Annotated in this window: 53 protein-coding genes, 3 tRNA genes and 1 other RNA gene (2 of these 57 only partly in view); 13 read left to right on the top strand and 44 right to left on the bottom strand. The window is 28.8% G+C overall.

Going from position 1 to position 57,671, the window contains the following annotated elements; all coding sequences use genetic code 11:
* On the bottom strand, positions 1–1,417 hold the 5' portion of the coding sequence (locus HNP67_RS01655; protein WP_184124355.1) for a PQQ-like beta-propeller repeat protein. Its footprint begins 281 nt before the window's first position; the window shows 1,417 of its 1,698 coding nt (coding positions 1–1,417); its start codon is at positions 1,415–1,417; its stop codon lies off the left edge, out of view.
* Between the two features lie 35 nt (positions 1,418–1,452).
* On the bottom strand, positions 1,453–3,084 hold the full coding sequence (locus HNP67_RS01650) for an ABC-F family ATP-binding cassette domain-containing protein (protein ID WP_184124353.1): 1,632 nt from the start codon (positions 3,082–3,084) through the stop codon (positions 1,453–1,455).
* Between the two features lie 143 nt (positions 3,085–3,227).
* On the opposite strand from HNP67_RS01650, the gene groES reads away from it, so the two are divergent.
* The 3 genes from groES (at position 3,228) to HNP67_RS01635 (ending at position 5,171) form a co-directional block, all read left to right on the top strand.
* Positions 3,228–3,500 carry a co-chaperone GroES gene (gene groES, locus HNP67_RS01645; protein WP_184124351.1) on the top strand — a complete coding sequence of 91 codons (273 nt, stop codon included), beginning with the start codon at positions 3,228–3,230 and terminating at the stop codon, positions 3,498–3,500.
* A gap of 316 nt (positions 3,501–3,816) precedes the next feature.
* Complete coding sequence (gene mnmC2 / locus HNP67_RS01640; RefSeq protein ID WP_184124349.1) at positions 3,817–4,494, top strand: tRNA (5-methylaminomethyl-2-thiouridine)(34)-methyltransferase MnmC2; 678 nt, start codon at positions 3,817–3,819, stop codon at positions 4,492–4,494.
* Between the two features lie 80 nt (positions 4,495–4,574).
* Positions 4,575–5,171, top strand: a complete 597-nt coding sequence (locus HNP67_RS01635) for a hypothetical protein (protein WP_184124347.1) — start codon at positions 4,575–4,577, stop codon at positions 5,169–5,171.
* Between the two features lie 84 nt (positions 5,172–5,255).
* On the opposite strand, the gene valS is transcribed toward HNP67_RS01635, so the two are convergent.
* The 3 genes from valS to HNP67_RS01620 form a co-directional block, all read right to left on the bottom strand.
* A complete protein-coding gene (valS, locus tag HNP67_RS01630) occupies positions 5,256–7,883 on the bottom strand; it encodes a valine--tRNA ligase (protein ID WP_184124345.1) in 2,628 nt (875 codons plus the stop codon).
* A 4-nt stretch (positions 7,884–7,887) separates the two neighbouring features.
* On the bottom strand, positions 7,888–8,880 hold the full coding sequence (locus tag HNP67_RS01625) for a tRNA dihydrouridine synthase (RefSeq protein WP_184124343.1): 993 nt from the start codon (positions 8,878–8,880) through the stop codon (positions 7,888–7,890).
* A gap of 192 nt (positions 8,881–9,072) precedes the next feature.
* Positions 9,073–9,855, bottom strand: coding sequence for a septal ring lytic transglycosylase RlpA family protein (locus HNP67_RS01620; protein ID WP_184124341.1), 783 nt, complete (start codon positions 9,853–9,855; stop codon positions 9,073–9,075).
* A gap of 105 nt (positions 9,856–9,960) precedes the next feature.
* Here HNP67_RS01620 and HNP67_RS01615 point away from each other — a divergent pair, with 105 nt between their 5' ends.
* A complete protein-coding gene (locus HNP67_RS01615; RefSeq protein ID WP_184124339.1) occupies positions 9,961–10,974 on the top strand; it encodes an L-threonylcarbamoyladenylate synthase in 1,014 nt (337 codons plus the stop codon).
* Between the two features lie 194 nt (positions 10,975–11,168).
* Here HNP67_RS01615 and plzA read toward each other — a convergent pair whose 3' ends face one another.
* Positions 11,169–11,954 carry a c-di-GMP-binding receptor PlzA gene (plzA, locus tag HNP67_RS01610; protein ID WP_184124337.1) on the bottom strand — a complete coding sequence of 262 codons (786 nt, stop codon included), beginning with the start codon at positions 11,952–11,954 and terminating at the stop codon, positions 11,169–11,171.
* A gap of 312 nt (positions 11,955–12,266) precedes the next feature.
* Between plzA and HNP67_RS01605 the strand changes: the two genes are divergently transcribed.
* The 5 genes from HNP67_RS01605 (at position 12,267) to HNP67_RS01585 (ending at position 19,889) form a co-directional block, all read left to right on the top strand.
* Positions 12,267–15,065 carry a penicillin-binding protein 1A gene (locus HNP67_RS01605; RefSeq protein WP_184124335.1) on the top strand — a complete coding sequence of 933 codons (2,799 nt, stop codon included), beginning with the start codon at positions 12,267–12,269 and terminating at the stop codon, positions 15,063–15,065.
* Positions 15,066–15,071: 6 nt separating this feature from the next.
* Positions 15,072–15,473 (top strand): ParB N-terminal domain-containing protein, encoded by a 402-nt coding sequence (locus tag HNP67_RS01600; RefSeq protein WP_184124334.1) that lies wholly within the window; start codon positions 15,072–15,074, stop codon positions 15,471–15,473.
* Between the two features lie 22 nt (positions 15,474–15,495).
* Positions 15,496–17,088 carry a glucose-6-phosphate isomerase gene (locus tag HNP67_RS01595; protein WP_184124332.1) on the top strand — a complete coding sequence of 531 codons (1,593 nt, stop codon included), beginning with the start codon at positions 15,496–15,498 and terminating at the stop codon, positions 17,086–17,088.
* 63 nt (positions 17,089–17,151) lie between these two features.
* Positions 17,152–18,543: an L-cystine transporter gene (locus HNP67_RS01590; RefSeq protein WP_184124330.1), complete on the top strand. Its 1,392-nt coding sequence runs from the start codon at positions 17,152–17,154 to the stop codon at positions 18,541–18,543.
* A 14-nt stretch (positions 18,544–18,557) separates the two neighbouring features.
* Positions 18,558–19,889, top strand: a complete 1,332-nt coding sequence (locus HNP67_RS01585; protein ID WP_184124328.1) for a CoA-disulfide reductase — start codon at positions 18,558–18,560, stop codon at positions 19,887–19,889.
* Between the two features lie 16 nt (positions 19,890–19,905).
* Here the strand turns inward: HNP67_RS01585 and HNP67_RS01580 are convergent, their stop codons facing one another.
* Genes HNP67_RS01580 through HNP67_RS01565 form a run of 4 tightly spaced genes read right to left on the bottom strand, consistent with a single transcriptional unit; the run spans position 19,906 to position 24,371 of the window.
* The gene (locus HNP67_RS01580; RefSeq protein ID WP_002656298.1) at positions 19,906–21,249 is read right to left on the bottom strand and encodes an ATP-dependent 6-phosphofructokinase; all 1,344 of its coding nucleotides are present in this window, start codon (positions 21,247–21,249) and stop codon (positions 19,906–19,908) included.
* A 30-nt stretch (positions 21,250–21,279) separates the two neighbouring features.
* Complete coding sequence (locus tag HNP67_RS01575; protein WP_184124326.1) at positions 21,280–22,251, bottom strand: MinD/ParA family protein; 972 nt, start codon at positions 22,249–22,251, stop codon at positions 21,280–21,282.
* A gap of 9 nt (positions 22,252–22,260) precedes the next feature.
* Positions 22,261–23,043: a potassium channel family protein gene (locus tag HNP67_RS01570; RefSeq protein ID WP_184124324.1), complete on the bottom strand. Its 783-nt coding sequence runs from the start codon at positions 23,041–23,043 to the stop codon at positions 22,261–22,263.
* A 5-nt stretch (positions 23,044–23,048) separates the two neighbouring features.
* Complete coding sequence (locus tag HNP67_RS01565; protein WP_184124322.1) at positions 23,049–24,371, bottom strand: TrkH family potassium uptake protein; 1,323 nt, start codon at positions 24,369–24,371, stop codon at positions 23,049–23,051.
* Between the two features lie 96 nt (positions 24,372–24,467).
* Between HNP67_RS01565 and cyaB the strand changes: the two genes are divergently transcribed.
* Entirely contained in the window at positions 24,468–25,001 is a 534-nt protein-coding gene (cyaB, locus tag HNP67_RS01560) for a class IV adenylate cyclase (protein ID WP_184124320.1), read from the top strand.
* Here cyaB and HNP67_RS01555 read toward each other — a convergent pair.
* The 18 genes from HNP67_RS01555 to HNP67_RS01470 all read right to left on the bottom strand — a co-directional run bounded on the left by HNP67_RS01555 (position 24,975) and on the right by HNP67_RS01470 (position 43,879).
* A complete protein-coding gene (locus HNP67_RS01555; protein ID WP_184124549.1) occupies positions 24,975–26,396 on the bottom strand; it encodes a hypothetical protein in 1,422 nt (473 codons plus the stop codon). The two genes, cyaB and HNP67_RS01555, sit on opposite strands and share 27 nt — an antisense overlap.
* 10 nt (positions 26,397–26,406) lie before the next feature.
* Positions 26,407–27,036: a CDP-diacylglycerol--glycerol-3-phosphate 3-phosphatidyltransferase gene (pgsA, locus tag HNP67_RS01550; RefSeq protein ID WP_184124318.1), complete on the bottom strand. Its 630-nt coding sequence runs from the start codon at positions 27,034–27,036 to the stop codon at positions 26,407–26,409.
* 4 nt (positions 27,037–27,040) lie between these two features.
* On the bottom strand, positions 27,041–28,786 hold the full coding sequence (thrS, locus tag HNP67_RS01545) for a threonine--tRNA ligase (RefSeq protein WP_184124316.1): 1,746 nt from the start codon (positions 28,784–28,786) through the stop codon (positions 27,041–27,043).
* 166 nt (positions 28,787–28,952) lie between these two features.
* A complete protein-coding gene (rodA, locus tag HNP67_RS01540; RefSeq protein ID WP_184124314.1) occupies positions 28,953–30,269 on the bottom strand; it encodes a rod shape-determining protein RodA in 1,317 nt (438 codons plus the stop codon).
* A gap of 4 nt (positions 30,270–30,273) precedes the next feature.
* A complete protein-coding gene (mrdA, locus tag HNP67_RS01535; RefSeq protein WP_184124312.1) occupies positions 30,274–32,073 on the bottom strand; it encodes a penicillin-binding protein 2 in 1,800 nt (599 codons plus the stop codon).
* A complete protein-coding gene (gene mreD, locus HNP67_RS01530) occupies positions 32,073–32,555 on the bottom strand; it encodes a rod shape-determining protein MreD (protein ID WP_184124310.1) in 483 nt (160 codons plus the stop codon). The genes mrdA and mreD overlap by 1 nt, the downstream gene beginning before the upstream one ends.
* Positions 32,555–33,400 (bottom strand): rod shape-determining protein MreC, encoded by an 846-nt coding sequence (gene mreC / locus HNP67_RS01525; protein ID WP_184124308.1) that lies wholly within the window; start codon positions 33,398–33,400, stop codon positions 32,555–32,557. The genes mreD and mreC overlap by 1 nt, the downstream gene beginning before the upstream one ends.
* Before the next feature lie 3 nt (positions 33,401–33,403).
* The gene (locus HNP67_RS01520) at positions 33,404–34,453 is read right to left on the bottom strand and encodes a rod shape-determining protein (RefSeq protein WP_044054999.1); all 1,050 of its coding nucleotides are present in this window, start codon (positions 34,451–34,453) and stop codon (positions 33,404–33,406) included.
* A gap of 10 nt (positions 34,454–34,463) precedes the next feature.
* Positions 34,464–35,432 (bottom strand): tetratricopeptide repeat protein, encoded by a 969-nt coding sequence (locus tag HNP67_RS01515; protein WP_184124306.1) that lies wholly within the window; start codon positions 35,430–35,432, stop codon positions 34,464–34,466.
* A gap of 25 nt (positions 35,433–35,457) precedes the next feature.
* Positions 35,458–35,809: RNase P RNA component class A (rnpB, locus tag HNP67_RS01510), an RNA gene on the bottom strand.
* Between the two features lie 26 nt (positions 35,810–35,835).
* Complete coding sequence (locus HNP67_RS01505; protein WP_184124304.1) at positions 35,836–36,594, bottom strand: zinc ribbon domain-containing protein; 759 nt, start codon at positions 36,592–36,594, stop codon at positions 35,836–35,838.
* Positions 36,595–36,606: 12 nt separating this feature from the next.
* A complete protein-coding gene (rpoD, locus tag HNP67_RS01500) occupies positions 36,607–38,502 on the bottom strand; it encodes an RNA polymerase sigma factor RpoD (RefSeq protein WP_184124302.1) in 1,896 nt (631 codons plus the stop codon).
* Positions 38,503–38,505: 3 nt separating this feature from the next.
* On the bottom strand, positions 38,506–40,287 hold the full coding sequence (gene dnaG, locus HNP67_RS01495) for a DNA primase (RefSeq protein ID WP_184124300.1): 1,782 nt from the start codon (positions 40,285–40,287) through the stop codon (positions 38,506–38,508).
* Positions 40,288–40,292: 5 nt separating this feature from the next.
* Positions 40,293–41,324 (bottom strand): endolytic transglycosylase MltG, encoded by a 1,032-nt coding sequence (gene mltG, locus HNP67_RS01490; RefSeq protein WP_184124298.1) that lies wholly within the window; start codon positions 41,322–41,324, stop codon positions 40,293–40,295.
* Between the two features lie 208 nt (positions 41,325–41,532).
* Positions 41,533–41,614, bottom strand: a tRNA-Tyr gene (locus HNP67_RS01485).
* A gap of 4 nt (positions 41,615–41,618) precedes the next feature.
* Positions 41,619–41,692: transfer RNA gene (locus HNP67_RS01480), tRNA-Thr, on the bottom strand.
* Between the two features lie 88 nt (positions 41,693–41,780).
* Positions 41,781–42,104 carry a hypothetical protein gene (locus HNP67_RS01475; protein WP_184124296.1) on the bottom strand — a complete coding sequence of 108 codons (324 nt, stop codon included), beginning with the start codon at positions 42,102–42,104 and terminating at the stop codon, positions 41,781–41,783.
* Positions 42,105–42,109: 5 nt separating this feature from the next.
* Positions 42,110–43,879 carry a hypothetical protein gene (locus tag HNP67_RS01470; RefSeq protein WP_184124294.1) on the bottom strand — a complete coding sequence of 590 codons (1,770 nt, stop codon included), beginning with the start codon at positions 43,877–43,879 and terminating at the stop codon, positions 42,110–42,112.
* A 113-nt stretch (positions 43,880–43,992) separates the two neighbouring features.
* Here HNP67_RS01470 and HNP67_RS01465 point away from each other — a divergent pair, with 113 nt between their 5' ends.
* Entirely contained in the window at positions 43,993–45,225 is a 1,233-nt protein-coding gene (locus HNP67_RS01465; RefSeq protein WP_184124292.1) for a CCA tRNA nucleotidyltransferase, read from the top strand.
* Here the strand turns inward: HNP67_RS01465 and rnc are convergent.
* The 14 genes from rnc to HNP67_RS01395 form a co-directional block, all read right to left on the bottom strand.
* Positions 45,196–45,933, bottom strand: a complete 738-nt coding sequence (rnc, locus tag HNP67_RS01460; RefSeq protein WP_184124290.1) for a ribonuclease III — start codon at positions 45,931–45,933, stop codon at positions 45,196–45,198. The two genes, HNP67_RS01465 and rnc, sit on opposite strands and share 30 nt — an antisense overlap.
* Complete coding sequence (gene acpP / locus HNP67_RS01455; protein ID WP_004789379.1) at positions 45,933–46,175, bottom strand: acyl carrier protein; 243 nt, start codon at positions 46,173–46,175, stop codon at positions 45,933–45,935. The genes rnc and acpP overlap by 1 nt, the downstream gene beginning before the upstream one ends.
* A gap of 23 nt (positions 46,176–46,198) precedes the next feature.
* Positions 46,199–46,381 carry a 50S ribosomal protein L32 gene (gene rpmF / locus HNP67_RS01450; protein WP_184124288.1) on the bottom strand — a complete coding sequence of 61 codons (183 nt, stop codon included), beginning with the start codon at positions 46,379–46,381 and terminating at the stop codon, positions 46,199–46,201.
* 63 nt (positions 46,382–46,444) lie between these two features.
* Positions 46,445–46,936: a pantetheine-phosphate adenylyltransferase gene (gene coaD, locus HNP67_RS01445; protein WP_184124286.1), complete on the bottom strand. Its 492-nt coding sequence runs from the start codon at positions 46,934–46,936 to the stop codon at positions 46,445–46,447.
* 1 nt (position 46,937) lies between these two features.
* On the bottom strand, positions 46,938–47,477 hold the full coding sequence (locus tag HNP67_RS01440; protein ID WP_184124284.1) for a hypothetical protein: 540 nt from the start codon (positions 47,475–47,477) through the stop codon (positions 46,938–46,940).
* A 361-nt stretch (positions 47,478–47,838) separates the two neighbouring features.
* Positions 47,839–48,204, bottom strand: a complete 366-nt coding sequence (rplS, locus tag HNP67_RS01435) for a 50S ribosomal protein L19 (RefSeq protein ID WP_184124282.1) — start codon at positions 48,202–48,204, stop codon at positions 47,839–47,841.
* A complete protein-coding gene (gene trmD, locus HNP67_RS01430) occupies positions 48,182–48,901 on the bottom strand; it encodes a tRNA (guanosine(37)-N1)-methyltransferase TrmD (RefSeq protein ID WP_184124280.1) in 720 nt (239 codons plus the stop codon). Before trmD ends, rplS begins: the two co-directional genes overlap by 23 nt.
* Entirely contained in the window at positions 48,898–49,398 is a 501-nt protein-coding gene (gene rimM, locus HNP67_RS01425) for a ribosome maturation factor RimM (protein ID WP_184124278.1), read from the bottom strand. The genes trmD and rimM overlap by 4 nt, the downstream gene beginning before the upstream one ends.
* A gap of 3 nt (positions 49,399–49,401) precedes the next feature.
* Entirely contained in the window at positions 49,402–49,650 is a 249-nt protein-coding gene (locus tag HNP67_RS01420) for a KH domain-containing protein (RefSeq protein ID WP_002557283.1), read from the bottom strand.
* Positions 49,651–49,911, bottom strand: coding sequence for a 30S ribosomal protein S16 (gene rpsP, locus HNP67_RS01415; RefSeq protein WP_184124276.1), 261 nt, complete (start codon positions 49,909–49,911; stop codon positions 49,651–49,653). It lies immediately after the preceding gene.
* A 12-nt stretch (positions 49,912–49,923) separates the two neighbouring features.
* The gene (ffh, locus tag HNP67_RS01410; protein WP_184124274.1) at positions 49,924–51,258 is read right to left on the bottom strand and encodes a signal recognition particle protein; all 1,335 of its coding nucleotides are present in this window, start codon (positions 51,256–51,258) and stop codon (positions 49,924–49,926) included.
* A 62-nt stretch (positions 51,259–51,320) separates the two neighbouring features.
* On the bottom strand, positions 51,321–52,529 hold the full coding sequence (gene badR, locus HNP67_RS01405; protein ID WP_184124272.1) for a host adaptation transcriptional regulator BadR: 1,209 nt from the start codon (positions 52,527–52,529) through the stop codon (positions 51,321–51,323).
* A gap of 268 nt (positions 52,530–52,797) precedes the next feature.
* Positions 52,798–54,816 (bottom strand): elongation factor G, encoded by a 2,019-nt coding sequence (gene fusA / locus HNP67_RS01400; RefSeq protein ID WP_184124270.1) that lies wholly within the window; start codon positions 54,814–54,816, stop codon positions 52,798–52,800.
* 73 nt (positions 54,817–54,889) lie between these two features.
* Entirely contained in the window at positions 54,890–55,426 is a 537-nt protein-coding gene (locus HNP67_RS01395; protein ID WP_184124268.1) for a Dps family protein, read from the bottom strand.
* 84 nt (positions 55,427–55,510) lie between these two features.
* On the opposite strand from HNP67_RS01395, the gene HNP67_RS01390 reads away from it, so the two are divergent.
* Together HNP67_RS01390 and HNP67_RS01385 are read left to right on the top strand one after the other, a co-directional pair.
* On the top strand, positions 55,511–55,978 hold the full coding sequence (locus HNP67_RS01390) for a BB0689 family surface lipoprotein (RefSeq protein WP_184124266.1): 468 nt from the start codon (positions 55,511–55,513) through the stop codon (positions 55,976–55,978).
* Between the two features lie 50 nt (positions 55,979–56,028).
* Positions 56,029–56,102 (top strand) — tRNA-Val (locus HNP67_RS01385).
* Positions 56,103–56,110: 8 nt separating this feature from the next.
* Here the strand turns inward: HNP67_RS01385 and mvk are convergent.
* Both mvk and HNP67_RS01375 read right to left on the bottom strand, forming a co-directional pair.
* Entirely contained in the window at positions 56,111–57,004 is an 894-nt protein-coding gene (gene mvk, locus HNP67_RS01380; protein WP_184124264.1) for a mevalonate kinase, read from the bottom strand.
* Positions 56,998–57,671, bottom strand: partial view of a GHMP family kinase ATP-binding protein gene (locus tag HNP67_RS01375; RefSeq protein ID WP_184124262.1) — the 3' portion only. The gene runs 280 nt beyond the window's last position; only the last 674 of its 954 coding nucleotides appear in the window; its start codon lies beyond the right edge, outside the window; its stop codon occupies positions 56,998–57,000. The genes mvk and HNP67_RS01375 overlap by 7 nt, the downstream gene beginning before the upstream one ends.

The following is a 57,671-nucleotide window of genomic DNA, read 5'->3' as shown; positions in this document are numbered from 1 at the left end:
TAGTTTGCACTATGGTAATTATATTATTAATATCTCTCTCTCTAATTGCCAAATTAATAAAACTCTTAATTGAAGCCTCATCATTAACATATAAAAAATATCTATAAAGCTTGCCTCTTGAAGCAATTCTATCAAATCTCTTTTCTGACAAAAGCCATACATTAAAAGCTTTTTCATATAAATTTAAATATTTTGTGGGAAAATTTCCATGTTCAGCTACAAGAAAATCCAAAATCTCTAAAAATTTATTATAAGCATCATCACTATAATTAGAATTAAGGATCTCTTCAAGAAGTAAATAATTTTTATCATAATCTATAAAACGTTTTTCTTTTAAATCTATTCTGCCTTGATTATATTTATTGCCTTCAAAATGGTTCCAAACACTAACATCAAGCTCTTTCTCATATTCGTAATAATAAGTACTAAGAACCCAATCACCTCCCCCTAAGACAATAATGCCTGAATTAGCACTAAGTCCTGACAAGCCCTTAAGTTTAGTATCTGAAAAAGATACATCAAAATCTTCTTCAAAAGACAAAATTCCATTTGATTTGGTTGAAATTAAAAGATTTCTATTATTATAAAGAACAGCTTTCTCAATCTCAAATTTCGTTTTTTTTTTGAATTTAAGCTTAAAGTTTCTATTCAAATCAAAAAACACACCAACACTTGAAATTGCAACATATTCACCATTAAACTTTTCAAACAAAAAATTAATGGGAAAGTCTAACTTAATAGAGCCAACAACTTCCCCAAAATCTCTCCCATAAGCAACAATATGGCCTGACTTATGCCCAACAACTATCTCTTTTTTTGTATTTATCATTAACAAAAAAGGGAAAGCAACCAACCTGGAAAACCATTTCTTATTACCCAAAGAATCAAACAAAAATATTTCATCATTTTCACTTGCAACACAAAAATCCCCATTATCAAAAACTACAGGAGAAGTAGCAGGCCTACCACCTATGTTAACCTCAAACATTTTTTTCCCACTATTTAAATCAATAGAAACAACCTTTTCATTAACAAGGGGAACTAAAATGCTAACATTTCCTATAGCAGGAGCACTCAAAGGGGAAAAATCAAGCTTATGCTTCCAAACTAGCTTTCCTCTTCTGATCTTTTGAACCTCATTTCTAACTGTAATAACATAATACCCATTATCAAAATCTTTCAAAAGATAAGAATATGGCATTCTATTTAGCCTATAAGAATATTTTTTCTCAAATGACATTGTATAAGTGGTCAACCATCTATCTTTTGTTAAAACCGTAATAGTATCACGTTTTTCATCAATAATTGGATTGCCTGCAACTTTACCAGTTAATGCTTTTTGAAAATATAAATTAATGCCAGAATAAAGCCTTGAAAAAGAAGCCAAAAACACAAATATAAAAAATAGACCTCTCAAAATAAAAAACCTTTTGCATTTTTAAAAAACTACTACTAAAGCCTAAAACCAGCATTATTACCATAAAGATCATTTCTCAGATCCCTAATCTTAGCATCATCAACATACTCAGAAAAAGTCATATATCGATCAATTATTCCGCTTGGAGTAAACTCAATAATTCTGTTAGCAACAGTATCTATAAATTGATGGTCATGTGATGTAAAAAGAATAACTCCTTTAAACTCTTTAAGCCCGGCATTTAAAGATGTAATTGCTTCAAGATCTAAATGATTTGTAGGCTGGTCCAGTATTAAAACATTAGCCCCGCTAAGCATAGCCTTAGCAAGCATGCATCTTACTTTTTCTCCTCCTGAGAGAACATTTACCTTCTTTAAAGCCTCATCTTGACTGAAAAGCATTCGACCTAAAAATCCTCTAATATAAGTTTCATCTTGTTCTTTTGAATACTGACGCAACCAATCAACCAAATTTAAATCTAAATCAAAGTATTTCCCATTATCTTTATTAAAATATGAAAAATTAACAGTAGATCCCCATTCATAATGACCTTTATAATTTCTATCTTCATTTGTAATAATATCAAACAAAAAAGTTGCAAACATAGGATTTCCCAAAAAAACAATCTTTTGCTGGGGTTCAATAATAATGCTAAATTTATTTAAAATTAAATTCCCCTCAAATTCTTTTATTAAATTTTTAATTGTAAGAACATTCTTGCCAAGCTCTCTTTCGCTTTTGAAATTAACATAAGGAAACTTCCTTGAAGAAGGTTTTAAATCTTCAACCCTTATTTTTTCAATTAACTTTTTCCTTGATGTTGCTTGCCTAGACTTAGATGCATTACTAGAAAATCTTTGAATAAATGTCTTAAGTTCAGCAATTTTATCTTCAGATCGCTTTTTAGCATCTTTTAGTTGCTTATTTAAAATCTGACTTGTTTCATACCAAAAATCATAATTTCCAAGATATACTTGAATCTTTCCATAATCAATGTCAACAATATGAGTACAAACTTGATTTAAAAAATGTCTATCGTGAGATACAACAATAACCGTATTTTCAAAATTAATTAAAAACTCCTCTAGCCATTTAACAGATTGTAAATCAAGGTTATTGGTAGGCTCATCAAGAAGCAATATATCAGGATCACCAAAAAGCGCTTGAGCTAACAGAACTCTAACTTTCAAAGCCCCTTCAACATCCCCCATTAAATTATCATGAATTGACTCATCTATTCCAAGACCTTTAAGAAGAACTGCTGCATCCGATTCGGCCTCGTATCCTCCAAGCTCTGAAAATTCTGCTTCAAGCTCCCCTGCTCTAATCCCATCCTCATCAGTAAAATCAAGTTTACTGTAAATTTCATCTTTTTCTTTTTGAACAGAATAAAGTCTTTTGTGACCCATAATAACAGTATCGATAACCTTATATGCATCATAAGCAAATTGATCTTGCTCAAGAGCTGCTACTCTTTGATTTTTAGGGATAGATATTTCGCCCTTACTGGCTTCAATCGTTCCCCCTAATACTTTTAAAAAAGTGCTTTTTCCTGCTCCATTAGCACCAATTATTCCATAACAATTTCCAGAAGAAAATTTAATATTTACATCTTTAAATAAAACTCTCTCCCCAAATGCAACTTCTAAATTACTTACAGTTATCAAACCATCACCCTGCCTAAAATTGATATTCTAATAACAAAATTATCTTGAAAATTAATTTAATTTTCAAGCACCATATAAATATATTGACTCAACTCTCAATTTTTTCGTATATTTAATATTATTAACATAAGGAGATGTTTGAAATGAAAAATATTAAACCGTTAGCTGATAGAGTTTTAATAAAAATCAAAGAAGCTGAGAGTAAAACAATCTCAGGACTTTACATACCAGAGAATGCAAAAGAAAAAACAAATATTGGAACAGTTGTAGCTGTTGGTTCTAACAAAGAAGAGATCACTGTAAAAATTGGTGATACTGTGCTTTATGAAAAGTATGCAGGAGCTGCTGTAAAAATCGAGAATAAAGAACATTTAATACTAAAAGCAAAAGAAATAGTTGCAATAATAGAAGAGTAAAAAGCTAAGTTTAGCTACTTAGCTTTAATTTTTATTTTATAAAATAATTTTATAAAAATTATTGAAAAATAAGGTTCGAGTTTTAGTATGAATAAGAAAAGCTACAACAACTTAAAGAGAAAGTAAAAGTGACAGAAAGTTTTCTATTTTTAAAAGAAGAATTACTAAAATTTGCAAATATTTATAAGTCAATTTTTTTAAAATTGCAATATTTAATAAAAATTACAAATTTATACATAAAAACTTATTATTCTGATCAATCAAATTAAAAATTTCAAGCTTACAAAATTTTGTAAGCTTGAAAAAATGAAATTAAATGAAAAAGCCAATTTTTAAAGAAAAAACCATATATTCAAGCAAATTCGATGACATCTATTACAATCCAAAGTATGGAATTGAGGAGAGTTTTTATACATTTATTAAAGGCTGCAATCTAGATTTAGAATTAAAAACAAAAAAAAAGCTTTTAATAGCAGAATTGGGATTTGGAACAGGATTAAACTTTATATGTCTTTTAAAATTCATAAAAGAAAACAACATAACATCAAAAATTAATTATTATTCTATAGAAAAATTTCCACTCGAAAAAAGAACAATAACGCAAATTTCAAAGTTCTTTGCTAAAGAAACTGCTTATTTTAAGTTAATGTTAAAAAATTATTCTAAAATTCCAAAAAAAAATTTAAAACTAAAAATAACAGAAAACGTTAATTTAAAAATTTTAATTGGAGACGCTAAAATAAAAATCAAAGAAATTCCAAAAAATGTAGAATACTGGTTTTTAGATGGATTTAATCCTAAAAAGAATCCTGCAATGTGGAACAACGAAATCTTCAATTTAATTTCTGAGAAAAGCAGTCCAGAATGCAAGCTTTCAACATTTTCCTCTGCAAGAATTGTAAAAGATGGCTTAAAACTTGCTAATTTCAAATATATTTACATAGAAAAAGGATTTGGCAATAAAAGACATATGATAAAAGCTCAAAAAATTTAAAAAATTACTTTTAATAAAAGCCGATAAAAATCATTTCAAACAAATATGATATACTATCAAATGACATAAGGAGAATTTTAATGAAAAGAATAATATTTGTTATAGTCTTAATCTTTTTAATATCTAATAATTATGTTTTTGCAAAAGACACAATCAAAGACTTGTTCTTTATACAAGATATACTAATAAAAAAAGAAAAATATTCCGAAGTTCTAAATAATGCAAGCCTTGAGGGCATTATTGAAATTGAACATAACGGACCATATATTAAAGATCACGATTCAGAAGTTAAGCTTATCCTAAAAGAAAATGGATATAGAAGGAATTTCAGCTTTTTCAATCTTTTGAATACTAGTAATATAATTAAAAGTCTAAGCTTATTTGATAGCAAACCAAAAAATATTAAAGAAAATGAAATCATATTATTAGAGACAAAAATGATCAAAGAAAATCCCTATAAACGATACAAAGACGACGATGATTTTGAATTAAAGCTAAGCGCAACTCGAAAAAGCAATCAAATTTATTTAATTCTTGATTTCGATTTTATCTTCGACCAAAAAAAAACTTTTCCATCAATTTACATTAAAGAAGAAGATGTACCAACAATAATAAACAGTTTCATGAAACTACAAGATTCAAACTTCCTATCTTCTCAAATATTAAATGATAATTAAAGATTCAAAATGCTATTTCTAATAGCATTTTGCTGAAAAGTTAATCATAGCCAATTTTCACTACATAATAATTTTCAACTTTTTTTACAAATTTTTCAAATTAATAATATAACTATTTATTTTATTAATTAAAGAAGAAAATTCTATAAATTTTAATTTTTCAGATTCAATAATTTCCTTAGGAGCATTCATTAAAAAATTTTTATTTTCAAGTTTCTTTGAAACAGAAATATTGAGCATTTTGTATTTTTCAAGCTGCTTTTCAAGCCTTATCAACTCTTTAGCTTTATCTATCAATGACTTAACATCTGCATAAATTTCAAAACCAACTGCAGCTACACCAAGCATGCCATCATAATTTTCATTGTAAAATATATTTTTAAAATTAATCATTCTTTTTACAATGCTTTCATTCATCTTAAAATATTCCTCATATTTAAAATCAGCATCAAACTTCAACGCAACATCAATTTCAATGCTAGCAGGTATATTAAATTCGCTCTTAAGTGTTCTAATAGCTATAATGAAAGTTTTCAATAATTTAAAATTTTCAAATTCTTCTTGAAAATTATTAGCAATATCAAAACTTGGATATTCATTTAAGGCTAAAATATCTTCCTTTTCTGAAAATTCAGAATAAATTTTTTCTGTAACAAAAGGAATAAACGGATGTAAAATTAACAATGCTTTCTTAAGAAAGAATAGCAACTTAGATATAGCCATATTTTGAATATCAATATTTTCACTATTTAAATCAATTTTGCTAATTTCAATATACCAATCACAAAAATCATTCCAAAAAAACTCATAAACAAATTTTGAAGCTTCATTGTATTTATAATTTGCAAAAGAAGACTCTACACCAAAAATGGTAGAATTTAAGCTTGTAAATAACCATTTGTCAATGTCGTTAAATTTCAAATCATTTAATATTTTTCTATTTTTTAAATTTAAAAGAATAAATTTAGAAGCATTAAAGACTTTGTTTGCAAACTTAGCTCCAAACATAAAATCTTTAGCATCAATATTTAAATCTTGACCCTGAACAGACAAAAAGGATAAAGTAAACCGCAAAGAATCACTTCCATACTCATGAATAATATCAAGAGGATCTATTCCATTGCCCAAGGACTTTGACATTTTTTTACCTTGCTTGTCACGCAAAAGAGGTGTGATATAAACATCTTTGAAAGGAATTTGCCCTGTAAATTCTAATCCTGCCATCACCATTCTTGCAACCCAAAAAAATATTATATCGTAAGCTGTTATTAGAGTATTTGTTGGATAATAATTTTCAAAATCAACAGTAACATTGGGCCATCCAAGTGAAGAAAAAGGCCATAGCCAAGAAGAAAACCAAGTATCAAGGACATCTGGATCCTGAACAAATCTCTTGCCCATATTCTTTTCATCTAAAGAAGGATCAGTATCACTAACAATAAGTTCAGATGTATCAACATTGTACCAAACCGGTATTCTATGTCCCCAAACAAGCTGTCTTGATATACACCAATCTCTAATATTTGACAACCAATATTTATATGTATTTTCCCACTTTTTAGGGTAAAATCTTAAATCTCCACTCTCTAAAGCATTTAAAGCTTTGTCTGCCAAAGGCTTCATTCTTACAAACCACTGAGTAGACAAATAAGGCTCAACAACCTCACCTGAGCGATAACAATGCCCAACCTGTTGTCTATGCTTCTTAACATCTTGCAAAAAACCTTTTTCCATTAACTCTGTCTCAATTTTAAATCTTGCATCCTTCACGCTCAATCCTTGATATTGCAAAGGAACATTTTTATTAAGTTTTCCATCTTGAGTTAAAATATTAACCTTAGAAATATTGTGCCTCTTTGAAATTTCAAAATCATTAGGATCATGCGCAGGAGTAACTTTTAAAGCCCCAGTGCCAAAAGCACTGTCAACATAAAAATCTGCAATAATTTTTATCTTTTTAGTTGTCAAAGGAATTGTAACTTCTTTGCCAACTAAAGACTTATATCTCTCATCATCAGGATTAACAGCAATAGCAGTATCCCCAAACATTGTCTCAGGCCTAGTTGTTGCAATCTCAATAAAAGAAGAGTCATCAATAAAATATTTAACAAAATAAAGCTTACCATCAACTTCTTTGTATTCAATCTCTTCATCACTAACAACACTTCCAGATCCAGGATCAAGATTAACAAGATACTCTCCCCTATAAATCAAACCTTTAGAATATAGGTCCTTAAAAACCTTGTTAACAGCCTTACAAAGGCTCTCATCAAGAGTAAATCTTTCCCTTGAGTGATCATAAGTAGCCCCAAGTTTGTTTATCTGATTAACAATTATACCTCTATGCCTATCTTTTAATTTAAAAATTTCTTGAACAAGCTCTTCTCTTTCAAAATCATCCTTGCTTTTACCAATTTTTTTAAGATGTTTTTCAAAAACAGCCTGTGTTGCTATTCCTGCATGATCTGTGCCAAAAAGCCACAAGGTATTGTGTCTTTTCATTCTTTTATACCTTACAAGAACATCTTGCAAAACAAAATTAAGAGCATGCCCCATATGAAGCACGCCAGTTACATTGGGAGGAGGTGCAACCATACTAAATTTTTCAAATAAAGAATTATCTGGTAAAAAAACATTATTTTTAAGCCACTTAGTGTAAATTTCATCTTCAAATCCCTTAGGGTCATATTTTTCAAGAGTTCTACAATTCATCGTTTTAAAAATCTCCTACCATCTCCTCAATAACTTTTAAATTTTCAAAAAGCTCTTCATAAGTTTTTGAATTTATAAGATTTGAGAAATATTTACTCTGTCTTTCCTTATCAGTAAAATATATCTTAAAATATTTTTTAAGTTTATTAAAATCTTTTTCAAGTCCCCAAGTAGCATGAAAATCCTTTATATGGAATTTTAATATATTTAACCTAAAATTCAAATTACTATCTAAAAAGTGTTTTGAAGAAGGCTTAAATAAATTTAAATTCTCAAAAATTCCACGACCAAACATAATCCCATCAATTAAATATTTATCAACATAATATCTAGCATCCTTGAGACTCAAAACATCCCCATTGCCAATAATAAGAGTAGAAGGACTAAGATTATTTCGTAATTTAACAAGTTCATAAAAAATATCAAAATTAACAGGACCTTTGCTCTGATTAACAGCAAGTCTTGGATAAACCGTTAACATATCAATTTCAAAGCCTAACAAAAACCCCAGCCAATCATCAACTTCTGGATATGAAAATCCATGCCTGGTCTTAACGCTAAGAGGCAAATTAAATCTTGCACAAGCTTCTTTGCTTGCAAGAACTATTTCTTTAGCTAAAGATTTATTATTAATTAAAGCTGAACAGACTCCTTTTTTAATTATTTTGCTCTTAGGACAACCCATATTAATATCAATTCCCCAAAACCCCATGCCCGCTAATATTTCTATTGCTCTATAAAATTGCTCAGGAACATTGCCCCAAATTTGAGCAATTAAAGGCCTATTAAGTTCATTGGGCTTTAAAAAAATATGTTGAATAGATTGTTTTGATCCATTTAAAATTCCTTTTGTAGAAATAAATTCAGTAAAATAAATATGCGGTTCTCCTTCTTCAGATCCTATTAAATGAATTAAATTTCTAAAAACAGTATCGGTAACGTCCTCCATTGGAGCCAAAATCATAATTGGAAGAGGAATATCAAATAAAAACTTCATAATAAACTATATAATAATAAAATATAAATTTAAGCAAAGTAAAACAGTCGCGTAATAAATTTAAGTTTCTAAAAACAATATTGCAATTTTTAAAATAAAAAAATACCCAAAAAGGACTGGCAATAAAGGACATAATCATAAAATTTTTAAAAGTCAACAAATAATTTTAATAAAAAAATAATTTAAAAAAAATCAATCCATAACAAGGCTCTCGCCTGGAACCTTGGTTTTTCTTATTAAAGTATCTTTATATCCAGCAGATTTAATAAGCTCTATATTTCTTTGAACATCATCAGCATTAGTGGGAACAAAAACAGTATAAAACGGACCATGAGAATTTACTACAACAAAAAGACCTGCTTTTTTTAATATTCGATAAGTCCTATCAGCATAATCTTTTTTTCTATAAGATCCAACTTGTATGTAAAAGTCTATTTCTTTGTCAGCAGAACCTGAGCGATCTGCTAATAAATCTGAAGATTTATTTTTAATAGAAATATTCTCATCTGATTGCTTAGTTTTTTCTTCTTCAATCTCAGGAGTATTAAATATTTTTTTAAAATCACTAGATTTTGATATAGAAGGTTTTTTTTCATTTGCACTAATTACTTCAATTTTTACAGGAGCAACTCCTATTCCTAAAAAATCAAGCTTCTCAGCGGCATGTTTTGACAAATCGATTATTCTATCTTTTCTAAAAGGACCTCTATCATTAATTCTTACAACAACTGCTCTATTATTTAAAAGATTTGTAACCCTTACGGTAGTATTAAAAGGTAATTCTTTGTGAGCAGCAGTAAGCGCCATCATATCAAATTTTTCGCCATTAGCAGTAATTTTACCATGAAAAGCTTCGCCATACCATGAAGCAAGGCCTACAGTGGCAGAATTTAAATGAGAAGCAATAATAAAAAATATAAAGAGAAAAACAAAATTTTTATTATCTCTTAAGATGGCATCAATTAAATTCCTCATAATGTTTATTATAATATAAAAACGTATTTCAACAAACAATTAAGCTTACAAATTGCTTATTTGCATTTTTTTTGATTTAATTATAAAAAGAAAAAAGTCTAAAATATGATATTAACAGAAATAATCAGCACCAGCCAAATAAAAAAAGCAGCAAAACTTATCAAAATGGGCGAACTTGTTGTGTTCCCAACAGAAACGGTTTACGGAATTGGCGCAAATGCTTACAATGAAGATGCTGTAAAAATGATTTTTTTAGTAAAGAAAAGACCTATTAACAATCCTTTAATAGTACACGTTGATACAGTAAAAAAAATAAAAGAATTATCAGAATATATTCCCAAAAGCGCTCTCATGCTAATCAAAAAGTTTAGTCCAGGCCCTTTAACTTATGTTCTTAAAAAATCAATAAAAATATCTAGATTTGTAAGTGGAAACCTAGACACAGTGGCAATAAGAATTCCTGCAAATAAAACAGCTTTAAGCTTAATAAAAGCATCTAAAGTCCCCATAGTAGCACCGTCTGCAAATATATCAAAAAGACCAAGCTCAACAAATTTCGAAATGGCCTTAAAAGAATTAAATGGGCTTGTAAAGGGAATAATAAAAACAGAAGAGAACAAAGAATTTAACATTGGAATCGAATCAACTGTGATTGGATTTGACCTAAAAGATAACGTACTGATATTAAGACCAGGTGCAATAACAAAAAAAATGATAGAAAATGAACTTCAAGGAAAATATACGGTAAATTATGCAGAAACAAAAATAGAACTAGAAAAATCACCCGGAAACATAATAGAACATTACAAACCAAAAATTCCCGTCTATTTATTTAAAAGTCAAGATAACATAAGAAGATATTTAAACAAAAATACAAAAATACTCATCACAAAAGCTACTCTAAAATCCTATTTATTTAATTTTTTATGGGATAAAAAAAATATTATAGTATTTAATACCCTTGAAGAATATGCACAAAATCTTTACAAAGAGCTGGTAAATTCTGAAAACAACTACAAACAAATACTTAGTGAATTCTTAAAAGACGAAGAACTTGGATACTCAATAAACAATAGAATCAAAAAAGCCAGTTCAAATAGATTTATTAACAAAAAATGATGCTAAATTGCTATTTTATAAATTTAAAAAACATAAATACTTATCAATAAAACAATTCTAAAACTAAAAGCAAAAGGCTAAACCCAAAACATATCCTCCCTCAACAAAACCAACAAATAAAACTAAAAAGACTTAAACTAACTATTACAAATAAATTTTCGCATAATCACCTAACAAAAATTTAAATCTTTTAATTAATTAAAATAATCATGGATTAGCATAGTATACTCAAGTGGTATTTTGTCTTCATTAAAAGCAATACCAAGCGCAAAAACTTTTCCATTGGGCGTCTGAATAACGCTTAAGCTTTTTGATTTACCTTCAATAAAAATTTCTTCATCCATAAATTCAAAACTAAAAATCAAATCAATTGCATCTCCCTCGACATCTCCATAATCAAAAGAAGAAATTACTAAAGCGCCCCCATAAGATAAATCTTTTATTAAGCATTTATGTTTTGCTCCATTAAACTTGATATAAGCTTTATCAGAATCAATTTTTAGCTTTCTAATAGAATCTTTATCGATAATAATCCTCTCATGAATTCTCTGATTTTGCCCAAGTTTTAAATCAAGAAGCTTTCCAACTTTAATAGCAATCTCTTCTGGTGCAGGAGATAAAAATTCTAATGTTAATAAATTGTATTCTCTATTCTGAGAAGAATAAGCAGAAGCGCTCAATAGTTTTACAGACAAAAAGGGGAAAAAAGCCGCACTACTCTTAGAATCTGAATTTTTCTTAAGTTGAATAGAGCCTAAATTTTTATTTTTAGCCAAAGCAGGCAATACAGTATCTTCTTGAAAAATAAGCTTAAGAGAATCCATAGAAATGGAATAAATCACTCCAAAAACAGTATAAGAGCCTATTCTTAACTCGATAGTATTGCGAAGATTTAAAAAACTATTTATCTCTGTGCTCATTTTAATCTCTTTACCCCTATACTTAGCCCCATAATCCCTTATTTTTCTAGATAAAAGCATAAACCTCTCCTTTCTCCTTTTCTGAATATAAAAATATTAAACAACGCTTAAAACTGTTTTAAACAGTTTTACATCAATAAAAAAGTTTAAAACAATTAAGCTGTAAACGCACTTAATCAACATTCAATAAACCTACTCTTAAAATCAAAAACATACTAACACCCACCCCCCCCTCACAGCATCTATTTAATTAACAAAACTTAAAAAATGTTTTTTACATAGTGTAAAATTATAACAATAATTTTACACTATAACAATCAACCTATAACATTATTAATTCTTATGCACTTATAGTATACTTTAGTAAAAAGTATGAGATTAAATGGCCCTAATTTTAAAAAAATAAATACACATAAGCTGCTTATTTATTTAACATATTTCGCAGTTAGCTTTTCTATTATCACACTCTCATTAGCAGTATCTAAGACTATAAACATACAAAAGGATAAAAATTTTGGATATATAAATCCAGCAGTTCCTTCAAGACTTTTAGATATTAATGGAAAACAAATAACTCAATTTATATCTGATGAGAATAGAGAATTAATGCCTTTGAGAAAAATGCCTGACAATCTAATTAATACACTTTTAATACGAGAAGATATTGGTTTTTTTTCTCATCGAGGTTTTTCTCTGATAGGAATATTTAGAGCTGCATTTAATATCGTTCTTGGCAGATATTTTTCAGGAGGCAGCACATTAACCCAACAACTTGCAAAGCTTCTCTACACAAATCAAGCAAGAAGATCTATTTTGAGGAAATTACATGAAATCTGGTGGGCAATTCAACTTGAAAAAAAACTCTCAAAATACGAAATACTAGAGAAGTACCTTAATAAAGTTTATTTTGGAAACGGAAACTATGGAATAGTTGCAGCATCAAAATTCTTTTTTGGCAAAAGTGTAAATAAAATCAATACAGCAGAATCTGTGATGATGATAATCCAACTTCCAAATGCAAAACTTTATTCACCTCTTTACAATCCAAAATTTTCAAAAAAAATACAACGCGCAGTTTTAAACCAAGTTGTATCAAATGGAATAGTCAAAGCTGAAATTGCTGAAAAAGAATTTAATGAATACTGGCAAAATTACGATTGGACTAGAATGGCTGACACATCTGCAATTTCAAACAAAAAAGATCAAGCCCCTTATTTCTCTGAATATATAAGACAAAAAATACTAAAATATTTACCAGATGGTGCAAACATATATAAAGATGGGTACTCAATATATTCAACTCTTGACCTTGAGGCACAAAAACATGCAGATAAAGTTACAAACGATATGATTAATAAAGCAAGAACAATGCACAATTTAAACAGATCATCCGAAACAATAATTATTAATTCAGAAATTGTCCCCGTAGTAGATGCAATATCAGATTTACTGGGAATTAAAAATTTAAGAATAAATGGAAGACAATACAAAAAACTGAGAAAAAGAAAATTTTACGAAGACAATATTGATCTAATTGCAAGCTTTGGAGCTATACTTGGAATTGATAAAATAGATAAAGCAACAAAAGAATATATTATAAAAAATAAATTAACACCAAAACTTATTGCACAGCCTGAAGGAGCAATGATAGCAATAGATACAACAAGCGGAGCAATAAGAGCCATGGTTGGAGGGAGTGGACATACTAAAGACAATGAATTTAATCGAGCCACACAAGCAAAAGTCCAGCCTGGAAGTGCATTCAAAGCATTATATTTTGCAGCCGCAATTGATCTAAAAAAAATAACAGCTGCCACAATGTTTTCAGACTCTCCAGTAGCATTTCTAAATAAAAACGGAGAGATTTATGCTCCAGGAAATTACGGTGGCAAATGGAGGGGTAACGTTTTAACTCGCCAAGCATTAGCTTTGTCCTTAAATATTCCGGCATTAAGAATATTAGACAAGCTAGGTTTTAACTCTGCAATTAGCTACTCCTCAAAACTACTAGGAATAACAGATCCAAAAGAAATAGAAAAAACGTTTCCAAAAGTTTATCCACTAGCATTGGGTGTAATATCAGTTTCTCCAATCCAAATGGCAAGAGCCTTTGCAATTTTGGGAAATAGTGGTAACGAAATCGAACCTTATGGAATAAGATACATTGAAGACAGAGCCGGAAGAATAATAACAAATGAAGAAGCAAGCATATTGGCTAAAATAAAAAACAAAGAACATCAAACTCAAATAGTGTCTCCTCAAGCTGCTTATATCATCACAGATATGATGAAATCAACAATTCAATACGGAACCTTAGCAAATCAAAGATATACAAATCTCAAAAATTTTAAATCTGACATTGCTGGAAAATCGGGAACAACACAAAATTGGGCAGACGGATGGGCAATAGGATACTCTCCTTATATAACAACAGCATTTTGGGTTGGATTTGATAAAAAAGGATATTCACTAGGAATATCTGGAACAGGAACAGGGTTGGCAGGGCCTAGCTGGGGAGAATTTATGGCAGAATATCACAAAAACTTACCCAAAAAAGTTTTTGTAAAACCTGCAGGAATAATTAGCATCCCTGTACAAGCAGAAACGGGCCTACTACCAGAAGAAATAGCCGATGAGAAAATAATAAATGAACTATTTATTTCTGGCACCCAGCCAGTCGAAAAATCAAAATATTATGAAAATAAACTAGAATTTAAAAATACAATAGAATTTAACATATATGGAATTGATGAAATTAATAATAACGATGAAATAAATTTTGACACTCCTGAATTTGAATATCTTGATAATAATTTTGAAAGCATTAATAATAATCATAATAATCTTGAAAGCACTAATAATAATGAAGAAAATAATAATGAAGAAAATAATAATGAAGAAAATAATAATGAAGAAAATAAAAATGAAGATGAAATAGAAATGAACATTAAAGAACCCTTAAATGAAATAGAAAATGAAAACTCACAACAAGATCTAAATAATAACAACCGGGAAATGCTTAGAGAAAACGCCAAAGAAACTAAAGACGAGGACATTGTTAATGAAATAAACACAGAAATACAAAGCATAAAAGAATTAAATTCAAACAACAATGAAAATGAGAAAATTAACAATAAAGACGTCAACGGAGAAGATATCCAATTGGATTAAAACAATATGTTAATAGATATCGATCAAATAAAAATAAAAAAAAGAATTAGAAAAAATGTAGGAGACATTGAAACTCTTAAAAACAGTATTATAAAACATGGATTAATTTATCCAATAATAATAGACAAAAATAAAAACTTGATAGCAGGGCTTAGAAGATATCAAGCTTTAAAAGAAATAGGCTATAAAGAAATTGAAGTAAAGGTAATCTCAATTGAAAACAAAAAAACTTTACTTGAAATTGAACTTGATGAGAATAATGTTAGAAAATCATTTACAAGAAGCGAGGCAAACGAAGGAGAAGCTTACTTAAAAATTTATTCTGAAAGCAATATAATAATAAGATTCCTTAAATTTATTATCTTAAAAATTAAAAACATGTGTAAAAGAAAAAATAGGAAAATTTAAACCATAACAAAGGGGTGTGTTTATGTTAAATTACAAAAATCTTAATGAGCTTGAAAATTTTAAAATCCTTGAAGAGATTGCTCCAGAAGTGCTCAAAACGGCATTAACTGGAAAAAGAATAAAAGAATACGACATTACAATAGAAGGAGATAGTGTGCATTATAACTATGCATCAAAGCAAATTAATGATAACCACCTTAAAATTTTTCAAAATTTAAGCGATGAAGCAAATTTAATAGAAAAATATAAAAAAGTGCTTGATGGGGAAAAGATCAACATTAGTGAAAATAGAAAAGTCCTGCATCACCTTACAAGAGGACAAATTGGTAAGGACGTAATAGAAGATAATAAAGAAAATATGAGAGAGTTTTTCCAATCAGAACTTGAAAAAATATATAATTTTACAAAGCAAATCCATTCTGGAAATATTAAAAGCACAAATGGTAAAAAGTTTAAAAATGTAGTTCAAATAGGAATTGGTGGGTCCAGTCTAGGCCCAAAAGCTCTTTATAGTGCAATAAAAAATTATGCAAAAAAACACAATCTAGCCTTAATGAATGGTTACTTTATTTCAAACATTGACCCAGACGAATCAGAAGACGTATTAAGCAGCATTAATATTGATGAAACGCTTTTTATTATTGTCTCAAAAAGTGGAAATACATTAGAAACCAAAGCTAATATGCAATTCTTAATAAACAAATTAAAATTAAATGGCATAAAAGAATATAAAAAACAAATGGTCATTATAACATTAAAAGATAGCATGTTAGCACTAGAAGAAAAAGGATATCTTGAATATTTCTTCATGCATGATTCAATAGGTGGAAGATTTTCCCCAACATCAGCAGTTGGACTTACACTGCTTACTCTTTGCTTCACAGAAAAAATTGTAAAAGAAATTATAAAAGGTGCCAATAGGGCTGACAAAAAATCACTAAACAAAAACGTAAAAGACAATGCTTCTCTCTTGGCAGCATTAATTAGTATATATGAAAGAAATGTTCTCAACTACAGTAGCAACTGCATCATTGCTTATTCTAAAGCAATGGAAAATTTTTATCTTCACCTACAACAACTTGAAATGGAAAGTAATGGGAAAAGTGTAAACAGGTTTAACGAATCAATAAACTACAAGACCGTAAGAATAATTTGGGGGGGCATTGGGACGGATGTTCAACACTCGTTCTTTCAAATGCTTCATCAAGGAACAGATATAGTTCCAATGGATTTCATAGGTTTTAATGAAACACAACTTAAAGAAGATGTAATATCTGATAATAGCTCAAGCAATGACAAATTAAAAGCAAATTTAATAGCTCAAATAATAGCATTTTCAAAAGGCAAAGAAAATGATAACAAAAATAAAAATTTCAAAGGCGAGAGACCTTCTGCACTAATATATTCAAAAGAATTAACACCTTATGCAGTAGGCGCAATACTCTCCCATTACGAAAATAAAGTAATGTTTGAAGGATTTTTATTAAATATAAACTCATTTGACCAAGAAGGAGTTCAACTGGGAAAAATTATTGCAAATCAAATTTTAAAAAACGACACTTTTGAAGATGAAATCATAGAATCTTATTCTAAAAAAATTTTCAAACAAGATTAATTAATTTTTAATATACAACCTTAAGTTTAAAAAGAATGCACTAAGCTTATACAAGAGGTAATAATGGACAAAACAAGTATATTATATACATTGATCAATATCATAACAATGCTTATTCTAATAAGCTTTGTTTATCTTTGCAAAAGAAAAAATGTCTCTTTTACAAAAAGAGTGTTTATATCATTAGTAATAGGAATAGCATTTGGAATGACTATCCAATATTTTTATGGCGCAAATTCAGAAATAACAAACGAAACTATTAATTGGATAAGTATTGTGGGCGATGGATACGTAAGGCTCCTTAAAATGATTATAATCCCCTTAATAATAACATCAATAATATCTGCAATAATAAAATTAACCAACAGTAAAGATGTTGGAAGAATGAGCATACTTGTAATATTAACGCTGGTATTTACAGCAGGTATTGCTGCCATAATTGGCATTTTCACTGCTTTAATATTTGGGTTAACAGCTGAAGGATTACAAGTGGGAACCAGAGAAATTTTACAAAGTGAAAAATTGCAAAAAGGCCTTGAAATATTAAATCAAACACCAATCACAAAAAAAATCGCAGAGCTTATTCCACAAAATATATTTGAAGATTTAGCGGGACTTAGAAAAAACTCAACAATCGGAGTTGTGATATTCTCAGCCATCATAGGAATAGCCTCTCTTAAAACTTCTAAAATAAAACCAGAATCAATAGAATTTTTTAAAAAAATAATATTAACTCTTCAAGACACAATATTAGGAATAGTAACTTTAATTTTAAAACTAACGCCTTATGCTATATTAGCTTTGATGACAAAAATTACAGCAACCAGCGAAATCAAAAGCATAATAAAGCTTGGAGAATTTGTAATTGCTTCCTACATTGCCATAGGTCTCACATTTCTTATGCATATGGCATTAATTGCAATAAACAAATTAAACCCAATTACTTTTATAAAAAAAATATCTCCAGCACTGACATTTGCATTCATATCTAGGTCTAGTGCCGCCACTATCCCTATTAATGTAGAAATTCAAACTAAAACCCTGGGAGTAAGCGAAGGAATAGCAAATTTATCAAGCTCCTTTGGAACATCAATTGGGCAAAATGGTTGTGCAGCAATACACCCTGCTATGCTTGCAATAATGATAGCGCCAACTCAAGGAATAAACCCTACAGATATTTCATTTATACTCACACTTCTTGGGATAATAATAATAACTTCATTTGGATCTGCTGGTGCTGGCGGAGGTGCAACAACAGCTTCATTAATGGTACTCTCAGCAATGAGCTTTCCAGTAGGATTGGTAGGACTTGTAATATCTGTTGAACCTTTAATTGACATGGGAAGAACAGCTGTTAATGTGGGCGGTTCAATGCTTGCAGGCGTTATATCTGCCAAACAACTTAAACAATTTAACCACAATATATACAACCAAAAAGAGCTTGTAACCAAATAAATAGGAAAACAATGATGAAAATAATAATTATTGGAGGCACATCAGCAGGAACTAGTGCGGCAGCTAAAGCAAACCGCTTAAACAAAAAACTAGACATTACTATCTATGAACAAACAAATATTGTATCTTTTGGAACCTGTGGCTTGCCTTACTTTGTAGGGGGATTTTTTGACAATCCAAATACAATGATCTCAAGAACACAAGAAGAATTCGAAAAAACTGGAATCTCTGTTAAAACTAACCACGAAGTTATCAAAGTAGATGCAAAAAACAACATAATTGTAATAAAAAACCAAAAAACAGGAAGTATTTTTAACAATACTTACGATCAACTTATGATAGCAACTGGTGCAAAACCTATTATCCCACCAATCAATAATATCAATATAAAAAATTTTCATACGCTAAGAAATTTAGAAGACGGTCAAAAAATAAAAAATTTAATGGATAAAGAAGAAATTAAAAATATAGTGATAATTGGTGCTGGATACATTGGAATTGAAATGGTAGAAGCAGCAAAAAATAAAAGAAAAAATGTAAGATTAATTCAACTAGACAAGCATATACTAATAGATTCCTTTGACGAAGAAATAGTTACAATAATGGAAGAAGAGCTAATAAAAAAGGGAGTTGATCTTCACACAAATGAATTTGTAAAAAGTTTAATAGGAGAAAAAAGAGTAGAAGGAGTATTAACAAACAAAAACACTTATCAAGCTGACGCTGTTATACTTGCTACAGGAATAAAACCTGCTACTGAATTTTTAGAAAACCAACTTAAAACTATTGAAAATGGAGCAATAATTGTAAATGAGTATGGCGAAACTAGCATAAAAAATATTTTTTCTGCAGGAGATTGTGCAACCATTTATAATATAGCAAGCAAAAAAAATGAATACATACCTCTGGCAACAACAGCCAACAAACTTGGAAGAATAGTTGGTGAAAATTTAGCTGGCAATCGTATAGCATTTAAAGGTACATTGGGCTCAGCTTCAATTAAAATACTATCTTTAGAAGCTGCAAGAACAGGGCTTACAGAAAAAGATGCAAAAAAGCTTCAAATAAAATATAAAACGATTTTTGTAAAGGATAAAAATCATACAAATTATTATCCAGGCCAAGAAGATCTTCATATTAAATTAATTTATGAGGAAAATACCAAAATAATCCTTGGAGCACAAGCAATAGGAAAAGATGGAGCCGTAATAAGAATTCATGCCTTAGCAATTGCGATCTATTCAAAACTTACAACAAAGGAGTTGGGGATGATGGATTTCTCATATTCTCCACCCTTCTCAAGAACTTGGGATATATTAAATATTGCTGGAAATGCTGCCAAATAGGAAGAATTAAATTAATTTAATTCTTCATGCTAATTGGTTGTCCCGTACTTGAAAGAACATCTCTCCAAAAAGAACCGTTTGGATTAACCTTATTTCTGTCAATTACTGCCATCTTAATCGGTATGTGCACAAATTTTGTACTCCACAAACTAATCAACATTTTTGTCTTACCAGCCATTGCAGCATGCACAGCATTTGACCCAAGCCTAGCACAATAAAGCGAATCACTAGCATTAGCAGGCGAGCTCCTAATAATATAGCTGGGATCAATGTATTTAAGAGTAAATTGTATGTTTTTTGCTTTAAAATATTCTGTAATTTTATCTTTAATATAAAGTCCAATATCCTCATAAAGCAAATTCCCAGAATCGTCTTTCTTTTTGGGAAAATGATCAAAATATTTTTGACCTGCTCCTTCTGCTATCAATATTACTGCATGAGGAATCTCTTCTAAGCTTTCTTTCTCCAAAAGTCGTCTTTCAAGATGAACAAGAAATCCATTAGGACCTTCTATGTCAAAATCAAGCTCTGGAATTAAACAAAAATTAACATCATTAGAAGAAAGCGCAGTATGAGCAGCAATAAAGCCAGAATCCCGCCCCATAACTTTAACAAGTCCAATGCCATTATAAGCGCTATTAGCTTCAAAATGAGCGCCAGCAACAGCTGCAACAGCTTGTTCTACAGCGGTCTCAAATCCAAAAGATTTTTGAACAAACATAAAATCATTGTCTACAGTTTTAGGAATGCCCACAACTGCTATTTTTAAATTTCTTTTTTCTATCTCCTCAGCAATAAGAAGAGACCCCTTTTGAGTACCATCCCCGCCAATGTTAAAAATCATATTAATGTTCATTCTCTCTAAAGTATCAACTATTTCCACAGGTTTAATACCACCCCTTGAAGAGCCAAGAATAGTGCCTCCAAATTTATTAATATCATCAACAACATCTGGATTCAGATTAATAAAAGGTGAATTTGACTCAGGAAGAAGCCCTTGATACCCAAATTTTACTCCATAAATATTGCGAACTCCATAAATTTTCCATAAAGTTCGCACAATAGACCGAATAACATCATTAAAGCCGGGACAAAGCCCACCACAAGTAGTAATAGCCGCTTTAACATGCCTAGGCACAAAATAAATTTTTTCTCTAGGTCCTGCTTTTTCTAAAAGAACATCTTCATATCTATCTCCCTTGTCCTCATTCCTATATACACTAAACTTGATTTTATTTTTTTCATTAACAAAATGTGAAGAACCCTCACTAGCATAAAAATCAATCAAAGGATTGTTTTGTTTGCATTCTCCCAAGCTATCTATTTTAAAATCTAAATTTTCATTTTTAATTCTATACACCAAATACTCCTTTATAGAATTATAGCCTAATTATTTTCTAATAAATCGACTTTGATCTTTAATCATATCGTATATGTCATCGTAAATATAAGGAGACCCTTCAATAGGAGATTTAATTAAATTACCAGCTATGAATTCAAAATATTTATTCAACTTTGAATTTTTCTCAAAATCAACAAATGGCACTCTATTGTTAATAGCCTCTCTAAAGCTTCTTGCAAAAGGTACAAAACCTATAAACTCTATTGGTATATTAATATTATTCTTAACAACATTAATCAAATTTTCACACATAGCAATCTCTTCGCTAGTTTCTATTCTATTTAACACCACTCTAGGATAAAAATTATTCATCATCCTCTTAACTTTCAAAGAAGAACTCAAAGAAATAAGCTCAATCCCAACAACCAAATCTTTAAAACCAAGGTTTGTCCCCTCAATCTTATCTTTAAAAAAATTACTAATATAATCCCTTTCAGGGCTTTTTTGAGGAAATCCCAAATATAAAAGACGATAAAGGGCATTCTTTAAAAAAGAATAAGCGTTAAGTATGGAAGGGGTTTCTGGGATTGTAACAATTACACCACTATAAGATGCCAAATAGAAATCTATTGTATTATAAGAAGTTCCAGATCCTAAATCTAAAAAAATAAAATCAGCAATAAGATCTTTTTGAATGGATTCTATAATCTTTTTCTTAATAGGAAAAGGAAGATTGGCTGTTCCTGTATAAAGAGCATCGCCTGGAATAAGATAAAGTTTATCATAAGATGTTTTGCATACTAAATCTGAAAAATTTTTATTCTTTTTATTAATAAAAGAACCAATGCCCACGCCCTTATTTTTAACTCCCAAGCACGTATGTAGGTTAGAGCCACCAAGATCAAGGTCAACAAGTATTACAGTTTTACCTAAACTAGAAAGCTTATAACCAACATTTGCAACAAAAGATGTTTTTCCAACACCACCTTTGCCACTTGCTACAGGAATAATTTTAGCCATTCTTAAACCCTAATTATCCTTATGATCTTTTTTAAAAATTTTCATAAAATTAAAAATCCCTAAAAATCTAGATTTCTTTTCAGCATCTTTATTTAAATTTTCATCTTCTTTAGAGCCTGAAATTAAATCTTTAATCAAATCTTTATTGTTTGTAAAATTTTCAATACTATCTGGTTTCCCGCAAATTACAATTTTATCATCTTTTAAAAAAAAATAATCCCCATCAACAAATTCATACCTAGAATTACTTAAATTTCTAACAGCAATAACTGTAATCCCACATTCTCTTCTCAGATCAGCTTCAAAAAGAGTTTTACCAACATATTCTTTAGGAATAACAGTTTCAGCAACAATAATATCATACCCAATAATATTATAAGTTGAAAGATTTGGAGATACTAATAATGGGGTTAGTCTTCTTGCAGCATCTTTACTTGGAAATATAATTTTTGTTGCACCAAGAGTTTTTAATATTTCTGCATCATCCCTATTTTCTGTCTTAACACATATTTCTTTCAAACCTAAAAGATTGCAATAGTGCGTAACAAGAGCACTTTTACCAAGATCATCATCAAAGTCAATAACAACAGCATCTGTATCTACTGGAATTATTCTTTTCAAAGCATTTTTAGTGAATTGCTCAACAACAAAGCTTTCTGTAGATATCACGTCATATTCTTCAATAAGTTCTTTACATGTATCTATAATAATAATTTGACAATCAAGCCTACTTAAATCCTCAAGCAAATGAATTCCTAAATTACTAAGTCCAATAATAACAAATGTTTTCATATGCTTCAACCAACCAAAATATCTTGCCTTGGCCTTGTAAATTCTTCAAAACGTGACTTTCTTGAAACAAAAACAGCCATTGAAAAAAGTCCTATTCGTCCTGCAAACATAGTAAAAATTATAATGACTTTCCCAAAAAATGACAAATCCTGAGTTACTCCAACCGAAAGACCAACCGTTCCAAAAGCAGAAAATACTTCATAACCCAAATCAATAACTTTCCATTTGCCAGATCCTCCCTCAAAAAAAAGCAACATAAAAAAGGAAAAACTCAAAATAAAAATAGCTCTTGCAAAAAATAAAAGTGCAAATCTTATACTATCTATTGAAACCTTGTAAGACCCAATAATATATCCATTGCCGTTTTGATTTTTAACAACAGCTAATATAATTAAAAAAAATGTTGTAATCTTAATTCCTCCTGCAGTTGATCCGGGGGCACCACCAATAAACATAAATGGTAAAGAAACTATTTGAGTTCTTCCACTTATTAAAGAATTATCAAGATAATTAAAACCAGCTGTTCTAGTACTAATCGAATAAAAAATTGAATTAAATATTAAAGTACTCATTGAATAACCATCTTTCAATTTATACATCTCTGTAAAAAAAAATAAAATTGCACCTATTATAATTAAAACAAAACTTAAAGAAAAAACTATTTTGGCGTGAAGCGATAGTTTTTTCTTGTTCTTAATAGTATTATTTACATCCCTATAGACCATAAACCCAAGTCCACCACAAATTATTAAAATAGAAACCACAACTATAGCTTCAGGAACATCTCGCCATGCATAAATACTCTCAGAGTGCATTGAAAAACCCGCATTACAAAAAGCAGAAATTGTAGTAAATAAAGCCTCTAAGAATGAAATATTAACTCCTCTAAGTTTAAAAAAAATAAGTATTAATATTAAACCTATCATTTCAATTGAAAAAGTTATAAACAATATGCTTTTTAAAATTCTAATAGGATTATATTCTATATTTGAAAGGGAATACTGTTTTATTATTCTTGCATCTGTTAAATTCATTTTCTTTTTAGGTATAAGCAAATAAAAAGTAGTAATACTTATAAATCCAAGGCCCCCAAGCTGGATTAGCAACATTATTAAAATAAATCCAAAAGTAGAAAAACCTTCCATTTTAACCGTTATAAGACCTGTAATACTTACAGCAGAAACAGCAGTAAAAAGAGCATCAATGTATGCCAATTTGCTATCTCCTTCCCAGGAAATAGGCAACATTAACAAAAGAGAGCCTATAAACATAATTAAAACAAAATAACTAAAAAGTAAAAACCTATCGCTAAATTCAAATTTCAACATATAATACAAAAAGTTGTTTAAATTATTAAAAATCTATCTTATATAGCATAATATTTTAACATTGAAATATTATCATAATTACATTATTTTTAATATATGTTTGAAATAGAATCAAAAGCATTTATTCCTCCAAAAGAATTGAAAAGAATTATTAAGCTAGCAAATAAAAAATTTAAGTTTATTAAAGAAGAAATAAAAACTGATATCTATTACTCAAACCAAAAAAAAATTATAAGAATAAGAAAATTAAATACTCTAGAAAAAATTGTTACATTTAAAAAAAAAATATTAGACAACAACAATGCTATAGAAATTAATAAAGAGGTAGAATTCAAAATAGATAGTATTAACAATTTTTTAATCCTTATAAAAGAGCTCAAATTTAAAAAGCTATTCAAAAAGATAAAAAAAAGTTTAATTTATAAAACTAATAATTTAAATGTAGAAATAAACGAAATTAAAAATCTTGGATTTTTCTTAGAAATAGAAAAAATAATTAACAATCAAAATGATATAGACTTGGCAAAAAAAGAAATTGATAACATCATAGATCAATTTGGATTAAAAGAAAATCTTGAAACTAGACCCTACTCTGAATTACTCTCATTGGCAAACCAAAGTAAAAAATAATTCATTGGAATTAGAATTTAAAGTAGAGACTACAATCCCTTGATTGCTATAAATTCCAATCTGGGGACTATTAACATCACTTTTAAAATTCTCCAACTTATTTAAAAAATACCAATTTTTATTCTTAAAATAAATTAATCTTACATTATTATTGTCTTCAAAAGCTAAAAACAAATTATTTTTATAAAGCCCAATATCAGCACTTGAACCTTCCATTTCAACATTAGGACTTATATTAATCCACCTACTACTTTTCAAAGGACAGATATTTACAATAGGTCTATTTTCAGAAACAAAACTCATAATTATTTGATTAAGATTAGAATCAAAAAAGCCTTTAATAAAATTAGCCATATAAACAGAAGGAATATTTGCATTTACCCAAGTATTCTCGTTGTTTACAACAAACTCAGATTTAATCTCATTATTTGACCTATAATTATAAAAAATACCCAAAAAAGGTTCAGATATTAGCCCAATGCTTGATGAATTAACATTAGAATCACCTTTGCTTAAATAAGCATGTATTACATCAGTCCAAATACTTCCGTAGCCCATATTCGAGATTAAATTTATTTTATATTCACCTCTAATTTCTCTTAAATATGCTAAATAAAGCCTATCTTTTAAATCAATGCTAATATTTAATAAAGATCCAAAATTTTCTATGTGACCAGGACTAATATCAATCCATTTTCTACTATTAAATTTTTTAACTATAAGCTCACTGGCAAAATCGGGTCCTGATTTCGTAACAAAAGCAATATATAAATTTCCTTTCGAATTAATTGAAAAATCAAAATTAACTATGTTAGTAATATTCCCATTAACAGATGAATCAAGATTAAACCAACCAACATCCTCAATAAACTCAGCAACTTTAATGTCATCGCTATTTTCTAATTGATAGGCAATATAAATATTGCTTTTATAAATCCTTAATACATACTTTTTAAGCTTGGTGGTTAAATTTAAAACAGGCAAATCTTTTAAAGTAAAAAATAAATCTTCTTTTTCAATCTTAGATGTTTTAGCTTTCATGAAATCGCTACTTAAAATTGAAAAATCTAAATCTGTAAGCGAAAACTTTATATTTTCATTTTTAGTACCAACGTATATTATTGCATAAAGAAAATTTTTATTTAATCTTATTTTAAAATCTCTTCTTTTTACTTTATCAGTTATATATTTTTTATTTGAAATATCATAAATTTTAAAAACAAAATCGGAATTTGAACTCTTATCTAGGGTTAAAATATAATCAGAAGATTTGCTGACTTTTAAATAAATACTTCCTTTTCCATTTTTACTTAAAATAGTTAAGGGAGTAATTTCTGTTAATATTTGATTTACTTGAGCTTGAATAAAAGAAAGTTTTGTAAATAAAAATAGCAAAATTAATGTCTTACTTATTTTCATATTTTTTTACATTCAAAAATATTAACACATATTCTAAAAATGATAAAATTGCAAAAAAAGCTGCACAAGCATATACCATTTGAACAACAAATAAAAATTTAAATTCAAAAGTTAAAATGTAGCTAATAAAATTTTGAACAGGTTCTGTAAAGTTGAGTTGATTTAAAGTATAAAATAAAAGGCTTGCAAAAGTGCAAACAGCATAAAGAAATGACTTTAATTTTCCCAAAAAATTTGCTTGTTGAACTACATTAAACTGAATAATTAAATTTCTAACAAACCCAATAGAAATTTCACGATAAATAAATATTACAAAAAAATAATATGGGGTTATGCCCTTGTAAAAGAAAAAAACAAAATATGTTAAATGTTGCAAAACATCTGCATAAGGATCTAAAATTTTGCCTACATTGCTAACAAGATCATATTTTCTTGCAAGATATCCATCAATAAAATCAGTAAATTCATTAAAAATGATTAAAAACCAAATAATTCCAAAAAACAAATACGAAAAAAATACATTTTCCAAAAACAATAAAACTAATATAATAAAGGAAAGCATAATTCTAGCTAATGTTATTTTATTAGGGGTAATAAACTTGATTAAATTATTCAATTTATCAAATCTCCTTATCTCTTATTTTAAATAAAATAAATTTAAGAGCTTCATCAAGTTTAATTCCATTTATTTGCTCATTTGTTCTTGTTCTAATAGATATTCTCTCTTCTGCTGCCTCTCTCTCACCAATTATAAACATATAAGGTATTTTTTTAGCCTGATATTCTCTAATTTTAGCATTCATTCTTGAGGAACTATTATCAAATTTTATTCTAATCCCCTCATTTTTAAATTTATTAAAAACCCTAATAGCATAATCTTCTACAATATTATTAACAGGAATGATTACTACTTGAACAGGAGATAACCATAAAGGAAACGCCCCACCATAGTGCTCTACAAGAATCCCAAAAAATCTTTCAATAGATCCCAGCAAGGCCCTATGAATCATAAAAGGTCTTTTTTCTTTACCATCCTCAGCAGTATAAGTCATATTAAATCTCTCAGGAAGATTAAAATCAAATTGAATTGTACTCATCTGCCACTCTCTCTCAAGCGAATCAACTATCTTAAGGTCAATTTTAGGGCCATAAAAAGCACCTCCCCCTTTATCAATTTCATAAGGAACTTCAAAATCGCTTAAAGTCTCTTCAAGAACTTTTAAAGACATTTCCCAATCAGAATCATTCCCAACAGACTTGTCAGGCTTTGTAGAAAGATATGCCTTTAGGTTACTAAAGCCAAATTTACTCCACATATAAATAGCAAACCTAAGAACTTCTTTAATCTCATCTAAAACTTGAGAATGAGTACATATAATATGAGCATCATCCTGAGTAAACCCTCTAGCTCTCATCATGCCATGCAAAGCGCCTATCTTTTCATAACGATACACAGTGCCAAGTTCAGCCCATCTAAATGGTAAATCTCTATAAGAATGCTTGCCTGTATTGTAAATTGCAATATGAAAAGGACAATTCATAGGTTTAAGATAATAATCACTTTTATCCATTTCTATTTTTTCAAACATGCTATCCTTATAAAAGTCTAAATGACCAGAAGTTTGCCAAAGCCAAGATTTACCAACATGAGGAGTAAAAAGAATATCATACCCATTTTTAGAGTGCTCTTCTCTCCAAAAATCTTCTATTAAAGCTCTTATTTTAGCACCATTGGGATGAAAAAAAACAAGTCCTGGACCAATCTCTTCATGAATAGAAAATAAATCAAGCTCTTTTCCAAGCTTTCTATGATCTCTTTTTTTTATTTCCTCTCTCAAATTAAGATAAGATCTTAGCTCTTTTTCATTATTCCACAAGGTTCCATAAATTCTGGTAAGCATTGGATTTTTTTCACTGCCCCGCCAATAAGCTCCAGCAATACCAGTAAGCTTAAATGCCTTTGGATCAATTTTATTCATATTCTCAACATGAGAACCCCTACAAAGATCAATAAAATTGTGACTCTTGTAAATAGAAACTTCATTTCGTAAATCAAAATTTTTAATCAAATCAATCTTATAAGGTTCATCTTTAAAAATTTCAAGAGCCTGTTCTACGCTTATTATTTCTTTTTCAAAAGAACTCCCAGTCTTTAAAATTTCTCTCATTCTATTTTCTATATCTAAAAGAGAATCTTCTGTAATTTGCTTTTTAAATTCAAAATCATAATAAAAACCATCTTTAATAGGAGGCCCCATTGCAATCTTAGTATTTGGAAATAAATCACAAACAGCTTCTGCCATAACATGAGCTATTGAGTGTCTTTTTTTGTAAAGAATATCTTCTTTGTCTAAATCTTTGCTCACAACAATACCTTTGGCCTTTTAATTTTTATTAAAAAATTAAAATTCACATTCATCACTTTTACGCAAAAAATACGTACCTCAAATATTTATAATTACTAAATTAAAATATACAAAAAAATTTTCTAAAAAAATAGAGATAAGAAAACAAAAAACTGAAAATATATTCTCAATCCATAGCAACTATTGATTCAATATTAAAATAAAAAGACATTGCTAAAAAAAATGTAATAGTAGAAGAACCTCCATAAGAGAGAAAAGGAAACGGAATCCCAGTAATAGGAAGAACTCCTAAAGACATTCCAACATTAAAAGAAGTATGGAAAAATAAAAGTCCTAAAATTCCAGATATTACTAAGGCCATATACCTATCTTGACTTTTATTCATTATTATTAAAAATTTAAAAAAAAGAAAAAAAAATAATATTAAAATAGTACTAACACCTAAAAACCCAAACTCTTCAGCAAGAATAGAAAAAATAAAATCTGTGCTTTGAGATGGCACATAATTAGCATGGGTATAAGGTCCCTTTAAAAATCCTTTTCCAAATAGACCACCAGAACCAATTGCTATTTTAACCTGATTCAAATTCCAACCAGCACCCTTAGCATCAATAGCTGGATCTAAGAATACCAAAAAACGCTTAATCTGATAAGTCTTCATTAACTTTGAAAGGACCTTTGAAAGCACTATTGAAACCAATAAAATAGAACTTGCAAAAAATACATAAAAATAAATTATTTTGATACTCAAACCATATTTAGAAATAAAAAATCCTAAAACAGAAATCAAAAGTATTAAAAGCAGCACTCCCATTATTACTCTAAAATAAAAAGGATTTGAGAAAATAAGATAAAACACATTGCCCATATTTACCTTATATTCATACCAAACCGGCAAAATCGCAAAAACAAAAGAAAAAAATCCTATCAACGCAAATGCTAAAACATAATGCAAATCTATTCCTGCAAAAAAAGAAATAAATATAAAAATGGTTAAATATACTATCGCTGTACCAAAATCAGGTTGCAACAATATAAGAATTACCGATGGAAAAATTAATAAAAATGCAGCAATAAAGGTAAAAAATTCATTATAACCCTTTTTTTCAGTATAAAATTTTGAAAGGGTCAAAATAATAACAACTTTACCAAATTCAGAAGGCTGTCCTCCAAGTTTCCATATACCAATCCAAGACCTTGCTCCATTTACAGTCATTCCAAAAAATGCAGTAAAAATTAAAGCTAATATTAATAAAAAATATAAAGGATATACCATACTATACACAAATTTTAAATCATATCTGCCCACTATAAAAATTAAAAAAAATCCAATAATTACCCAAAAGGTTTGCTTTATATATTCATTCTTAGTTAAGGATCCACTAATATTATAATCGCTAGAATAAATCAACAATATACCAACAAAAGAAACTATAAGTAAGCTTATCAAAGCAAAATAATCATAATTTTTTCTAAAAACCATTAATCTACCTAATATACCATGGCCTATAACCCTTAAGAATATCTTCATAACTTTGATTTGCAAAAATGCCCTGCATTATTAAATCTGTAGATTTTGCAGGCCACCAATCTACATTACTTTTTGCCTCAACCAAACTAAAAACAATAATTTGATTATCAGCTGAACCGTTATAAGGGGCAAGTCCAATAAAAGAACTATTTTCAAAACCATCTACACCGGTTTGACCAGTGCCTGTTTTGCCTCCAACCTTAACGGCTTGCGTAAGAACTGCATATCTTGCTGTACCATAGGTTACAACACTTCTCATATATTTTTTCAGAAGTTTAAATGTGCTTTTACTAATAAGATTTGTCTTTCTTAATATTTCTGGTTTATTCTCAAGAATAACTTTATTAGTACCGCCCTTTAAAATTTTATTTACAATTCTAGGTTTATATACAACACCTTCATTTGCAATCATAGCAACCATATTAACAATCTGCATAGGAGTAGCATTTAAAAATCCTTGGCCTATTGAAAAATTTACAGTATCTCCTCCTACCCAAGGCTGATTAAAAATTTTTTCTTTCCACTCAGGACTAGGAAGAAGACCAGCTACTTCATTTGGCAAATCAATTCCTGTTTTTTCTCCAAACCCAAATTCTTTTGCATATTTTCTAATTCTATCAACTCCAAGATACTTAAGCCCAAGTGTATAAAAATACACATTAGAAGAATGTGCAACCGCCTCTTCTAAATTAACATACCCATGACCACCAGGCTTCCAACAATGAAAAATTCTATTTCCAACTTTAAAATATCCAGGACAATAAATCTTACGATCCTTGTCTATAACTTTCTCCTCAAGAATAGCAGCAGCAACAACTAATTTAAAAATAGACGCAGGCGGATAAACAGATTGAATTGCTTTATTTAAAAAAGAGTAATCTTCCTTATTATCTTTATTATAAACATCTCTCATAGAATAATAAGGATAATTGTGAAGAGCAAGAACAGCACCTGTTGATGGCTTTAATACTACAATAGAACCATACCTTTTACCCAAAGCATTCTTAGCAAGATCTTGAATGTTTTTATTAATATTAAGTACAACATCATTACCAGGCACCATATTTCTTATAATAGAACCATCGTCTATTCTTCTCTCCTTAGAGTCTACTTTATATTTTATTAATCCCTCTTGCCCCCTAATGTAATTATCATAAACTTGTTCAACACCTAACTTTCCAATCGTAGAAGTATTATCATACCCACTAACATTATAAAATGTTCTAAGCTCTCTTTGATTTATTTGCCCAACATAACCGATTGAATGGGAATATGAATCATCAACTAAATAGTTGCGCTTAAAAGAATAGGTCCATAAAAGAGCAGGATAATAAAACTTTTTTTCAGAAATTTTAAAAAGCATCTTTGGGGTAAGTTCAATTATTTCAACATCTTTAAGATACCCACCAGTCTCTTGAAGCTTAGATAAAATAATTGATTTATCAATGTCTAGAGTGCTTGATAAAAAATCTATCATCTCAATTCTAGTAGCAGCAGGCATATTATAATACTGTTGCAAACTTATCTTTAAAATAAACATAGTTAAATTATTTGCCAAAATATTAGAATGAGAATCTAAAATCTCACCCCTTGAAGCATTGATTTTTTCCAATCTAGATAAAAAAACATTAGCTTCTCTGTCGTAAAATAAATGCTTGCCAATTTGCATTTGAAATAAAATCGCCAAATACAGCAACATAATTACTATTAAAAAAAATATACCGAACTTGTATCTGAAATTTGTTATAACACCCACTAATAATCCTCTTTAAAAGAATAAAAATTTCTAGTAAAATAATTTTGAATTGGATATAAAAAGTTAATAGACATTATATTTACAACAAGATCAAGGTTAAAAATTGAATAATTAAAAGATTTTAAATCTATAATATCATAAAACACAATAGCTAAAAACCATAATATAACTTTTGAAAGAATAAAAAATATTGTCATGCTAAGCATATTTTTAGGCATGAATAACTTTATTTTATTGTTAAAATAAAATATTATTGTATAACCAAAAACAAAAAATCCAAGTGGTAATCCTGTAAAATAATCCATAAGAAGACCATATGAAATACTAGATAATAATCCCACATTAAAAATAAAATTCAAAGAATTAAAAACTAGAAAAATTAAAAAAATATCTATTGAAAAATACATATAAGTTGCAAAATAGTGTTGAAAAATTTTACCTAAAAATGCACTCGAAATAAAATATGTAAAAAATGCTGCCATTATTCACCAACCTCTTTGTTGTTTTTAACAAGAAAAACATACTCAAGCTTATCTAAAACTATAGCTGGCTCTACTTCTATTTTTAAAAGAGAATTGTAATCAAGAATATGAAAATTTGTAATCTTTCCAATATAAATACCAACTGGATATTCACTAAATCCAGCAGTAACAATAGAATCTCCTATCTTTAAATCTTTTTCAGCAAGTCTATTAACGTAATTCATTTCAAGTTTTTTACCATAACCATTGCCTTCTATAAGACCTATAAACCTACTGCTTTGAATTCTTGCAGACACAAAATTTTCATAATTAGTCAAAGGCAAAATTTTAGCAGTATTAGAATAGACCTTTACAACTTTGCCTACAAGACCACTAAATCCATCCTGATATGCAACTGCAATCATATCCTTTTCTATCCCATCATTAAATCCTTTATTAATAGCCATTAAAGTCGATATGTTTGAATAGTTTAGATATATAATCTCTGCTGAAATAAAATCACTAGAGCTTGACGAATAAAAATTTAATTGCTCTTTGAGACGAACATTCTCTTGCCTTAATGATTGTATATTCTGAGTTACTATTTCAAGCTGTTGTATTCTTTTTTTATAAAATTCTATCTTGTCCTTATAATTTTTATATTCATTTACAGTTTTAAAAACGTTGGAAATAAAACTAAAAACCCCGTGCATTCTACTTTGAATATAAGAATTAAGAGTAAAAAACAAAAAATTATCAGATCTTCTCTTTTGAATACTGCTTGAATCATAAATCATAAAAACAAGAGAAACTATCAATACTAAAAGTACTTTGATAAAATTCTTGAATTTGACAAGAAAATTCATAATTTATTCATTAATAAAACTGTAAATATTCTTGCTAATATCTATTCTATTGGCATAATCATAAAATAAACCGGCACCAACAGCTACAGAGAGAAGTGGATTGTCCGCAACATAAACAGGAACTCCTGTCTCTTTTGAAAGAAGTCTATTTAAACCCTTAAGAAGGGCCCCTCCTCCTGTCAAAATGATGCCACGTTCAACAATGTCTGTAGCAAGCTCTGGAGGAGTTGCACCAAGAGTGCGCTTAACTTCATCCACAACAACATTTATAGGTTCTTGTAAAGACTCTCTTACTTCCATAGAATCAACAAGTTGCTTTCTAGGAAGACCAGTTACAGCATCTGTACCCTTAATATCTATTTTTTCTACCCTTAAATTTTGAATATCGGGATATACATTTCCTATCTTAATTTTTAATTTTTCTGCTGTCTGTTGACCAATTATAATATTATGAGAATTTCTCATATACTTTATTATGCTCTCATCAAATTCATCACCACCAGTCCTAATTGCCCTACTTACAACCATACCGCCAAGAGAAATAACAGATATTTCTGTAGTTCCACCTCCAATATCACATACCATATGACCTGTAGGTTCAAAAATAGGAATATCAGATCCAATAGCAGCTGCCAGGGATTCTTCTATTACTTTAACTTCTCTTGCACCAGCATTCATTGCACTCTCTTTTACAGCTCTTCTCTCAACCTCTGTAATACAAGTGGGAACGCCTATTACCATTCTTGGCTTAAAAAACAATTTTTTACGAGAAAAAATTTGATTAATAAAATATTTAATCATCTTCTCTGTATTCTCAATATCAGCAATAACTCCATCTCTAAGTGGACGCACAGCTTTAATATTTTCTGGAGTTTTCCAAAGCATTTTTTTAGCATTTCTGCCAACCGCAACGACTTTATTACCTTTGGTAACATCTATTGCAACAACAGAAGGCTCGCTCATCACCACTCCATAATCTTTAATATAAACCAATGTATTACATGTTCCAAGATCAATGCCAATATCTATCAAAAAAGACTTAAACAAATTCAAATCAACCTCCCTAAAAGTCTTCCAAAGTAATTCCAAGTCTCTCTCTTGCTGCTTCTAAATAAGGATTAAGATTGAGAGCTTCTCTCCAGTATTTTCTAGCTTTAGGATAATCTTTATCTTTCTTCCTATATATATCTCCTATTTTAACATAAACGCTAGAATTTGAACTATTAATTTCTAGAACTTTATTATAGTAATTAAAAGCATTGTCATAATCGCCTTTATCTAATAGAATATCTCCATAAAGCAAATATACCTTTTGAATTAAATTTTCATCCGTTTTCTCACCCTTTGACAATTTCCTTTTTTCTTCTTCTATTATTTTTTTTATATACTCAATGCTTTTGTTTATATCATTCAACTTATAATTAACATAAGCTAAACTCCAAAGCACTAAATCAGATTTATTTTCATTAAAAGCTTTTTCAAAAAACTTTAAACTAGACTTGTAATCTCTTAAAAGCTGATAAGAATACCCCAAATATTCAAAAATATCTTCTTTAATGTTCATGAAATCAAAATTATCAGCACTTAAAGCCTTCTTTAAAAATTTTACAGCAAGCTCACTATAAAACTCTCCTTTATGAGAATATGCTTTTCCTAATATATAATACAAAGGGCTTATGGAGACTCCATCATTTATAGAAATTAAAAATCTTAATCTTTCTATGGATTTATCTAAAAATTCTCCTTTTAAATATCCTTCATTTACTATTAAAGAATAATAAAAATATGAAAATCCCAAAAGTAAATTTAAATTAAAATCAAATTTATGGCTTTTAATATCATTCTCAGCATAATCTATTATTTCTTTATATTCTTTTTTATCCCAAAGTAAAAGCAAATCAACTTCTGTTGGCCCTGCTTTTAAATAAGAACTAGAAAAAGACTTAAAATATGATAAAATGTAATAAATTAAAAAAATGAAAATGATAATCATAAATGAGTAAAAAATATATCTTAAATATCTTATTTCCATTTAAAACTCTCTTTTAGGCTTAATGAAATTAAGCTGACACCCATAAGCCGAGTTCTGTACTATGCCATCATCTCTCTTGTTTTTTTATCACTAAAAAAATCGTGCGATCTACCCGTAAGCATGTCCTCAAGAACAAAGGCCACTTACATACTTGATCTTGCTCCTAATGAGGTTTATCTTGCCTGTATTTATTGCTAAATAAGCGGTGAGCTCTTACCTCACCTTTTCACCCTTACCTTTTAAGGCGGTAATTTTCTGCGACACTTTCTTAAGTTTTAAACCCCTAGGCATTACCTAGCATTATGTTCTTATTGGAGCTCGGACTTTCCTCTTAAGCTTTAATTGTTAAAACTAAGCGATGGCTGACTGTCAGCTTAAATAAAAAGTATCAAATTAATAAATTTTATTCAACAAGATCTGCTAAACTACCAGGAATTATTTCATCACTTATTTGAATTTTATCCTGATAATAAAGTATTCTACTACAATAAGGACAAAATTTAATATCGTTGGGCTCACGTCTTACCTTATTTGCAAATTCAACAGGAAGTATCATATGACAACCTTTACAAACATTGTTAACCAAAGGCACAACTCCATTTGATTTATTTCTTATTATTCTTTGAAATTTAAATAAAAAATCTTCATTCATTTTAGAAGCACAATTTAACTCTTCACTCTCTATTTCTAAAAGTTTCTTTTCAATTTCTAAAAGCTCTAGCTCAAAACTACTGCTTTCGGCTCTAAAACATTCTTCTTCTTTGCTGTGCTTCTCGTTGACATCTAATATTTCCTTTTCTATTTTAGTTTTAAGCCCATTAACATGTGTCATCTTTTTTCTAATTGTAACTTCATCGTCAATAATAACTTGAAGTTCTTTTTCAAGAGCTTCATATTCTCTTTGCGTTTTAATGCTGTCAATTTTTTCTTCAGCCTTGCTTTTCCTTGAATTAATATCTTGAATATCTAGCTTTAAAGCAGAATCTTCTTTTTGATACTCCTTAAACTTTTGTTGCAAATCAACAAGAACTTTTGATAATTCTTCAATCTGATTTTTTTTAGCCTCCAAATACTTGGGAATACTTTTTCGCCTTTCTTCAAGTTCAAACTTAGACTTATATATAACTTCAAGTTTTTTCAATGTATCAATATTATTTTCCATCAATCCTCCTGTTCAATTTAAATCTTCAAGATAATCTTTTAACTTTTGAGTTTTTTTGGGGTTTTTAAGGCGTCTTAATGCTTTAGATTCAATTTGCCTAATTCTTTCCCTTGTAACATTAAAATGAAGTCCAACCTCCTCAAGAGTCAAAGAATAGCCATCTTCAAGTCCAAATCTCATTTTTACAACTTCTTGTTCTCTTTCAGGAAGAGTTCCAAGAATTGCTCTTATTTGATCTTGCAAAACTACAAAGGATGTGTGATTTGCGGGATTTTTTATTGCCTTATCCTCAATAAAATCGCTAAGAACAGAATCCTCCTCTTCTCCAATTGGTGTTTCAAGAGAAACAGGCTCTCTTGAAACACTCTTTACAGTTTTGACCTTTTTAAGCTCCCATCCAAGTCTGTCTGAAAGCTCTTCATCTGTGGGATCTTTGCCTAAAACTTGAATTAAATATCTCGTTTCTCTATTAAGTCTATTTATTTGTTCAATCATATGCACAGGAACTCTAATTGTGCGAGCTTGATCAGAAATAGATCTTGTTATAGCTTGCCTAATCCACCAAGTAGCATAAGTTGAAAACTTAAAACCCCTCTTATATTCAAACTTTTCAACAGCTTTAATCAATCCAATATTACCTTCTTGAACAAGATCAAAAAAATGAAGACCTCTATTTGCATATTTTTTAGCAATGCTTACAACAAGTCTTAAATTAGCCTTAATCAACTGATCTTTAGCATGCTGCATCATTTGCTTCCCTTTAGCAATCTCTTCTGACATGCTTATTATTTTATCCGTTGGATATTCATAATACATTTCAATTCTCTCAAGTTCTTTTTGAGCAAGCTGAGCCTCTGTAATCTGCTCTTTAATAGCATCTTCTTTAAGTTTGAGAAATTTTTCTATCTCTATTTTTTTTTCAGCAATAGTCAAATCTCTTCCAAGAACCCTCAAATCTCTTATTTTTTCAATTTTCAATCTGCTTAGAATTATTCTTTGCTGTCTTTGCAAATCCTTTATTTTGTTAGCAGAGTCAATATAATCATCTGAAAAAATCCTTAACTCCTCTTGATACAAAGGAATATCTCTTAAAAGCTCTTTTAAGGCTAATCTTTCTTTTTTTAAATTCTTTTCAAAAATATCCCCACCAAGATCATACACCTTATGCTTATTATCTACATAACTTATTAAACGATCTTGAATTGGCTTTAAAGGAATTTTGTAAAAAGAGGCAATTCTTTTTTTTTTATTATAATAATCCGGACTATTCTCTTTATCCTTATCTTTTTCTCTTTTAAAAAACTCTTCCCTTTCCATTCTTGAGTAAATAGTATTCACAAGATTATAATAATTTTCTATAACAAGTCCTTCATTCTTAAGAATATTCTCAATTATACTCTCTCCAGAATCCATTTGCTTTGCAAGTTCAACTTCTTGATTTCCTGTTAATAGAAACTCTTTTCCTATTTCCTTTAAATAAAGCTTGATTGGATCTTCTGAATGGCTATCTTTTAAGACGTTACTTTTAATATACCCTGAACCTAAATCATCCTTAACAGAAATATCTTCTTCATCACAATCATCTAACTTAACATCAATATCAATATCTTCCTCATCACTTTGAAAACCATCATCTAAAATCATAAAATTTTTATCAGATTCAATTTCAACCTCTTCCTCTTCATCATTTCCATCTTCGCCAACAACCAGATCTAATTCCGAAATTTTATTAACTAACCTTATGCCACTATCCTCAAGCACCGAGCAAATACAATCAAGAATCTCTGGTTCTAATATGTCATCGGGAAGTAAATTTGATAATTCACTAAAACTAAGAGATTTTCTATCTCCTAAATGAGTAATAATACCCTCTACCAGCTTCGAATATTTCTTTTCCAAATCCGACAAAACCTAACTCCCTGGAACATCATCTATGTATATTTTTAAATTTTTTCTCTGCATATTTAGAAACATTAACTCATTTATTTGAATCTTAGCATTTACCAAAGAGTCCCCATCATATCTTTTTTTGCAAAGCAAAACACGAGAATCTAATTTTCTTCTCTTGATTGCAAGTAAAATATGAATGAGCATCTCATCATCTACTTCAAACTCAGAATTTAAAATTTTTTCAAAAAAAAATTCACTAACTTTATAGGTATCCTTTAAATTTTTTTTTAACTCCATTAATGAAAAATCTTTATTATTTTCAAATAAATTTTCAAAGCACACAAAAACTTTTCTGGCATCAATATTAACTAAATCACTATCAATAATATTGCGCCTTACTGTACTAAAATAACTAAAATTTTTCAACAAAGCTACTATTAGATACCTCTCATAAGAATCATCATTATGAGCATACAAATTTCTTTTATTATTGTCAACTACAAATCTTTCTTTTATTCTATAATAATCTTTTAATAAAGTTGTCACGCCAATACCAAGCTTATCGCTTAGCTTGTATAAAAAAATTTTTTTCTGAGTATCTACTTTTGATAAATTTATCAAATTTAAAAATAAATTAATCATGGCGTTTAAATCTACAGTTTTATTTAAATCATATTTATTAGAATAAACATCTAAGAGATATTCAAAAGCATCACATCTATTATTTAAAATTCTTTGCAAAAAGTCTGCGCCTTCACTTTTAAAAACATCCGCGGGATCGTAACCAAAATCCATTCTAACAACACTAACATTGATATTAAATGGCAAACAAACTTGATAAGCTTTTAAAGTTGCAGAAAGTCCAGCATCATCCCCATCAAAAGCAAATATTATCTCATCAGCATATCTTTGAATCAAAGCCAGATGTTCTTTTGAAAAAGCAGTGCCAAGAGTAGATATGGCTCTCTTAATCCCAGATGTAAAAAAAGCAAGAACATCTATATATCCTTCCACCAATATAACTGATTTTGTAGATTTAATTTCCTCAAAACCCTCATAAAATCCATAAAGAAGCTCTTTTTTTTTAAAAACTTCAGTTTCACTTAAATTAATATACTTAGAACCTTTCCCATCTAAATCTCGACCTCCAAAACCAACAACATTTCCTTTAAAGTCTTTAATTGGAAAAATTAATCTTTGAGATAAAATGGAAGCTTTGGGATTAGCTTTTGAGAACAAACCACTTTTTCTAAGTACTTCAGAAGAGTATCCTTTTGAAACTAAAAAATCATGAAGCTCTAACCCATTTTTAACGTTAAATGGCAAATAACCAAGTTCAAATAAATCAACGATTTCCTTAGATATTGCTCTACTCTTTAAAACATAATCTAAAGCTTTTTTGTTTTTATTTAAAAAAAATTTAATGGTATTAATTAACCTAGAATTCAAAGAGTAAATTTTTGAAACTATGTCTTTATTTTCAATTTTCTTTTCACTTTCTCTACTTATTTTTAAATCATCATAATGAATACCGGATTTTTCACATAAAATCTTAAGAGCATCATTGTAATTGATTTTTTCCATATCCATTAAAAATCCAATAACATCTCCACCCTTTTTACATCCAAAACAATAAAAATATCCTTGCAAAGGATTTACAAAAAAAGAGGGAGTCTTCTCAGCATGAAAAGGGCAAAGGCCTTTATAAGTAGATCCCGATTTAACAAGCTTAATATACTGCTCCACAATAGTTACAATATCAAACTTGCTTTTAATTGAGGCTGCCGTTTGCAAATACTTCATAATTCTTAATCCTTAGTAATAAAATTTTTAATATAATCTTTTGCCCCTAAAAGATGTGAAGAATAATCCGATGAAAATTGATGTGTACCCAACTTAGAGTCCTTTACCACAAAAAATAAACATTGCGTATTTTTTGGGAAAAAAGCTGCTTGCAGTGAAATAATGCCGGCATTTGAAATTGGAGTAGGAGGATATCCTTTATTAATATATGTGTTATAAGGAGAATCTATCTCTAAATCTGAAAAATAAATTCTCTTAGGATGGCTTCGTCCTAACTCCTCTGTAATAACATATTCAATAGTGGCGCAGGATTGTAATGCCATACCAGATTTTATTCTATTATAAAAAACCGAAGACATTATTGGGGCTTCACTTTTAACCCTATACTCGCGTTCAACAATAGATGCTATTATTACCCTATTGTAAAGCTCCTTACTTGAATAATCACTGAAAACAACGCCTATAGATTTAAGCTTACTTAAAAAATTATCAACAAACATACGAACTACATTTTTTATTTCTATACCCTTATAAAATTTATAAGTATCTGGAAATAAAAACCCTTCAAGGGAATCGTAATTAAATCCAAGCTCATAAATAAATGATTTTTTGTTGATCAAAAAAATAAAATCTTGAACATCATCAATGACAGAAAATTCTTTAAGCTTTAAAGCAATTCTTCTGCTAGTATACCCTTCGGGTATTGTAACATCAATATTTACATTAGAAGATCCCTTTAAAAACTCTTTATATATTTCAAACGTAGAAAAATCACCATTGATTAAATATCTTCCCTCTTTAAATTGTTTATCACTACCTAAAATATACGAAATAAAAACAAGAAGCAGTTCGGATTTAATCAATTTTTGTTTTTTCAATTCTTTAGCTATTTTCTTGACTCCCCAACCTTTCTCAATATTAAATTCATAATCTAAGCCATTTGCTAAAGAAGATAAATTTAAGAAATATATAAAAATTGACAAAATAGACCCTAAAAAGAAGAAAAGAATAAATACTTTCCCAATTTTAATAAGCACAAGAATCTCCTAGCTAAACAAAAGTTTTTACTAATTACACTTTAGCTATCAATTAAAATTTTTAATTGATAGCTAAAATCATATTTTATAACCAATAATAACTTTTCTAAATAGACAAAAACACAAGCACAAAAATGAAACGACATAACACACTTAAAAGAACACAATCAAAATTATAAAAAGGCAATCACTTATAATCCCACTAAATTGGGGAGGGTGGGATTCGAACCCACGTAGGCAAAGCCAACAGATTTACAGTCTGCCCCGGTTAACCACTTCGGTACCGCCCCTAAAAGCCGACTGTCGGAGTCGAACCGACGACCTGCGGTTTACAAGACCGCTGCTCTGGCCAGCTGAGCTAAGTCGGCAAATAAAAAACTAATAGTTAGTTTATAAAAATAAAATTCATTAGTCAATAGAATAATGATAAATAATTAATACAATATTCCTATTAATCTATTTGTTACCAGAAAGAAAGATTTTAAAAACAAGAGCACAAAAAAAAATCACAAAACTAAAAATTAAAATTAAATAGTAATTAATTCTTTTATTTCTCAATAAATAAAAAAATATCAACCTAGTAGATTCAAGACCAAAAGAAACAGAGCTTAAAATAATAGCAAAATCAAGATAAAATTTCTGAAAATTGTAAACAAAAATATTGTAAGAACCAGCCAAAAATACAAATAAACTCAATAAAGAATTTAAAAACAACACAATAACCAAGATTCTAATAAAATTTGAAAAACGTCTTAGATTTTTTACATTAAAAATTTTCATAAAATTTATAAATTTTTTATTATAAAAAGTGCCTGATTTATAATTTCTAAAAGATTACCAATAACATCAGCTAATGTAATTGTTTTATTTTCATTTACCATTGATTTGTAAGAAACAGTTAAAGATTTTCGAATAAAAACATTATGATTTTCCAACAGAGCCAAACATCTCTTTTTAAGCTCAATAAAATAATCTACAAATCTATTTGAAACCTTATTAATAGAAGCCGATTCATTTAAGCACCATTTCAAAACCCTTTCCTTATAAGTGTCATCAATTTTACTCTCTCTTTTATACCTTTCAAACTCTTCGTTTTTATAATCAATCTCAAAGTAAATATTATAAATTTCTTTTTTTAAAGCAGTAATATTATTTTCAATGTCAACATATATATTTCTCAAATCATGATTATTAATTAATACGACATTATTTATAGTTCTTAAAACTTCCATCATTCTAACATCATATATGTTTTTAAAAAAATCATTAAGAAAATATAACTTTTTAAAACTATACTGACCATTTAATTCATTAAAAATCTCGCCCTTTAAATTTAAAACTATACCAGGATCTCTAACAAGACTTTTTATTTCTTTGATCACAAGAACTTTTAAAGCGCTATCATGCTTTTTAATAGCCTGACCCATAACATTTAAAAATAAAATGTTCTCATAAAAATTTTTTACATCAAAAAAGGGTACATATTTTTTAGGAGACACAACGGGATTTTTGCAATATACTTTAAAAATATTCAAATAGGGTAAAGTTCTTGACAAGCCAACAATCTTAGATACAATCGATAAAACATTTTTCAATACGTATTCTACTCGAGATATATGATCTTCTCTTGAAATTATCTCTGAATTACTAATATCATCAGATATTGAAAAATAATTTGATATAATGGTTTTAACAATATCTTCATTTATCTCAATATCTTTTAATGTATACAAAATGTCAAAAAAAGAATTCAAATACTTACTAACACTTGAAAAGCTAGTTCCAAATCCAACCTCAAGGTCAACAATGTTAATATTTTCAGCATTATCTAAAAGATCTACATTGAAAAATGAAAAAAAAGATTTGTAGGGAAAAAACGCCAAACTATTAAAAACATAATAAAACTCAAACATATCAGAAACAATTTTGTAAGTATTAGATGGAATAGAACTAATATACTCATTTATCTTGACCTTAAGAGATTCTTCTAAATCGTTTTGAGTTTTTTCCTTTTTCAAGAAAAGCTCATATTCGCCCTCATCTAAAAAATCTTCCAAATTTTTTTTAGAATTAAGAACTTTACTTTGAATAATTTCTAAAATAGTTTGCTCAACAATAATGCCACCTTTTTCTAATTTCTTAAAAAATTCTTTCAATTCCATTGAATATCGGTAAACATTAAAAAACATTTCTACAAAACCAACATGCAAACATTCTCTCTTAAAATCTATTACTGGATTTTTGCACATCTCATTAATTTGATTTTCCAGATTTCTTATAACATAAGCTTTATAAATATCCTCTTTACTTTTATCTTTCTGAAAAAAATTTAAAATAGTTAACCACATTCTAATAAGAAATGATTCTTCCATTAAACGCCCTAAAAGAAATTTTTCAAGCTGAGAATCAACATAAGGCTCATTGCTACTATTGGGTAAAACAAAATCGGAAGAATTCAAACCCAAGCTTTTTTTTATATCATTCATCAACCTATTTTTAGTCTCTTTTGAAAGTTGACCTATAGCATTGTATACACTATTGTTATTACTACTCATAAAACCCCAATAAAACCATTCAAAATAAAGCATTACTTACAACATACTTCAAATAAATTAAAATTGTAAATCAATTTTAGAAAAAAAATATTTACACTATAATATAATTTTATATGAATCTAGGCAAAGATAATCAAAATATAATTAAAATTGGTAAAATATTTAAAAAAAACAACTACGAATTTTATTTAGTTGGAGGCGCATTAAGAGACTTACTACTTAATAAGCAACCTTACGATTTTGATTTTGCAACAAATGCAACTCCTGAAGAAATAATAACATTATTTCCAAATAATATTAAAACAGGAATAAAACATGGCACAATTGGCATTATTTTTAATAAAAAAATCTTTGAAATCACAACATACAGAATAGAAAAAGAATATGAAAACAACAGGGCCCCCAAACAAGTAGAATACACTAAAAATTTAATTAAAGATCTTGAAAGAAGAGATTTTACAATTAATGCAATTGCAATGGACATTTTCAACTTCAATATAATAGACTGCTATGACGGGGAAAAAGACCTTAATAAAAAAATAATAAGATGCATAGGAAATCCAAATAAAAGATTTGAAGAAGACGCCCTTAGGATACTCAGGGCAGCAAGATTTTCATCCACGCTTAATTTTAACATTGAAAAAAATACTTTAATTTCAATGAAATATAAAAAAGAAAATATTTTAATGATTTCAAAAGAAAGAATAAAAAATGAATTTCATAAATTGCTAGAAGGTGTAAACATACAAAAAGGAATTTATTATCTTAAAAAAGTCAATTTTTTTAAGAATTTTTTCAATATAGAAATAAAAACAAAATTAATAAAAAAAATTACCCTACTTGATAAAGATAAATTTTATTTAAAAGCAATAACAATATTAACAATTAAAAAACCTGTAAAAGAACTAAAAGAAAAATTAACTTTACTTAAATTTTCAAATAAAGAAATTAGGCTAATTTTATTTTATAGAAGCATAATAGATAATAACAACATTTTTAATGTCAAAAAATTAAGTGATATTAGATATTTACTTAGCAAGAGCACAAGAGAGCATTACAAAGAAATAATTGATGTATACAAAGCGCTCAAAGGAAAAAACAAAAAATATTTATTTATAATAAAAAACATAAAAAGAAAAAAATTGCTAAAAAACCCTCTCTCCTTAAAAGATTTAAAAATAAACGGAAAAGATATACAAAATCTAGAACAAATAGACAACAAAAATATAGGCAAAATTTTAAACATACTGCTAAGCTGTGTAATTGAAAATCCCAAGCTTAATACTAAAAATTATCTAATAAAAAAAATTAAAACCTTAAAGGTTAATATTTTCCATGGCTTTTAAAGCTACTTCAGCCGCTCTCATTTCGGCTTCTTTTTTAGATTTACCCTTCCCGTTTGATATAAAATTTTCCCCAACATAAAGTTCAACGCAAAAAACTTTATCGTGGTCTGGACCTATTTCCCTGTCTAGCTTATAACTTGGCGAGATTTTATATTTCTTTTGAACATATTCTTGCAACAAACTCTTATAATCTTTAAAATCGCCTCTATTAAACATCAATCTTATATACATATCAAAAAGTCCAACCACAAATTCTGTTGATCTTGAAAACCCACTATCAAGATAAATAGCGCCTACAAAAGCTTCAATGGCATCTGCAAGAATGCCTTTTTTGTTTCGACCATCATTACTCTCCTCTCCTCTGCCAAGTAAAATGTAAGAACCAAGATTAATCTCTCTAGCAATATTAGATAAGGAATCTTCACTAACAATGTAAGATCTAGCCTTACTGAGCTCCCCTTCACTTTTATTTGGATAAGTTTTATAAAGATGATCTGTAATAATTAAATTAAGCACAGAATCTCCCAAAAATTCTAATCTCTCATTATTACTAGATTTTTGATCCAACTCATTTGAATACGACGAATGGCTCAATGCTGTATTTAATAAATCAAAATTACTAAAATCAATGCTCAAATTTTCCAAAAACTCACTTAATTGAGCTTTTCTTTCACTACTCAAACAAAAATCGGAAGAATTTTTTTTCATCAACCTTTTCTCTTTTTAATAAAATTAACAACATCGCCTACCGTCTCAAATTCATTGGCTTCGTTCTCCGGAATCTTGTCATCAAAGGCCTCTTCAAGCAAATACAAAAGCTCATAAATATCTAGACTATCTGCATTAAGATCCTCAACAAATCTAGAATCTATAGTAATTTCATCTTCCTTTTTATCAAGTTGCTCAGATATAATAGACCTAACCTTGCTAAAAATTTCATCATTATCCATGAATACACCTTCCTTACTACAAGCTACAAACCTATTTCTAGATATTGGTTATTCCTATAATGTCCACATTTTAAACAAATCCTATGTCTTACTCCAAGATTCCCACAATTAGAACATTCTTGAAATTGCGGAATTTTCTTCCTCATATTTATACTACGCCTTGTTCTACTTCTAGATTTTGAAGGCTTAAATTTTGGAACAGCCATTACTTTCTCCTAACTACTTTTAAACTACATTAAATTATCTTAATAATATATATATTAACCAAGTCATTTGTCAATAAACTTAGATTTTAATCTATTGAACACCAATTCTGGAACAAAATTAGAAAGATCAACATCCTTTTTGTTCATTAATTCCTTTACAAAATCCGACCTTACATATAAATGTTCTGCACTACTTGGTAAAAATATAGTATCAATTTTAAAATTTAACTTATTATTAACAAGATATCGTTCAAACTCTATATCAAAATCATTAAAAGCTCTAATTCCCCTAACAATAAATTTAATAGAATTAATTAATGCATAATCAACAATAAACCCACTATATCTATCTACAGATACATTTGAAAAATTTAAAGACAAGATAACTTCTTTTGTAAGACCAAACCTCTCAATATCACTTAGCAAATATTTTTTTGATTTATTTTTAGCCACTAAAACAACAACTTTATCAAAAATAGCAGAAGATCTTTTAATTAAATCAATATGGCCCCAAGTAATTGGATCAAAAGATCCCGGAAAAACTGCCACCTTCATATCAAGAAAGCCTAAATCCTCTATTAATATCTTTAAGAATTTTTTTACGCCATATTGGCTGTTCTTCTAAATTTTCAAATTCAATTTCTTTAATAACTTTGAAATATAAATATTCTCCTCTAGAAGATGTATCCACAATAAAAAATTTACCAGCACCTCTATAAACCAATTTTTCATTCCTTGAAAGATTATTTTCAACGGCTAATTTATTGACAACACAATCAAAATGAACAGGTTTATCTTCATTTTCAACCTTTAAAGACATACTAAAAACAATATCATTTATTTTTTTTTCACAAATAGCGCAAGCAATATCAAGATTTATTCTTGTTTTAAATTTTATACTTTTTCTTCTAAATTTACCTTTAAAAACATTTTGTTTATCTGCATTTAAAACAGTCGATCTATTATTAAAACTACTTAGCGGAGCAACATTTTGATTTTTACTCTCAGAATTTAATCTTTTATTCTTAAAACCATAAAAACGTTTATTGTGTTTCTGAAAATTACTACTCTTAAACTTACTTTGAGTATATTTCAAAATCAACCCCCTTAACTACAGAATAAATATTTACTCTACATAAAATAAAAACAATATTTTAAGAACAAAATCATTCATATGGCTTAAAAGTTTTTCAAAAGATCAAAATTTCAAATCTTTAGCTTTTTAACGACAAAAGTACAATTAAACTCACATTAGAATTTAATAAGAATGGTTACTTAATGTTCTTAATTAGAATAAATACACGATCAAGCTTCCAAAATCATTTCTTAAAACCGTAAAACCTTACTAAATCTTGAATAAAAATTTACAAAACAAAAGATCAATCAAAAATAATTCTTAATCTAATTTGATTCATCTTATGACCTAATTTGCTAATACATTTAAAATAATTTAAAACTTAATGCTTAGCTTTTTTAATATTAAGACGCTCCTTTATCTTCATAGCAGCTTTACCAATTCTATTCCTCATATAATAAAGCTTTGCCCTTCTAACCTTTCCTTTTCTTAAAACTTCAACCTTTTCTATAATAGGAGAATATAATGGGAAAATTTTTTCAACACCTATTCCTGAGGAAATTTTCCTAACCAAAAACGTTTTGCCAATTCCCTTGTTTTGGAAAGAAATAACAATCCCTTCGAAACTCTGCAACCTTTCATTACTACCTTCAATAATTTTATAGGCAACCCTCACAGTATCTCCCACATTAAAGACAAAAGCCTCATTTTTCTTATTTTGAGCTTCAATTTTTCTTATCAAATCCATTATCTTCTCCTATTATCTCCAAATATTTAAGGTATAAATCATATCTATTTTTTTTAGTTTTTTCTCTAGCTTTAACAAGTCTCCAATTCTTTATATTTTCATGATGCCCTGAAACAAGAACTTCTGGAACCTTCAACCCCTTAAAATTATAAGGCCTGGTATAATGAGGATATTCAAGCAATCCACTTTTTACACCAAATGATTCTTCTAATAAAGAATTAGGATTTATTACTCCATCTAACAACCTGTATACACTATCTATTAAAACAAGAGCTGCAATCTCTCCTGAAGATAAAATATAATCTCCAATAGAAATCTCAAAATCAACATACAAATCTACAATACGCTGATCAATTCCTTCATATCTTCCACAAATTATAACAATTTCTTCTTTTTTTGACAAGGAATACGCCAACTCTTGGCTATACTTTATCCCAGAAGGACTTAGGAATATTGTTGTCTTCTTAACAGCTTCTACATGATCAAGAGCAAAAGAAATGGGTTCGGCCTTCAATACCATCCCAGCACCACCTCCATAAGGCAAATCATCACATCTTTTATGTTTATCTTTTGAAAAATCTCTAACATCAACAAGCTCAAAACTTACTATTCCCTTGTTAATAGCTTTTTTCATTATTGAATTTTCAAAAAATGGTTTAATTATTGCTGGGAAAAGGGATAAAACTGTAAATTTCATTTTAAAAGATCTAAAACCTTAATCTCAATTGTTTTTTTTTGAGCATTTATATCTCCAACATAAATGCTCAAAAAGGGAATAAAGAAAAATTTAATACCCACTTTGACCTCAAGAAATATACTATTTAAATATTCAAAGAAAGATACAACTTCTCCTAGCTTTTTATTGTTATTAACAATAGCATAGCCAATCAGTTTTCCTAAATAATATTCGCCTTCTTTTAATCTCGACGCAAGCAAATCACCAACCCACAATTCAAAACCAATCAACGGCTTAACTGCCTCTGGAGTATCAATTCCTTCGAACTTCAATAATAAGGAATTACCCTTTATACTAACATCTACAACTTTAACTTCAATAATAGAATCATTATTTTTTTTTAAAAGAACTTTATTGTTTTTTAGATTAATAAAATCACTAAAATTATTGGATATGCTTTTAACCTTAGCATACCCATCAACTCCATAAGACGACAATATAACGCCTTTAATAAACATAAATTAATCTAAAATTTCGAGTTGCACTCGCCTATTGGTTTTAGCAGCACACGCTCCAAGCAAAGTTCTAATAGCCCGCGCAATACGCCCCCGTCTTCCGATTATCTTGCCCACATCGCTTTGGGAAACCCTTAATTCCAGAATAGTTGATTTTTCTCCCTCAATTACATTTAGTTTTACTTCATCTTCTTTATCTACAAGAGACTTTACTATAAACTCTATAAGTTCAATCTCATTCCCATACTCTTTCATCTAAACCTCCTGACTTTTAGCATTCAAGTTGTTTTTATTTAAAAGCATTTTCACTGTATCACTTAAAATTGCTCCCTTGCTTATCCAATCTTTCATTCTATCTTCATTAATTTTTATTTGGTTTTGCTTTTCAACAGGATGATAGTAACCAAGCTCTTCAATTGCTCTACCATCTCTAGGAGACGTAGAATTCATAACTACAATCCTATAATAAGGCCTTTTTTTAGCACCCATTCTTTTCAATCTTATCTTAACGCTCAAATTTATTCCTCCTTATTTTCCCAAAAGGGATGCAATCTTATTTTGAAAATCTTTATTTTTCATTTTTTTCATAATCAAAGTTGCTTGACTAAACTTTTTTATGAGCTTGTTTACATCAAAAACAGTTGTTCCACTTCCTAGGGCTATTCTTTTTTTTCTTGAGGGATTATTCAAAATCACTGGATTTATCCTTTCTTTTTTAGTCATAGAAAGAATAATAGCTTCTTCTTTATTAAAACTTTCTTCATTTAAATTATTGTTATTTAGCATTGATTTTGAAACACCCGGTAAAAAACTTATAAAATTAGAAAACCCTCCTACCTGTTTAATTCGCCTAAATTGGCTCAGATAGTCTTCAAAATTAAAACTGGCTTTATTAATTTTTTCCTCAAGCTTAATAGCCTCTTCTTTGTCAACAACGCTTTGAACCTTCTCTACAAGACTAACAACATCCCCCATACCAAGAATTCTAGAAGCAATTCTTTCTGGATAAAAGGAATCAAGATCGTCAATTTTCTCTCCAACACCAATAAATTTAATAGGAACTGCACAAATACTTTTAAACGATAATACGGCACCTCCCCTAGTATCTGAATCAAACTTAGAAAATATTGCACCAGTAAGTTCAACATTCTCATTAAATTCCTTAGCAATATTTACAGCAACTTGACCCATCATGGAGTCTACCACTAAAATGGTTTCTGCGGGTCGCAAAATATCCTTAATTTTTTTTATCTCTTCAAGCAACAAAGATTCAACCTCAAGTCGCCCTCTAGTATCCACTATTACAGAATCAAAAAAATTAGACTCGGCAAACTTCATAGATGCTTTAACAATTTTAATAGGATCTTTTTCCTCTTCAATTGAAAATACTGGAACACCTATTTGGCCACCCAATATTTTTAACTGCTCTACAGCTGCTGCTCTAAATGTATCGGCAGCTACAAGAAGTACTTTTCTATTTTCCTTTTTAAGCTTTAAAGAAAGCTTGGCACATGTTGTGGTCTTACCAGATCCTTGAAGTCCCAACATAAGAATATAAGATTGTTTATTGGCAGGATATAAACTAAGCTCATAACTTTTACCTCCCAAAAATTTAACAAGATTATCATTGACAATTTTAATAAACTGAGATTTTGGATCAATACCCCTTAAAACTTTTATTCCCTTGGATTCTTCAATTATAGAATTTAAAAAACGCCTTATAACTCTTAAGTTAACATCAGCATCAACTAAAGAATTTTTAATAATCTCAATAGCCTCTGCAATATTTTTATCATTTATTGTAGATTTTCCAGAAAGATAGTTTATAAAATTTCTAAAATTTGACCCCAAAGTTTCAAGCATTAAAAATAATCCTTATTCTCAAAAATAATCTTGTCAAATATAAGATACAAAAAAAGGCAATATTAATCAATATCTCCTCCTGTCAAATAAAATTTATTAAAAATAACACTAGAAGCGGGTCCAACAACAGAAACTTTAGTATCTAATGAACTAAGCTTTAATACTATATTCTCTTTATTAAGCTTTTTAATCTCTTCTTTTAACAAATCAAAAAAAGCTTTTAATTTAAAACTTTGACCATAGAGTACTAAATAATTAAAATCAAGCATTCTTTGAATATTAATAATAATTATTGCCAAATATTTAACAGTATCTTCCATAATTTTATTTATAAAATCATATTTTTCATAAAGAGAAAAAATGTCATATATTGTAACCTTTTTTAATCTGCCTTCATACTTTTCATAAAGCTCAGGAATCTCCCCATTCATAAACTCTTTTGAAATCAATCTCTGCAAAGCAAAATTAGATATTAGCATATTGACACAACCCTTATTGCCACAAGTTGGACAATTTTTTTCTCCTTCATAATCAATTATCATATGACTAACCATGCCTGATTTATTATTAAAACCAGGATAAACATTTCCGCCTGACCAAATCGAAAGTTCAGCAGTATCTGTGTAGTCAAAAAACATAATATTATCTATATTTTTACCCATAAATTCAGCAAGAGATAAATTTTTAACATAACTTTCAAGATAAACCGTAAGCGAAAAATATTCCTCAAGTATTCTCTTAACAGGAACATCTTTTTCAATCCATGCTCCATAACTATCATTAACAATGCCTGATTCTTTATCCTTTATTAATCCCGTAATACTAAAGCCCAAGCCAATAAACTTATCTCTTGAGAAATTATGTTTCCAAATAATTTCTATCATATGATCTTTTATTTTTTCTAAAATATCATAAGCACTAACCGGGGGCTCAAAAGAATGAGTCTCGCTTATTAAAACCTCGCATTTAAGATTAGCAATACCTATTTGAAAATAATTGCTAGAAATAATAACTCCCATTGAATATGCATAATCTTTATTAATATCAAGAAGTATTTCTTTTCGTCCATGCTTTTTAACATCAGATACCCTAGAACCAACTTCAATCAAAAGATTTTCTTTTATCATTTGATTAGTCAAAATAGTAACCGCAGCATTTGTTAGAGCCAACTTACGAGCTAAGTCTGTTCTTGAATATTGCATATTTTTCAAGCTAAGAAGAATTTTTCTTCTATTCCCGCCTCTGATTGAAACCATGTTTTCACCCTGCATAATAACACCTCCTTTATTTTTAAAATAAAAAAATATTGTATAATATCATATTGCAAAAACCAATACAATATTCTATCTATACCTAAAAGACAAAAATGCCTTTATAAGGCTAAAAAATATTTTACATCATAAAATCACATTCATAAACTATCAAAAACTTAAAGCATGACAAAAAAGGAATAAAATCATTTTTACATAAAAACTCATCAATAAAAATTAATTGGGTTTAAAAATAATACACACAAGAAAAGCCATTTTGCCTTAAAAACTAATAACTTTGACTTATTTTTTCCTTAAAATAAGAAAATTCCATAGTAAAACTACCCCTTCCTTTAGTAGAACTTCTTAAAATAGAAGCATACCCAAAAAGTTTCTCAAACGCCGCCTCTGATTTTATCAAATCATACTCTCCAATATTGCTAACCGAATGAATAACGCCCCCTATAACATTTAATGTAGAAATAATTTCTCCTGTATGTTCAATAGGCGTTCTAATTTCTAATAACATAATTGGCTCAAGTCTAATAGGATCTGATTTTTGAAAAATACTATGAAAAGCAAATCCTGAAATTGACTCAAAAGCACTCTCGCTAATCTTATTAGCCCCACAAATAATAGAAAAAATGCTAACATTAATATCAATAATAGGATATCCAAACATTCCACTTACAAATGTGGCTGTAATTCCCCTCAATATTGCAGACTTAACTGCAGGGTCAACATCACATTCAAAATCAATTTTATTTCCCTCACCCCTTAGCAAAGGTTTAATGATCATTCCAATTTTAAAATCAATATTTTTGCCAGCAAAAATATTGTTAAACTCAAAAACTTCTTTTACAATTTTACCAGCACTTTCTCTATAACTTACTTGAGGTTTTCCCGTATAAACATTAAGCTTAAATTCATCTTTAATTCTTGTCAAAATAATCTCAAGATGTAATTCACCCATTCCAGATATAATCAATTGCCCTGTTTCTTTACTCTCAGAATAACTAAAGGTAGGATCTTCTTTGGATATTATTTCAAAAATCTCTTTTAGCCTAGCCTCATCTGATGATCTTTCGGGCTCAATAGACATTAAAACAACCGGCTCTGGAAATATAACAGATTCAAGCAAAACATTATTGTTTTCTTCAACAAGAGTATCTCCTGTAACAGAAAACTTTAATCCTAAAACAGCACCAATATCACCTGTTTTTACAAAATCTATTTGTTCATTTTTATTTGAAAAAACTCTAAAAATTTTTGTAAACTTTTCACGCTTACCATTTGAAGCATTGATAATTTTTTTATTAGAATTAATTTCACCAGAATAAACTCTAATAAAATAAAGATGAGCAGCAATTACACTTGAATATTGAACTTTAAAAACAAGAGCAGACAATTTCTCATTTTCATTAGGATTAACTAAAATTTTTTTATTTGCATCTAGAGAAAAAGCACTAAAACTTTTTTCAAAAGGACTTGGTAAATAATCTACAATCGAATCAATCAAAGGTTCTATTCCAATGTTTTTTAAACTAGTTCCCATTAAAACAGGAATAATAAATCTAGAAATAGTGCCTCTTCTAATCTCTTTTTTAATAATATCTAAACCAATCTCTTTATCTTCAAGAAATAATTGAGTAATTTCTTCGCTAAATTGACTCAGAATATCTATTATTTTTTTTTTAAAAAGAACCACTTTTTCAACAAATTCATTTCTAATTTTACTATAAGTTAATTTTGGAATTCCATTTTCCATTGAAAAATGAAGCTCTTTATTTAAAATAATATCAACCACTCCTTCAAAATTGCTTTCATTTCCAATTGGGATTTGCAAAACTAAAGGAACGGTTTTAAATTTATTTTCAATATCTCCCACAACTTTAAAAAAATCAGCGCCTATTCTATCCATCTTATTAACATAAGCAAGTCGTGGGATTTCATATTTTTCTGCCTGTTTCCAAACAGTTTCTGTTTGGGCCTGAATCCCATCAACAGCACTAAAAATAACAACACCCCCATCAAGAACTCTAAGAGATCTTTCAACTTCTGCCGTAAAATCAACATGTCCAGGAGTATCAATAATGTTTATTTGGCAATCCTTCCAATGGCAAGTAATAGCAGCTGAACTAATAGTAATTCCTCTTTCTTGCTCTTGAGGCATCCAGTCAGTAATAGTGTTTCCTGAATCCACATCCCCCATTTTATGACTTTTGCCAGTATAATAAATAATTCTTTCTGTGGTAGTAGTTTTGCCAGCATCAATATGGGCCATAATTCCAATATTTCTAATACTCATAAATCTCCAACAACAACTACAGCCTTAATGCAGATAAACTCATTAGTACAAGTTAAACCTTTTAATAAAATTGTTATTTTGTATCGCACTCACAATATTTGCTTTCATGCTCATCGTGACAAAAACAATTACAATTTTCAAGTATTGCCTTATGCATCCATAAATGCTTCTCAAGATCACTCATGATATCATCCATAATATTAGCTGTACCATAATCACCAGCCGTATCAAGCAATTTTCTCATTCCAAAAATATTTTTCAAAATCTCATCAATACTGCAAACAATGTTTTGCATTGAAGGCAAAAAATTAGAAGTTGATTCAATATCAAGCTCCTTAATAAAAGACTTTTTCATAAACTCAGAATATCTAAATTCAGAATCATATCCAAGCATTCTTGAACGCTCTGCAACAATATCAATAATTTTTTCAATATATTCATAAAGCTTTTGAGTTTTCTTATGAATAACAAAGAAATTGGTATCTTTTATATTCCAATGAATACCTCTTAAATTAGAATAAAAAATATGCAAACTTGCTAACAATTCTTGTAATTTTAATTGTATTGCTTCTAAATCATCCTTTTTTATATAGCCTAAATACTTTTCCATAACTATCTCCTTTATATAATTATTATAATACATAATGGGATATAATTATGATTTTAATACCATAATAAATAAAAAGGATATTTAATGAAAAAATTGATTTTAATTTTTACATTTTTTTTATCTCAAGCGTGCAATTTAAACACAATGCACCAAATAGATACAAAAGAAGATATGAAAATTCTATATTCAGAAATTGCTGAATTGAGAAAAAATTTAAATCTAAACCATCTAGAAATAGATGATACTCTTGAAAAAGTTGCAAAAGAATATGCTATTAAACTAGGGGAAAACAGAACGCTAACTCATACCCTTTTTGGTACAACCCCAATGCAAAGAATACATAAATACGATAAATCCTTTAATTTAACAAGAGAGATACTGGCATCAGGAATTGAACTTAACAGAGTAGTTAATGCATGGCTTAATAGTCCAAGCCACAAAAACGCTCTTATTAATACAGATACCGATAAAATAGGTGGCTATAGATTAAAAACAGCCAACAATATAGATATATTTGTAGTTCTTTTCGGAAAAAGAAAAAAGAAAATATAAGAATTGACACCATTAAAGCTTATACTGTATACTACTTATTAGTAGTAAAAGGGCTCATAGCTCAGTTGGTCAGAGCGCCTGCCTTACAAGCAGGATGTCGGGAGTTCGAATCTCTCTGGGCCCAAAAATAATCTAAGCCTTAATTACTTTTAGTTCTAAAAGTAATTTTATTTTAGAATTTTTAAGTATACTATTTAATTCTTTTTGCACTGTGTTAGCTTTTCTTAGACTTTCAAAAAGAAAAATAAACGCTCCCCCTTTACCAGCACCACTTAACTTGCCAGAAAGAGCGCCCAATTCGATCCCCCTACTTATCAGCCAATCAAGAGTATCATTGGACAACCCCAAACTCTTTAAACAATATTGTGCAACATTCATTTCATTAGCTAAAGAATACATATCCTTATTCTGAAAAGAAAAATAAGAATTACTTACAGCAAGCCCTAGTTTTTCAATAAAAACAAATAACTCAGCATTGGATAATAGATGTTTTTTCAAATTAAGAACTATTTCTTTAGTTGTTAAATCTCTTTTTATCGCTCCTATTAAAAAATAAAAACCAGAATCTTTTATTCTTTTTGAATGTAAAACATCTTTTTTTTTCTCTAAATAAAAAGTTCCGCCAAGATCAATTAGTCTAATATCCATTCCAGAAGATTTGCCGTGAAAAATGTTTTCAATTTGATTTGCCAACAAAATTTTATTACAATCCTTATACTCAAAATGACTTGTAATATATTCCGCAAAGCATAAACTAAGACTAGCAGAAGAGCCAAATCCGACTCCAATAGGAATTTCAGAAATTATAGCAAACTCAATCGGATTAACTTTACTATAATTTGAAACAATAAAATTTATAAGGCTATTTAATCTCTTGCTGGGTTTTCCTAAATATTTCCAATTTTTAGACACACTATACACCAACTCCATATAAATTGGCACTGTAGCCCCAATAACTGGAAACCCATAAACAGCACTATGCTCTCCTAAGAACAATATTTTAGCGGGCTTTCTTATTTTTAGCATTTATTGGTCTCAAACTTAATGCCTTCATACTCTAAAACAATTGGAATAATTTTTGATAAATCAAAAGCTTTAATATTGGGCCTGTAAACTAAAAAAGTTTCATTTCCAGCTCCCAAAGCTTTAATCAAATCACATTGACTCAAAAGGTGATCAAAACTTGAAGGCAGAGCTGCCGAAACTCCTATTGCCTCTCCAATTGCCAATCCCAATTCTTTAGCACTTCTTAAGCTAGAAATTAATGCAGACTTAGAATTGCTAACACTTAAAACAAGTTTTTTCATCTCCAAATTGCATTTCAATATAAAATCTAAAATAGAATCTCTATGTTTATTGTATTCACAAATAGACGCAGTAGTTTTAACTGCTTGCAACCCCTGCATCAAATAAAAATCATTAAACGCTAAAGCACCTAGCTGCTTGCATTTAGGGTTAAAACCACCTTCAAACTCAATAACACCTCCAAAAATACTAGTAGCAATATCATATCCACTACCTATTCCTCCTTGAGAATACCTGTAAGCTTCTAAACAATATTTAAAAATTTTAACCTTATCAACAACATTGGTAGCATTATAAATTAAAAAAAGCCCACACACTATGCCAATAGCAACAACAGCACTTGAGCCAAATCCCTTTTTAGTTCCATCATTAAAGAAAAAATTACTTG

The sequence above is a fragment of the Borreliella californiensis genome (assembly GCF_014205885.1).
GTDB classification, from domain to species: Bacteria; Spirochaetota; Spirochaetia; order Borreliales; family Borreliaceae; genus Borreliella; species Borreliella californiensis.
The sequence above is the reverse complement of the archived record's forward strand: the minus strand, read 5'-3'. Positions and strand labels throughout refer to the sequence as shown.

Excerpts from the sequence above, each read along its gene's own strand:
- groES (WP_184124351.1), top strand. The coding sequence starts at position 3,228 with ATGAAAAATATTAAACCGTTAGCTGATAGAGTTTTAATAAAAATCAAA.
- mnmC2 (WP_184124349.1), top strand. The coding sequence starts at position 3,817 with ATGAAAAAGCCAATTTTTAAAGAAAAAACCATATATTCAAGCAAATTC.
- HNP67_RS01635 (WP_184124347.1), top strand. The coding sequence starts at position 4,575 with ATGAAAAGAATAATATTTGTTATAGTCTTAATCTTTTTAATATCTAAT.
- valS (WP_184124345.1), bottom strand. The coding sequence starts at position 7,883 with ATGAATTGTAGAACTCTTGAAAAATATGACCCTAAGGGATTTGAAGAT.
- HNP67_RS01625 (WP_184124343.1), bottom strand. The coding sequence starts at position 8,880 with ATGAAGTTTTTATTTGATATTCCTCTTCCAATTATGATTTTGGCTCCA.
- HNP67_RS01620 (WP_184124341.1), bottom strand. The coding sequence starts at position 9,855 with ATGAGGAATTTAATTGATGCCATCTTAAGAGATAATAAAAATTTTGTT.
- HNP67_RS01615 (WP_184124339.1), top strand. The coding sequence starts at position 9,961 with ATGATATTAACAGAAATAATCAGCACCAGCCAAATAAAAAAAGCAGCA.
- plzA (WP_184124337.1), bottom strand. The coding sequence starts at position 11,954 with ATGCTTTTATCTAGAAAAATAAGGGATTATGGGGCTAAGTATAGGGGT.
- HNP67_RS01605 (WP_184124335.1), top strand. The coding sequence starts at position 12,267 with ATGAGATTAAATGGCCCTAATTTTAAAAAAATAAATACACATAAGCTG.
- HNP67_RS01600 (WP_184124334.1), top strand. The coding sequence starts at position 15,072 with ATGTTAATAGATATCGATCAAATAAAAATAAAAAAAAGAATTAGAAAA.
- HNP67_RS01595 (WP_184124332.1), top strand. The coding sequence starts at position 15,496 with ATGTTAAATTACAAAAATCTTAATGAGCTTGAAAATTTTAAAATCCTT.
- HNP67_RS01590 (WP_184124330.1), top strand. The coding sequence starts at position 17,152 with ATGGACAAAACAAGTATATTATATACATTGATCAATATCATAACAATG.
- HNP67_RS01585 (WP_184124328.1), top strand. The coding sequence starts at position 18,558 with ATGAAAATAATAATTATTGGAGGCACATCAGCAGGAACTAGTGCGGCA.
- HNP67_RS01575 (WP_184124326.1), bottom strand. The coding sequence starts at position 22,251 with ATGGCTAAAATTATTCCTGTAGCAAGTGGCAAAGGTGGTGTTGGAAAA.
- HNP67_RS01570 (WP_184124324.1), bottom strand. The coding sequence starts at position 23,043 with ATGAAAACATTTGTTATTATTGGACTTAGTAATTTAGGAATTCATTTG.
- HNP67_RS01565 (WP_184124322.1), bottom strand. The coding sequence starts at position 24,371 with ATGTTGAAATTTGAATTTAGCGATAGGTTTTTACTTTTTAGTTATTTT.
- cyaB (WP_184124320.1), top strand. The coding sequence starts at position 24,468 with ATGTTTGAAATAGAATCAAAAGCATTTATTCCTCCAAAAGAATTGAAA.
- rodA (WP_184124314.1), bottom strand. The coding sequence starts at position 30,269 with ATGGTTTTTAGAAAAAATTATGATTATTTTGCTTTGATAAGCTTACTT.
- mreD (WP_184124310.1), bottom strand. The coding sequence starts at position 32,555 with ATGGCAGCATTTTTTACATATTTTATTTCGAGTGCATTTTTAGGTAAA.
- mreC (WP_184124308.1), bottom strand. The coding sequence starts at position 33,400 with ATGAATTTTCTTGTCAAATTCAAGAATTTTATCAAAGTACTTTTAGTA.
- HNP67_RS01515 (WP_184124306.1), bottom strand. The coding sequence starts at position 35,432 with ATGGAAATAAGATATTTAAGATATATTTTTTACTCATTTATGATTATC.
- HNP67_RS01505 (WP_184124304.1), bottom strand. The coding sequence starts at position 36,594 with ATGGAAAATAATATTGATACATTGAAAAAACTTGAAGTTATATATAAG.
- dnaG (WP_184124300.1), bottom strand. The coding sequence starts at position 40,287 with ATGAAGTATTTGCAAACGGCAGCCTCAATTAAAAGCAAGTTTGATATT.
- HNP67_RS01475 (WP_184124296.1), bottom strand. The coding sequence starts at position 42,104 with ATGAAAATTTTTAATGTAAAAAATCTAAGACGTTTTTCAAATTTTATT.
- HNP67_RS01470 (WP_184124294.1), bottom strand. The coding sequence starts at position 43,879 with ATGAGTAGTAATAACAATAGTGTATACAATGCTATAGGTCAACTTTCA.
- HNP67_RS01465 (WP_184124292.1), top strand. The coding sequence starts at position 43,993 with ATGAATCTAGGCAAAGATAATCAAAATATAATTAAAATTGGTAAAATA.
- rnc (WP_184124290.1), bottom strand. The coding sequence starts at position 45,933 with ATGAAAAAAAATTCTTCCGATTTTTGTTTGAGTAGTGAAAGAAAAGCT.
- acpP (WP_004789379.1), bottom strand. The coding sequence starts at position 46,175 with ATGGATAATGATGAAATTTTTAGCAAGGTTAGGTCTATTATATCTGAG.
- rpmF (WP_184124288.1), bottom strand. The coding sequence starts at position 46,381 with ATGGCTGTTCCAAAATTTAAGCCTTCAAAATCTAGAAGTAGAACAAGG.
- coaD (WP_184124286.1), bottom strand. The coding sequence starts at position 46,936 with ATGAAGGTGGCAGTTTTTCCGGGATCTTTTGATCCAATTACTTGGGGC.
- rplS (WP_184124282.1), bottom strand. The coding sequence starts at position 48,204 with ATGGATTTGATAAGAAAAATTGAAGCTCAAAATAAGAAAAATGAGGCT.
- trmD (WP_184124280.1), bottom strand. The coding sequence starts at position 48,901 with ATGAAATTTACAGTTTTATCCCTTTTCCCAGCAATAATTAAACCATTT.
- rimM (WP_184124278.1), bottom strand. The coding sequence starts at position 49,398 with ATGTTTATTAAAGGCGTTATATTGTCGTCTTATGGAGTTGATGGGTAT.
- HNP67_RS01420 (WP_002557283.1), bottom strand. The coding sequence starts at position 49,650 with ATGAAAGAGTATGGGAATGAGATTGAACTTATAGAGTTTATAGTAAAG.
- ffh (WP_184124274.1), bottom strand. The coding sequence starts at position 51,258 with ATGCTTGAAACTTTGGGGTCAAATTTTAGAAATTTTATAAACTATCTT.
- badR (WP_184124272.1), bottom strand. The coding sequence starts at position 52,529 with ATGCAGGGTGAAAACATGGTTTCAATCAGAGGCGGGAATAGAAGAAAA.
- fusA (WP_184124270.1), bottom strand. The coding sequence starts at position 54,816 with ATGAGTATTAGAAATATTGGAATTATGGCCCATATTGATGCTGGCAAA.
- HNP67_RS01395 (WP_184124268.1), bottom strand. The coding sequence starts at position 55,426 with ATGGAAAAGTATTTAGGCTATATAAAAAAGGATGATTTAGAAGCAATA.
- HNP67_RS01390 (WP_184124266.1), top strand. The coding sequence starts at position 55,511 with ATGAAAAAATTGATTTTAATTTTTACATTTTTTTTATCTCAAGCGTGC.
- mvk (WP_184124264.1), bottom strand. The coding sequence starts at position 57,004 with ATGCTAAAAATAAGAAAGCCCGCTAAAATATTGTTCTTAGGAGAGCAT.